This is a genomic window from Paenibacillus albiflavus (assembly GCF_004344915.1).
Taxonomy (GTDB): Bacteria; Bacillota; Bacilli; order Paenibacillales; family NBRC-103111; genus Paenibacillus_AM; species Paenibacillus_AM albiflavus.
In genome coordinates, this window is sequence record NZ_SKFG01000020.1 from 1 (window position 1) to 57,671 (window position 57,671).

The 57,671-nt window shown below is 40.2% G+C and carries 55 protein-coding genes, 3 pseudogenes and 1 other annotated feature (1 of these 59 running past the window's edge); of the genes and pseudogenes, 45 read left to right on the top strand and 13 right to left on the bottom strand.

Translation table 11 applies throughout. The features are described 5' to 3' along the window. The 18 genes and pseudogenes from E0485_RS17345 to E0485_RS17430 all read left to right on the top strand — a co-directional run. Positions 1-300 (top strand): GyrI-like domain-containing protein (locus E0485_RS17345; protein WP_207911007.1); only part of this gene is annotated, 300 nt, incomplete at its 5' end. Positions 301-817: 517 nt separating this feature from the next. Continuing rightward, the gene (locus E0485_RS17350) at positions 818-1,324 is read left to right on the top strand and encodes a hypothetical protein (RefSeq protein WP_132419344.1); all 507 of its coding nucleotides are present in this window, start codon (positions 818-820) and stop codon (positions 1,322-1,324) included. A 21-nt stretch (positions 1,325-1,345) separates the two neighbouring features. Beyond that, complete coding sequence (locus tag E0485_RS17355; protein ID WP_132419345.1) at positions 1,346-2,188, top strand: hypothetical protein; 843 nt, start codon at positions 1,346-1,348, stop codon at positions 2,186-2,188. Positions 2,189-2,213: 25 nt separating this feature from the next. After that, positions 2,214-2,504 (top strand): hypothetical protein, encoded by a 291-nt coding sequence (locus tag E0485_RS17360; RefSeq protein ID WP_132419346.1) that lies wholly within the window; start codon positions 2,214-2,216, stop codon positions 2,502-2,504. Between the two features lie 412 nt (positions 2,505-2,916). Beyond that, a pseudogene (locus E0485_RS17365) lies at positions 2,917-3,036 on the top strand (excalibur calcium-binding domain-containing protein); the annotation flags it as partial. Between the two features lie 174 nt (positions 3,037-3,210). After that, positions 3,211-3,627 (top strand): hypothetical protein, encoded by a 417-nt coding sequence (locus tag E0485_RS17370; protein ID WP_132419347.1) that lies wholly within the window; start codon positions 3,211-3,213, stop codon positions 3,625-3,627. Positions 3,628-3,935: 308 nt separating this feature from the next. Beyond that, positions 3,936-4,127 carry a hypothetical protein gene (locus E0485_RS17375; RefSeq protein WP_132419348.1) on the top strand — a complete coding sequence of 64 codons (192 nt, stop codon included), beginning with the start codon at positions 3,936-3,938 and terminating at the stop codon, positions 4,125-4,127. A gap of 81 nt (positions 4,128-4,208) precedes the next feature. Beyond that, positions 4,209-5,126: a restriction endonuclease gene (locus tag E0485_RS17380; RefSeq protein WP_207911008.1), complete on the top strand. Its 918-nt coding sequence runs from the start codon at positions 4,209-4,211 to the stop codon at positions 5,124-5,126. A gap of 433 nt (positions 5,127-5,559) precedes the next feature. Then, positions 5,560-5,718: pseudogene (locus E0485_RS17385) on the top strand (TCP-1/cpn60 chaperonin family protein); the annotation flags it as partial. Positions 5,719-5,882: 164 nt separating this feature from the next. Beyond that, complete coding sequence (gene pepF / locus E0485_RS17390) at positions 5,883-7,667, top strand: oligoendopeptidase F (RefSeq protein ID WP_132419350.1); 1,785 nt, start codon at positions 5,883-5,885, stop codon at positions 7,665-7,667. Positions 7,668-7,867: 200 nt separating this feature from the next. Continuing rightward, positions 7,868-8,089 (top strand) — a binding site (T-box leader). An 89-nt stretch (positions 8,090-8,178) separates the two neighbouring features. After that, positions 8,179-9,441: a tyrosine--tRNA ligase gene (gene tyrS / locus E0485_RS17395; protein WP_132419402.1), complete on the top strand. Its 1,263-nt coding sequence runs from the start codon at positions 8,179-8,181 to the stop codon at positions 9,439-9,441. 47 nt (positions 9,442-9,488) lie between these two features. Next, positions 9,489-10,160: a protein rep gene (locus E0485_RS17400; protein WP_132419351.1), complete on the top strand. Its 672-nt coding sequence runs from the start codon at positions 9,489-9,491 to the stop codon at positions 10,158-10,160. Between the two features lie 733 nt (positions 10,161-10,893). Then, positions 10,894-12,297, top strand: coding sequence for a tyrosine-tyramine antiporter (gene tyrP / locus E0485_RS17405; RefSeq protein ID WP_132419352.1), 1,404 nt, complete (start codon positions 10,894-10,896; stop codon positions 12,295-12,297). A gap of 56 nt (positions 12,298-12,353) precedes the next feature. Then, a complete protein-coding gene (gene tdc / locus E0485_RS17410) occupies positions 12,354-14,231 on the top strand; it encodes a tyrosine decarboxylase (RefSeq protein WP_132419353.1) in 1,878 nt (625 codons plus the stop codon). Positions 14,232-14,303: 72 nt separating this feature from the next. Next, positions 14,304-15,131 carry a bifunctional hydroxymethylpyrimidine kinase/phosphomethylpyrimidine kinase gene (thiD, locus tag E0485_RS17415; protein ID WP_132419354.1) on the top strand — a complete coding sequence of 276 codons (828 nt, stop codon included), beginning with the start codon at positions 14,304-14,306 and terminating at the stop codon, positions 15,129-15,131. Between the two features lie 86 nt (positions 15,132-15,217). Then, entirely contained in the window at positions 15,218-16,606 is a 1,389-nt protein-coding gene (nhaC, locus tag E0485_RS17420; RefSeq protein ID WP_132419355.1) for a Na+/H+ antiporter NhaC, read from the top strand. A gap of 131 nt (positions 16,607-16,737) precedes the next feature. Next, positions 16,738-17,055, top strand: coding sequence for a YerC/YecD family TrpR-related protein (locus E0485_RS17425; RefSeq protein ID WP_132419356.1), 318 nt, complete (start codon positions 16,738-16,740; stop codon positions 17,053-17,055). Between the two features lie 175 nt (positions 17,056-17,230). Then, complete coding sequence (locus E0485_RS17430) at positions 17,231-17,434, top strand: DUF6897 domain-containing protein (RefSeq protein ID WP_132419357.1); 204 nt, start codon at positions 17,231-17,233, stop codon at positions 17,432-17,434. Positions 17,435-17,469: 35 nt separating this feature from the next. On the opposite strand, the gene E0485_RS17435 is transcribed toward E0485_RS17430, so the two are convergent. Together E0485_RS17435 and E0485_RS17440 are read right to left on the bottom strand one after the other, a co-directional pair. Beyond that, positions 17,470-17,646, bottom strand: coding sequence for an aspartyl-phosphate phosphatase Spo0E family protein (locus E0485_RS17435; RefSeq protein WP_132419358.1), 177 nt, complete (start codon positions 17,644-17,646; stop codon positions 17,470-17,472). Between the two features lie 134 nt (positions 17,647-17,780). Continuing rightward, positions 17,781-17,957 carry a YjfB family protein gene (locus tag E0485_RS17440; protein ID WP_132419359.1) on the bottom strand — a complete coding sequence of 59 codons (177 nt, stop codon included), beginning with the start codon at positions 17,955-17,957 and terminating at the stop codon, positions 17,781-17,783. Positions 17,958-18,305: 348 nt separating this feature from the next. Here E0485_RS17440 and E0485_RS17445 point away from each other — a divergent pair, with 348 nt between their 5' ends. The 7 genes from E0485_RS17445 (at position 18,306) to E0485_RS17475 (ending at position 28,101) form a co-directional block, all read left to right on the top strand. Continuing rightward, the gene (locus E0485_RS17445; protein WP_132419360.1) at positions 18,306-19,544 is read left to right on the top strand and encodes an ABC transporter substrate-binding protein; all 1,239 of its coding nucleotides are present in this window, start codon (positions 18,306-18,308) and stop codon (positions 19,542-19,544) included. Between the two features lie 95 nt (positions 19,545-19,639). After that, positions 19,640-20,581 (top strand): carbohydrate ABC transporter permease, encoded by a 942-nt coding sequence (locus tag E0485_RS17450; RefSeq protein WP_132419361.1) that lies wholly within the window; start codon positions 19,640-19,642, stop codon positions 20,579-20,581. Continuing rightward, complete coding sequence (locus E0485_RS17455; RefSeq protein WP_132419362.1) at positions 20,578-21,399, top strand: carbohydrate ABC transporter permease; 822 nt, start codon at positions 20,578-20,580, stop codon at positions 21,397-21,399. Before E0485_RS17450 ends, E0485_RS17455 begins: the two co-directional genes overlap by 4 nt. Before the next feature lie 33 nt (positions 21,400-21,432). Then, positions 21,433-24,513, top strand: a complete 3,081-nt coding sequence (locus tag E0485_RS17460; protein WP_132419363.1) for a glycoside hydrolase family 2 TIM barrel-domain containing protein — start codon at positions 21,433-21,435, stop codon at positions 24,511-24,513. A 12-nt stretch (positions 24,514-24,525) separates the two neighbouring features. Continuing rightward, positions 24,526-26,229 carry an amylo-alpha-1,6-glucosidase gene (locus E0485_RS17465; protein ID WP_235857612.1) on the top strand — a complete coding sequence of 568 codons (1,704 nt, stop codon included), beginning with the start codon at positions 24,526-24,528 and terminating at the stop codon, positions 26,227-26,229. Then, complete coding sequence (locus E0485_RS17470) at positions 26,226-27,122, top strand: DMT family transporter (protein ID WP_132419364.1); 897 nt, start codon at positions 26,226-26,228, stop codon at positions 27,120-27,122. The genes E0485_RS17465 and E0485_RS17470 overlap by 4 nt, the downstream gene beginning before the upstream one ends. Beyond that, positions 27,109-28,101, top strand: coding sequence for a LacI family DNA-binding transcriptional regulator (locus tag E0485_RS17475; protein ID WP_132419365.1), 993 nt, complete (start codon positions 27,109-27,111; stop codon positions 28,099-28,101). The genes E0485_RS17470 and E0485_RS17475 overlap by 14 nt, the downstream gene beginning before the upstream one ends. Positions 28,102-28,203: 102 nt before the next feature. Here the strand turns inward: E0485_RS17475 and E0485_RS17480 are convergent, their stop codons facing one another. Then, the gene (locus E0485_RS17480; RefSeq protein WP_132419366.1) at positions 28,204-28,788 is read right to left on the bottom strand and encodes an undecaprenyl-diphosphatase; all 585 of its coding nucleotides are present in this window, start codon (positions 28,786-28,788) and stop codon (positions 28,204-28,206) included. Positions 28,789-29,000: 212 nt separating this feature from the next. On the opposite strand from E0485_RS17480, the gene E0485_RS17485 reads away from it, so the two are divergent. Further along, entirely contained in the window at positions 29,001-29,255 is a 255-nt protein-coding gene (locus tag E0485_RS17485; protein ID WP_132419367.1) for a hypothetical protein, read from the top strand. Positions 29,256-29,337: 82 nt separating this feature from the next. Here the strand turns inward: E0485_RS17485 and E0485_RS17490 are convergent, their stop codons facing one another. Continuing rightward, positions 29,338-29,772, bottom strand: coding sequence for a threonine/serine exporter family protein (locus E0485_RS17490; RefSeq protein ID WP_132419368.1), 435 nt, complete (start codon positions 29,770-29,772; stop codon positions 29,338-29,340). A gap of 15 nt (positions 29,773-29,787) precedes the next feature. Continuing rightward, positions 29,788-30,546, bottom strand: a complete 759-nt coding sequence (locus E0485_RS17495; protein WP_132419369.1) for a threonine/serine exporter family protein — start codon at positions 30,544-30,546, stop codon at positions 29,788-29,790. Between the two features lie 199 nt (positions 30,547-30,745). Between E0485_RS17495 and E0485_RS17500 the strand changes: the two genes are divergently transcribed. The 9 genes and pseudogenes from E0485_RS17500 (at position 30,746) to E0485_RS17535 (ending at position 37,821) form a co-directional block, all read left to right on the top strand. Further along, the gene (locus E0485_RS17500; protein ID WP_132419370.1) at positions 30,746-31,477 is read left to right on the top strand and encodes a glycerophosphodiester phosphodiesterase; all 732 of its coding nucleotides are present in this window, start codon (positions 30,746-30,748) and stop codon (positions 31,475-31,477) included. A 15-nt stretch (positions 31,478-31,492) separates the two neighbouring features. Further along, a complete protein-coding gene (locus E0485_RS17505) occupies positions 31,493-32,689 on the top strand; it encodes an SLC45 family MFS transporter (protein ID WP_132419404.1) in 1,197 nt (398 codons plus the stop codon). A 125-nt stretch (positions 32,690-32,814) separates the two neighbouring features. Then, positions 32,815-33,807 carry a Gfo/Idh/MocA family protein gene (locus E0485_RS17510; protein ID WP_132419405.1) on the top strand — a complete coding sequence of 331 codons (993 nt, stop codon included), beginning with the start codon at positions 32,815-32,817 and terminating at the stop codon, positions 33,805-33,807. A gap of 239 nt (positions 33,808-34,046) precedes the next feature. Continuing rightward, a pseudogene (locus tag E0485_RS25345) lies at positions 34,047-34,136 on the top strand (IS200/IS605 family transposase); the annotation flags it as partial. Positions 34,137-34,146: 10 nt separating this feature from the next. Continuing rightward, positions 34,147-35,286, top strand: coding sequence for an IS200/IS605 family element RNA-guided endonuclease TnpB (gene tnpB, locus E0485_RS17515; protein WP_132419406.1), 1,140 nt, complete (start codon positions 34,147-34,149; stop codon positions 35,284-35,286). Positions 35,287-35,482: 196 nt separating this feature from the next. Then, positions 35,483-35,806, top strand: a complete 324-nt coding sequence (locus E0485_RS17520; RefSeq protein ID WP_132419371.1) for a 2Fe-2S iron-sulfur cluster-binding protein — start codon at positions 35,483-35,485, stop codon at positions 35,804-35,806. 148 nt (positions 35,807-35,954) lie between these two features. Continuing rightward, positions 35,955-36,332 carry a GntR family transcriptional regulator gene (locus E0485_RS17525; protein ID WP_132419372.1) on the top strand — a complete coding sequence of 126 codons (378 nt, stop codon included), beginning with the start codon at positions 35,955-35,957 and terminating at the stop codon, positions 36,330-36,332. Between the two features lie 2 nt (positions 36,333-36,334). Next, positions 36,335-37,192: an ABC transporter ATP-binding protein gene (locus tag E0485_RS17530; RefSeq protein WP_132419373.1), complete on the top strand. Its 858-nt coding sequence runs from the start codon at positions 36,335-36,337 to the stop codon at positions 37,190-37,192. Next, on the top strand, positions 37,189-37,821 hold the full coding sequence (locus E0485_RS17535) for an ABC-2 transporter permease (RefSeq protein ID WP_132419374.1): 633 nt from the start codon (positions 37,189-37,191) through the stop codon (positions 37,819-37,821). Before E0485_RS17530 ends, E0485_RS17535 begins: the two co-directional genes overlap by 4 nt. A 26-nt stretch (positions 37,822-37,847) precedes the next feature. On the opposite strand, the gene E0485_RS17540 is transcribed toward E0485_RS17535, so the two are convergent. From E0485_RS17540 to E0485_RS17575, 8 genes are all read right to left on the bottom strand, one after another. Beyond that, positions 37,848-38,609 carry a YheC/YheD family protein gene (locus E0485_RS17540; protein ID WP_132419375.1) on the bottom strand — a complete coding sequence of 254 codons (762 nt, stop codon included), beginning with the start codon at positions 38,607-38,609 and terminating at the stop codon, positions 37,848-37,850. A 126-nt stretch (positions 38,610-38,735) separates the two neighbouring features. Beyond that, positions 38,736-40,193, bottom strand: a complete 1,458-nt coding sequence (locus E0485_RS17545; RefSeq protein WP_132419376.1) for a PASTA domain-containing protein — start codon at positions 40,191-40,193, stop codon at positions 38,736-38,738. Positions 40,194-40,269: 76 nt separating this feature from the next. Next, positions 40,270-41,076 (bottom strand): energy-coupling factor transporter transmembrane component T family protein, encoded by an 807-nt coding sequence (locus tag E0485_RS17550; RefSeq protein WP_132419377.1) that lies wholly within the window; start codon positions 41,074-41,076, stop codon positions 40,270-40,272. Then, on the bottom strand, positions 41,069-42,832 hold the full coding sequence (locus E0485_RS17555; protein WP_132419378.1) for an ABC transporter ATP-binding protein: 1,764 nt from the start codon (positions 42,830-42,832) through the stop codon (positions 41,069-41,071). Before E0485_RS17555 ends, E0485_RS17550 begins: the two co-directional genes overlap by 8 nt. 16 nt (positions 42,833-42,848) lie before the next feature. Next, entirely contained in the window at positions 42,849-43,631 is a 783-nt protein-coding gene (locus tag E0485_RS17560; protein ID WP_132419379.1) for an AIR synthase related protein, read from the bottom strand. 13 nt (positions 43,632-43,644) lie between these two features. After that, a complete protein-coding gene (locus E0485_RS17565; protein WP_132419380.1) occupies positions 43,645-44,136 on the bottom strand; it encodes an ECF transporter S component in 492 nt (163 codons plus the stop codon). A 140-nt stretch (positions 44,137-44,276) separates the two neighbouring features. Beyond that, positions 44,277-45,665, bottom strand: coding sequence for a hypothetical protein (locus E0485_RS17570; RefSeq protein ID WP_132419381.1), 1,389 nt, complete (start codon positions 45,663-45,665; stop codon positions 44,277-44,279). A gap of 270 nt (positions 45,666-45,935) precedes the next feature. Continuing rightward, positions 45,936-46,217, bottom strand: a complete 282-nt coding sequence (locus E0485_RS17575) for a hypothetical protein (protein ID WP_132419382.1) — start codon at positions 46,215-46,217, stop codon at positions 45,936-45,938. Positions 46,218-46,389: 172 nt separating this feature from the next. Here E0485_RS17575 and E0485_RS17580 point away from each other — a divergent pair, with 172 nt between their 5' ends. The 10 genes from E0485_RS17580 to E0485_RS17625 all read left to right on the top strand — a co-directional run. Beyond that, positions 46,390-46,968, top strand: coding sequence for a hypothetical protein (locus E0485_RS17580; protein ID WP_132419383.1), 579 nt, complete (start codon positions 46,390-46,392; stop codon positions 46,966-46,968). A 230-nt stretch (positions 46,969-47,198) separates the two neighbouring features. Beyond that, positions 47,199-48,986, top strand: coding sequence for an ankyrin repeat domain-containing protein (locus tag E0485_RS17585; RefSeq protein WP_132419384.1), 1,788 nt, complete (start codon positions 47,199-47,201; stop codon positions 48,984-48,986). A 286-nt stretch (positions 48,987-49,272) separates the two neighbouring features. Then, positions 49,273-50,595: a pyrimidine-nucleoside phosphorylase gene (locus E0485_RS17590; protein WP_132419385.1), complete on the top strand. Its 1,323-nt coding sequence runs from the start codon at positions 49,273-49,275 to the stop codon at positions 50,593-50,595. 34 nt (positions 50,596-50,629) lie between these two features. After that, positions 50,630-51,307, top strand: coding sequence for a deoxyribose-phosphate aldolase (gene deoC / locus E0485_RS17595; RefSeq protein ID WP_132419386.1), 678 nt, complete (start codon positions 50,630-50,632; stop codon positions 51,305-51,307). Between the two features lie 139 nt (positions 51,308-51,446). Continuing rightward, positions 51,447-52,304, top strand: a complete 858-nt coding sequence (locus E0485_RS17600; protein ID WP_132419387.1) for an SDR family oxidoreductase — start codon at positions 51,447-51,449, stop codon at positions 52,302-52,304. A gap of 85 nt (positions 52,305-52,389) precedes the next feature. Further along, on the top strand, positions 52,390-53,910 hold the full coding sequence (adh, locus tag E0485_RS17605; protein WP_132419388.1) for an aldehyde dehydrogenase: 1,521 nt from the start codon (positions 52,390-52,392) through the stop codon (positions 53,908-53,910). A 32-nt stretch (positions 53,911-53,942) separates the two neighbouring features. After that, positions 53,943-54,257, top strand: coding sequence for a DUF779 domain-containing protein (locus E0485_RS17610; RefSeq protein ID WP_235857613.1), 315 nt, complete (start codon positions 53,943-53,945; stop codon positions 54,255-54,257). 153 nt (positions 54,258-54,410) lie between these two features. Then, positions 54,411-54,815 carry a CBS domain-containing protein gene (locus E0485_RS17615; protein ID WP_132419390.1) on the top strand — a complete coding sequence of 135 codons (405 nt, stop codon included), beginning with the start codon at positions 54,411-54,413 and terminating at the stop codon, positions 54,813-54,815. Positions 54,816-55,015: 200 nt separating this feature from the next. Then, positions 55,016-57,226: a bifunctional 2',3'-cyclic-nucleotide 2'-phosphodiesterase/3'-nucleotidase gene (locus tag E0485_RS17620; protein ID WP_132419391.1), complete on the top strand. Its 2,211-nt coding sequence runs from the start codon at positions 55,016-55,018 to the stop codon at positions 57,224-57,226. Between the two features lie 116 nt (positions 57,227-57,342). Next, positions 57,343-57,671, top strand: the 5' portion of a protein-coding gene (locus E0485_RS17625; RefSeq protein ID WP_132419392.1) for a 3'-5' exonuclease. 298 nt of this gene lie beyond the right edge of the window; the window shows 329 of its 627 coding nt (coding positions 1-329); the start codon lies at positions 57,343-57,345; its stop codon lies off the right edge, out of view.

The following is a 57,671-nucleotide window of genomic DNA, read 5'->3' on the forward strand; positions in this document are numbered from 1 at the left end:
CCAGGTAATTATGCACCCGATAACCTTGGAACCTACTATACAACCGCTCAAGTCACAGAGATTGGTTCTATTCCACAAGGAATGGTAAGCCAGACCACTCCTGTGTGCACTTATGCTGTCTATACGCACAAAGGTGAGATTTGGAAAATAGGTGATGCTTATGGTTCTCTTAACCGTTGGATTGATGAGAATGGCTACAAACATAGTAAAGGTTGGGTAGTGGAGTTGATGGACGAAAGATTTAATCCGACTTCACCTGAAAGTGAGCTAGAGATTTATACGCCAATCGAAGAGAAATAGTCCACGAAAGAGGAGTGACCCTGCAAACCATCGTTTGTGGGTCTTTCTACGTTCTGGCATGAATCAATATCTTTATTTATTCAGCTAACGGAGAACGATAGTTCAATAAAAGAGATGTTTCATCTAAAGCACAATCCACGCGATTGTGCTTTTTTTTATACCATGAAAGTCGTCTAGGATGGCTTTATGTGTTTTGTAGAAATCAACGATAGCTATTTAATCGTTTCTCACTAATATCCTCTTTGCAAAGCGTAATAAGGAAGGCACACCGTTTATATTTCGGTGCGTTGTTCTGCTTTGGTGCTTTTCAGCTTATTCTTTAATACTCTGATTTCCGTCTCGTGAGCTGCTTATTTTTGCTGCCTTCAATTTTGGAAGATATTCAATTAGTATAGGTCTACCGATTAATAGACTCTCTTTTTCTTTAAGATTTCTCGTTTATGTATTCCAAAATTAGTGGTACGATAATCCAGAGTATCCATTGTATAAAAAACTAATTTCATAAGGATGTGAATGTATGCGTGAACCTAACCCATATGAAATTGAAGATAATGAAATTGAATACATAGAGCATAATCGAATACAAGATATGCTTGATGAATTTATATGTGGTAGTACAGTATTGGAACTAAACAATAAGTATAAGATGACGCATGCTTTAGTACATATTTTTGGATCAATTCGAGAAGATGTAAAACGGGCTGCAGTAAACAGAGTTCGAATTAACACAGAATTTGAAGTAGATAAAGAAATAGCAATTAAGGTATTTTTTGATAGGGGATGTGATTACAAAAAGGCTGATGAGTTCATTTTCCGAAAAGATGTTCCAAAGGAACAAGGGGTATTTTCAATTCTTTGGAGAAAATTTTATGACGAGAAGGATTTAGTAATGCTTAAAAAACTTGTTAATTACGATAATCTTACTTCAGAGAAACAAGAGTATCACGATAAATTTTTGAATATTTTGTTTGAAGATAATTTGGGTAAATTGAGTAATTTCGCTATATCAAAAATGAATAAATGATAATTTTAAAGGAGTATTTGAATGAAGAGAAGAAGTATATTGCCTAAAAAATATCAGAAAACTCATGACTATATCTTTGATTTACATGATCTTTTAGCAAATATTATTTATTCATGCGAAAATTATGAATTGATAGGTTCTGAAATACAAATAAAAAATGAGGAAGATTTATCTCATATAGATAGTTTAGAAGGAGAGAACTTATGGTGTTGGTTGGAAAACAATAATTACGACGAAGTCATTTTTGATATGATGATTAAGCAAGTATACTTTGCCGTTTTGACTGATTTATGTCATTTTATATATGAATCTCTAACATGCTCAGAAAGAGGGAAATTAACTGTTGCATATGCTTTACTAAGAAAGCCTCTAAAGGATAATCTATTGTTATTAGAATGGATACTAAGCGATGCTAATGATTTTATTTCCAAATTTAAGAGTGGTAATTCTGAAAATTTCGCTCCTGATAAAATATCAGGTCAAAGAAAATTAGAAATAATTAAAAATGCTGAAAGAATAGCTGATACTGGGTTAGAGCAATATATGTTTATTTATGAAATGCGCTATAGTAAAAAAGATGACTTTAGTTTTGAACGTATTTGGAACAAGGCTAACCATATCGTTACAACGTTTAACTTCTATAAAACAAAGTCAGAAAATCTTAATTTTGTTTTTTTTGATGAAAAAGAACATACTGAATATTGGGATTACTATTATGTATCGATGCCACTGATTATGTATCACATTACTGAAGTAGCAATATCAATTTTAAATAATTTTCAAGTAGATACAAGTGCAATAGTTGAAATGGAAAAAAATGAGCGCAAATTTAAATTTATCAATTATGTAAATTCGATAAAATGACGATTTCATAAGGAGGATAAATTTTATGAAAGAGGAACGATTCGCTTCCTTTTTGGGTTCACTGGAGAGTATTACAAGTAAAGATAAAGCAGTCAACTCAAGGATGAGTAAAGTAAGAAAAATCGAAAGAGATTTGAAAGTTAATTTAGACATTGTGGTACTTGATGATTATCAAATGTATCAAACACTTTTAAGAATTCAGAGAGAATTTGGCGATAAAAATGGAGCAATACAAAACGTCTTAAGAAAGTACTACATATTCATTAATGGCAGAGAATTTCCTTCAATACTAGAATGCAAAAAAAGATTCGGTTAAAGTGCCGATTGCATTAGGAGTTGCTAATCATGAGAGGCGCGCATGATGGTGGGTTCTCAATTGTAATAATATTGATTATAGTATTTTTCATTTTCGGTAAAGCAATATTATCGTACATAAGAGATTTTTTTAGTTGGTTAGATCGTGAATCTCCAAGATGGATAAAAGCTTTAGTGTCTTGTGTAGTTGTATTAACAGGTCTTACATTTTGGGGTATCGTACTATATGCAGTCATAAGACAATGAAATTTAATCTTGGAGGATTATTAAGGAGACGATTGCTACAATATTAGCCTTTCTATTTTTAATATCAATCATTTTGGGGATTATTGGATTAATCAAGTGGAATGTTGCTTTCTTAGGATTAAAGAATCGCAAACAGAGTTCATTATTATTTATTGTGGCTTTGTTCTAATGCTTATTATAAAAACTGTGCAGCAGTTAGAGCAGCGGGTGCCACACCAATTAATAAAGGAGATCCTGTATACCGTAAAGCACTAGATAGAGATGGTGATGGAATTGGCTGCGAGTAATGAAAGACAGGGGAGATCAAGCAATAAAGGCAATAACCAATTAATTGAATCAATAGATTTTAAATTTGCATTTGATATTGACTATGACACTTTACAAAAGTGGCTAAGAAAATGAATGATATAGAAGTGATTGGATGCTCGATTTATTAATTAAACCGCTGAAAGGGTTGTTCTATGAAAGATAAGAATGAGGTCGAAAGGATGTTAAATTCTTTCGATATAGTTGCTATGCTAGGTTTATCAATTTTTATTTTGGGTATTTTAAGAATTAATGGTATTAGTTTCACTCCCTTGTTTATACTAGGTGTTTCGACTTGTGCATTGGTATTTTTACTGATAGAACTATTTAAATTAAGAGGAATAATTAAAAATTCTTTTCAGACAGTTGCGTTCATTAGCTTATTAGGAATACCTAATATACCTTATTTTCAAAACTTAAGTATGGATGAAATTAGCTTATATAGTGACTCATTTTCTTTGTTTGCAATGGGACTTACACTTTTTTTAATAAGTAGAGATGGTGTAAAAGAAGTTACTAATATGATTGTTTCTTTAACTAAAACAGTGAATGATTTTTTAAAAAGGAATTAATGAGGATAATAATAAAACTTAGTAGGACTACTTCATACCCAAATGAAACCCCTACACTACATGGATTAGATGATATTTCTTGAATTTAATATATTCAATTAGTGGATAGCTTTAATTTAATGGGATTAGATAAGATTATTATCTAATCGATAAAATATATCAGTTCAATCGTTGGTCAGAAGTGTAGACATTATAATCAAGAGAGTGAAAAGCATTTTATATGGCACTTACAGTTTCATTCAAATAATTAAACGTAAGCACTATCCATGAAACACGGATTTCTTATTATATCAAGAGGAGGAAATGAAATGACAAATACACATATTTGTACATGTGGGAGAGAGTGGCTTATTACTAAGCATCATAGTCCAATGAGAGACAAAGACAGTGAGAGTTGTTTATGTGGAGAAGAATTAGTGTCTTGGAATGGTGGTGTTACATATAGTGTAAGACTAGTTAAAGACATTAAAAAGGACGATAAAAACAGAATATTTATATAATAAGCATGACTTAATATTGAAGTTGTTCATGATTTTCGGTATTTCTGTTGTATGTATTAAGTTATATTGAGGAGATATAGAGTGTCAGATAATTATAGTACATTAGATGAATGGTTGTATCTTGTTATTAATTACGAAAAAGATGTGTACCCTTGTTACAGAATACCTTATGATGAGTGGGTAGATGAGTATGTGGGAGGAATTGAGGCTAAGTCTATCGATGAAGTGAAAGCATTGCTGAGATGCTTATTAGTCCCTATAACTCGAAGGATAGATATATCAAATTATGACGCTTTTGTTCTTATGAGAGACTCAAAAAGTGAACCGTATATTGAATTGGCGAGTAGTATGTCTCAGAATGAAATATATAAGAGATTAGCAAATGGTCAGGATGCTTGGGAAGGTTTAACATGGGTTCTAGAATTATTACCAAGAAATCCTTATAATGCAATAAAAGCACTTCAGAGTTACTTATTAGCACAGGCTAATTTACCTGATGATAGAATTATAGGTATTGAGCAATGTACTGAAATAATTATGGCTAAATTTATTCGTTTTGAAAATTCTTTAGACAGACTTACGAAGTTGAAGCCAGTGGAATTTGAGTGGTTAATCGAATATCTATATGAAAGAATGGGTTACGATACTGAATGGACACTTTCAACTCGTGATGGCGGTAAAGATATTATTGCAAATATAGAGAGGCCAGATGGTTATGAATATGTATATGTGGAATGCAAGTTGTATAAAACGACTAAGTTGAAACTAGAAACTGTTAGAGCATTCCGTGATGTTATGATAGAAAATAAGGTGAATAGAGGGGTGATTTTTTGTACTGGGTACGTAAATGAAAATTTAAAAAAAAGGGATCAAAGAATTCAAATATGGTCGTATGAAGATATTAATGTTCTTCTTAATGCTCATCTAGGGAGTGACTGGGTCGATAGACTAGATATTCTAGTAGATAATAAACGTAGAAAGTACAAAAGGAATAATTAGACAATCTAATGAGGTTAGTGTTCTATAGTTTATTTCTTACTGTTATTCTGACTATTTTTATAATTGACCAATAAAGATTTATTATTAATGTGAAACAATTGAGTGTGGCAATGATACATGAAATCACAATTTTATCTATAAATAGAGAAGCGAGAAATATAGTTCTTATTTGGATAAATCATATTTTGGCGGTTACATGATTTGGATCTAAGGAGTGTTTACTCTTGAAATGTAAATATGTAATAAGGTGCATAAGAGAAGCGTTACCTGTGGATTAATCTTAAAGGTATGTGCTTTTTATTTTGAAGGTGTGACGTATTTACATAAATCAATCACTGCTTTACAATGTAATTGTAAGGATGATTGCAAGAAGTGGTCATCGCTCTAAATTTGCTATTAATAATTGTGATATAAAATGCCCAAAAACCTTTAAGCAGGTATCGTTGACCCTGCTAAGGTTACTCGTTCCGCGCTTCAAAACGCAGCATCCGTTGCAGCTATGTTCTTAACAACTGAAGCTGTAATCGCTGATAAGCCAGAACCAAACAAACCAGCAATGCCTGACATGGGTGGAATGGGCGGCATGATGTAAGATAGGCTTTAGCAGCCTTGCGCATCACCCCCCTGATATATAGAAGCCTCTCATAAGTTCACTGAACTTGTGGGAGGCTTCTTTCTTTTCATTTGGGTTTAAAAAAGGAATATCGACATTCGACACGAATTATTGTATGGACACTTAAATAGGGGTGAAGAGAAATGAAGAATAGAAATGAAATTGAAGAACAATTCACTTGGAATTTAAACGATTTTTATGCTACAGAGCAGGATTGGGAAAATGCAATGCAGGAAATTCGGGATACAGTGGAAGAAGTAGTACAATACAAGGGAAAATTGACTACTTCTGTAGAGAATCTTTATGATTCTTTGAATAAGGTAGATCAAATCTATATTACTTTATCCAGAGCATTTGGTTATGCCAAGATGATCTTAGATACCAATATGAATGAATCTTTATCTAAAGCTCGATATGAACGAGTATATTCATTAAACACTTTGGTGAAAGGAAAACTTGCCTTTTATGAACCTGAATTATCCGAATTAGATGAAGCACAATTTAGAGAATTCTTGAACGTAGAGCCGCACTTAGCTATTTATAGTCATAAATTCGAAAAAATATTTCGCTTAAAGAACCATATCTTATCTTCTGACATGGAAGATTTACTTTCCAAAATGAATGCATTAGGGGGCTCATTTCGGAAAATTTATGATGATATTAGAGTGAATGATCTACAGTTCCCTGAGGTAGAAGGAGAGAATGGAGAAAACATACTTGCGAATGAGTCCAGTTATCGCAAGTCAATGAACAGCTCCAATCGCATCGTTCGGGAGAATGTGTTCCGTGGACTATTATCTACTTATTCATCACATGTAAATTCATTTACCTCCACCTATTTGGGAGCAGTAAAGCATAATGTATTTGTTGCCAAGACACGGAATTACACTTCCGCACTTGCGTTAGCTGTGGGGCAAAACTTTATTCCAGAGTCAGTTTATGATAATTTGGTCGCATCCGTTCGTAAAGGAGCTCCTCTGCTTCATGAGTACATTGAATTGAGAAGACGAGTGATGGGGTTGGATGAGATTCACCTTTATGATCTATTTACTCCGATTGTACAAGGTGAGCATCAAACCTATACATACGAAGAAGCACAAGATATGATTCTCGAGGCTTTATCAGTGCTCGGCGAGGATTATATTGATGTTCTCAGAACTGCTTTCAGCGACCGCTGGATTGATGTATATCCGAATAAGGGTAAAACCTCTGGTGCTTATGCAACAGGAGCCTATGGCGTACATCCATACTCTTTGCTTAATTACTCAGGAACACTTGATGATGTATTTACATTGGCTCATGAATTGGGGCACGTGATGCACCGTTATTATAGTGTGAAAAATCAACCGTTTGTGAATTCGCAGTATACGATTTTCAGTGCAGAAGTGGCCTCAATTGTAAATGAGAATTTATTGCACCATTATTTATTGAAGCGAGCCAAAAATAATCATGAGAAGGCAATGCTTCTTTCTGAGCAGTTGGATAAAATTCGCTCCACGTTTTATAGACAAACCTTTTTTGCTGATTTTGAAAAACAGGTGCATGAATTGGTGGAGAGTGACCAACCGATTACACCAGAAACACTCTGTAATTTATATGAAGATTTATATCGTCATTACCACGGGTCTGATTTTGTGATTGATCCCGAGTTGCGCTTTGAATGGTGCCGGATCCCACATTTCTATATGAATTTCTATGTCTATCAATATGCAACAGGGCTTTCTGCTGCAATTAGCTTGGCAGATCAAATGTTGACAGAAGGTGAGCCGGCAATTAAGCGATATCGCCATTTCCTAACTACAGGTGGCTCTGATTATTCCATCAATCTACTAAAGCAGGCAGGAGTGGATATGTCCACGCCGAAACCAATTGAAGACACCTTAGCTAACTTCGAACGTACCATGAAAGAGCTCGAAGCATTGTTATAGAATAAAATGAAGTAGAACAAACAAACCAGCAATGCCTGACATGGGCGACATGGGTGGAATGGGCGGCATGATGTAAGATTTGTTAATAAGAGGCCTTTCATTAGTTCATCGAACTTTTAAAAGGCCTTTTTTCATTTTTTATAAATTTAGTGTTGACAAATCAATTTAATACTACTATGATTGTCCATAATCTAATATTAGTTAACACGATGAAAGAGCGAAGTAGTATATTTGTCACTGACTCAGAAAGCCAGGGGTTGATGCGACCTGGCACACACAAATGTTGCGAATTACACTCTGGAGGAACTTAGGTAACGCTAAGCGGACTGGCAATCGATATCATTGCCGAGAGTGGTATTAATAGCGACTGCAGCACTATTAATGCAATTTGGGTGGTAACACGGTAATCAATCGTCCCTATGTCTATAACAGACTAGGTACGATTTTTTTGTTTTATAATCACAATTTCAACATATTATCACAAAATTGACCAAGGAGCTGAACTATCATGATGAACATTATTGATGAATTGGAATGGCGCGATGCTATTAATCAACAGACAGATGCAGAAGGTTTGCGTAAATTAACAAGCGAGAAGTCAATCTCCTTATACTGTGGTGTTGACCCTACGGGTGACAGTATGCATATTGGCCACTTGATTCCATTTATGATGATGAAACGATTCCAACTTGCAGGACATCGACCTGTTATCTTGATTGGCGGAGCAACCGGAACAATTGGCGATCCGAGTGGCCGTACAACAGAACGTACGTTGCAGACGATGGAACAAGTACAGCAGAATGTAGATGCGTTGACAGCGCAAATGAAGAAGCTGTTCGTTAACGAGGGAGACACAGGTCTTCGAATGGTGAATAACTACGATTGGACGCATAACCTTACAATCTTGGATTTCCTTCGTGATTACGGGAAAAACTTCAGCGTCAACACGATGCTGGCGAAAGACATTGTAGCAAGCCGTTTGGATTCGGGAATTTCCTTTACCGAGTTCTCCTACCAAATTCTTCAGTCCATGGACTTCCATCATTTGTTCAAGAATGAAGATGTCCAATTGCAAATCGGCGGTGCGGATCAGTGGGGCAACATTACAAGTGGTCTTGATCTGATTCGTAAAAAAGAAGGGTCAGAAGCTAAAGCATTCGGCTTAACAATTCCGTTGATGTTAAAAGCGGACGGTACAAAATTTGGTAAAACAGCTGGTGGTGCTATCTGGCTTGATCCGAAAAAGACAACACCGTTCGAGTTCTACCAGTTCTGGGCAAATACGGATGACCGCGATGTAATTAGATACCTGAAATTCTTCACGTTCTTAACGAAAGAACAGATCGACGCATTGGAAGTGAAGGTGCAGACAGAGCCTCATAAACGCGAAGCACAACGTGTACTTGCTGAAGAAATGACAAAGTTCGTGCACAGCGAAGAAGCGTTGATTCAAGCACAAAAGATTACAGAAGCATTATTCAGCGGCGACATTAAGTCACTGACAGCGGATGAAATCGAACAAGGTTTCAAGGATATGCCTACATTCCATGCTTCCAGGGAAGCTAAAAATATTGTAGACTGGCTCGTTGAATTAGGAATTGAACCATCCAAGCGTCAAGCGCGTGAAGACATTACAAATGGAGCTATTTCAATGAATGGAGAGAAAGTAACGGACTTGGATATGGACGTTACAGTGGACAACTCCTTCGGTGGACGATTCATCATTATTCGCAAGGGTAAAAAGAGTTACAACCTCGTGAAACTGGGAGAATAGCTGATTTATCAGCTTTCTCTTTCAAAGAATGGAGGCGAGGATTAGAGATGCCGGGATCATCGTGGAGAAGATCACTTCAACTAGCATATTTTAATCATCGTTTAATATCGAGAGTGAACCAAAGCAAGCAAGTTAACTGGCTCATCATTGAATTAGGACTGAGACATGTTGCATATGAGAAGATTAATGAAGAGCTAGATCGTATGCTCATCGGTCTCAATCGATTGTTTAAGTATAAATGTGTGAAGCAGGCAACATTGGGCTATTATCGCATGCTGGACATCAAGAAAGAGGAAGAAGTATACCATCCGACAATTCATATTCTAGTGCCGACGATCAAGAGTTATTTTCAAGGCCGATACTATATCAAGTATGGTGAATGGCTATCATTATGGCAGAAGGCGCTCGATATGGAACCAGAAAATAACTTGTCGGTGAGCGTGAATGTCTTAAATGGAAAATGCGATCAGCAGGATACTATTTATAAGATGGAGCAAGGCTTAATCCGATTGCAGAATGAACCAGATCGATTCCAAGCCGAAAGTGATGGCCAACTTGCTGCACGCAGACTCGTAGGATATAGTAGATTGATAAAAGAAGAGATGGATTACTTGTATCCAGGGATTGAATATGACTTGAATAAATATGATACAAATGATGTAGTTGCCAACTGTGCATTTGATTTCATGATACATTGGTATCCTGGAATAAAAAATTAAGGAAATCACCCATTTTTCCTCGGTTTTCGCTATGACATCTATCACAAAAAATGTGTAATTTTTAATGACAATAAGACTGATTTTTGAGCTGGAAGACAGCTGAAAATCAGTCTTTTTTATTTTTTTTCTTCCAAATTTACCCTTAGCACTTCAAGTGGGTTTACGTTCCAAATTTGAATCTAAATTCAAGATAATAGAAGAAAGAGTGGATATTACTATTTATGTTAGATCTGTTGCGGTTCTATGAATAAACAGACATGTTCCCCTGGATGTATAAGTATTCCTTTTTGGTCAAATGAGACTCTTCTATTTTAATAGAGTTAACGTGAAGCCAATGAGATCTTCAAAGTGAAAAATGAATTTATAAATAGTCAATATAATGTATTATTATTCAATACTTTTTCCGGAGAATTCTTTGCCGCATAAAAGCGTACATCATTTAAAGCATTCTTCAATGAAGTGGTGAAACCTTTAAAGTACTCATTAATAAGATTCTGGAAAAATCTTATAATCCTTATATAGCAGTGTTTTAAAACGCATTGACAGAACAAAAAAATAAGACGTATACTGGCGGTGAAAGTTAATCGATTAACACTTTTATCAAATTTTTGTTATAAGAACAAGGCGGTGGTCTCCTAACACTTCAGTTATATTCCTTCAATGATTATTCATATCTTATTCATTAATTGGAATAGTTAGGAAGAAAAATAATAGAGAGAAAGCAGGATGGACTATGGCCAATTCAAAAAAATTGACGCTGTTCGGTTTAATTGGTATTACGATGGCATTCTTCGGTACTGTACGTAGTGTACCGACGCTATCTATTACCGGTTGGACACAAATCTTCTACATGCTTGTAGCAGCAGTTTTATTTGCACTTCCAATTGCATTGATGTCTGCTGAGCTGTCAACAGGATTCCCGGAAGAGGGTGGACCGGCAGTCTGGGTTAAAAAAGCATTGGGTGAGAAATGGAGTTTCGTCACCTCGTGGCTATTATGGGCCCAAATGTTCTTCGGTATGGTTATGGTTGCTTCAACTGTAGGTGTACTTTTTGGTTATGTCATTGACGTTCCAAGCTTGTCGTCGAATAACTTGTTTATATTTGCAGTTATTCTGATTTCTTACTGGGGTGTTACCCTGTTGAACTTGAAGTTCGACATGGTTAAAATCGCCGGTGGCTGGGGATCAATTATCGGGGTATATATTCCGTTCTTCTTCCTCGTCGGACTTGGTGTTGCTTACATGATCAAAAACGGTATTAATCCAGAAGGCTACTTGGCTGACTTCCAAGCAAGCAATCTGCTTCCAGACTTTAGCGACTTAGGAAGCCTTGCGTATCTGTCAGGTATCATCTTTATCTTCGCCGGTGTTGAGATTTCCTCAGTACACGCGAATAACATTGAAAATCCAAAACGCAACTATCCAATCGCAGTTATTGCATCCGTAATTCTGCTGGTTATTTTCAACCTGATTGCAGGTTTGACTGTTGCGAATGGTGTTCCAATGGGCAAAATGGAACTTTCGAATATCACTCAACCTTACATGATTTTCTGCCAAGATTTAGGTATTCCACCCATCTTCGTTAACATTATTTCTGCGATGATCTTGATCGGTGTACTTGTTCAGCTTAGTGCTTGGGTACTTGGTCCAAGTAAATCGATGATCAAAGTAGCGGAAGACGGTAACTTGCCGCCATTCTTCCAAAAGAGAAACAGCAAAGGTATTCCAATTACCTTCGTTATGATCCAAGCAATTGTTATCTCACTGGTTTCTGTCATGTACATCGTCGTTCCTGACGTAAACAGTGCATTCTTGGTAATCACGATTACAACAACAATTCTGTACTGTATCGTATATGCGCTGATTGCTATTTCCGCAATCCGCCTTCGTTACAAATTGCCTGAAATTAACAGACCATTCCGTCTGGGCAAAGGCAATGGCTTGATGTGGTTCGTATCGATTCTGGCCTTGCTTAGCGTTCTGATCACCATCATTGTCAGCTTAATTCCACCATCCATTCTGCCTGAAAGCTTCTCGACAGGATACGTCATTTACCAGGTTGTTGCAACTGTCGTAATGGTTGGTATTGCTCTAGTAATCTACAAATTTAAGAAACCAAGCTGGAAACGAAAGTGAAAAATGTCACACAGTAAGCTTTTTATTATAAATACTATTATACGGAGGTACTCATCATGAACTATCAAATCCCAGATATTAACCTCAAAGCATTGTTCCTTGGCTCTAAAGGCGAAAACGTCGATCTATTCAAAGAAGTGCTGCTCAAGGTCGTAGACGAGCATGTGGGCTGGCGTCAAAATTACCAACCACAAGACTTGCCAGTAATTACGCCTTTCGATAAAAGTTCAAAGAGCTTCCAAGATACAGCCGATCATGTGCGCAGCGTATTTAACGTATTGTCTTCCAAACTTCGTTCGGAGTCGCTGCCATGGCATACAGCAGGCCGTTTCTGGGGACATATGAATTCCGAAACCTTGATGCCATCCATCATCGCTTATACAGCAGCAATGCTTTGGAACGGTAATAACGTGGCTTATGAGTCCTCTCCAGGTACGTCGCAAATGGAAGAAGAAGTTGGTCATGAACTTGCTAAAATGATGAGCTACAAAGCAGGCAAAAGCTGGGGCCACATTTGTGCGGACGGTTCCATCGCTAACTTGGAAGGTCTCTGGTATGCACGTAATATCAAATCCCTTCCACTGGCTATCAAAGAAGTTACACCTGAGGCTGTTGCAGGCAAATCCGAATGGGAATTGCTGAACATGTCCACGGAAGAAATCATGGAACTTACAGAAAAACTCGCTGACCATATGGATGAAATTAAAGCTAAATCCGCTCGCGGCGGCAATAATCTTCAAAAACTTGGTAAATGGCTCATTCCACAAACCAAACATTATTCCTGGTTGAAAGCCGGCGATATTATCGGTATCGGTCTGGATCAAGTTGAAGCTATCGATGTTGACAGCGAATACCGCATGGACATCGAGAAACTTGAAAAACGCATTCGCGAACTGGCTGAGCAAAAAATTCCGGTTCTCGGCGTAGTGGGTGTTGTCGGAAGTACCGAAGAAGGTCAAGTTGACCATATTGACAAAATCATCGAACTGCGTGAAAAACTTGCTAAAGAAGGCATCTACTATTACGTTCACATCGATGCTGCATATGGCGGTTATGCTCGTGCAATCTTCCTCGATGAAAATGATGAATTTATCGAATACAACAAGATTGATGAAGTGTACAAAAAATACAACATCTTTACAGATATGACGCTGAAAGACGAATGGCTTACTGAAGATATTTATAATTCCTTTAAAGCCATTAGCAAAGCAGAATCCGTTACAATTGACCCTCACAAAATGGGTTACATTCCTTACTCTGCTGGTGCGATTGCAATCCGTGACATCAGAATGCGTGAAGCGATTTCTTACTTCGCAACTTATGTATTCGAAAAAGGCGCAGATATTCCTGCACTGCTTGGTGCGTATATCCTTGAAGGCTCCAAAGCAGGCGCAACAGCAGCTGCTGTATGGACAGCCCATAAAGTATTGCCGCTGAACGTTACAGGTTACGGTAAATTGATGGGTGCTAGCATCGAAGGTGCATACCGCTTCTACAATTTCTTGAAGAACAAGAAATTTGAAGTTAATGGCAAAACGATTGTGCTTCATCCATTGACTAAACCTGACTTCAACATGGTTGACTATGTATTTAACGAAGAAGGCAACACTGATCTGGCGAAGATGAACAAACTGAACCATGACTTTTTCGACTATGCTTCTTACGTTAAAGGCGGTCTGTACAGCAATGAATTTATTACTTCCCATACAGACTTTGCTATTCCGGACTACGGCAACAGCCCGCTGGAATTTGTGAAGAGCCTTGGATTTACCGAAAAAGAATGGAGCCATGTAGGTAAAGTTACAATCCTTCGTGCTTGTGCGCTGTCTCCATATGCGCATGACGCTGCAACATTCGAAGAATATGCAGGTAAAATTGAAAAAGCAATTCAACAGAAACTTGAAAAAATCTACATGTACGAAATGAACGAATAAATTATAAAGCTGGAATGCATAACTGTTTTTGGATGTTATGCATTCCTCTTTATCCACAAAGGAGAGCCAGATATGTCTCACATAAGAAAAGTATTGACGGTTGCAGGTTCCGATTCCAGCGGAGGCGCTGGACTTCAAGCGGATCTTAAGACATTTGAAGAATATGGAACTTTTGGTTTTTCTGCCATCACTTCGATTGTAACGATGGATGAGAATAACAACTGGCATCATGCAGTTCATCCAATTGATTCTGAGCTTGTACATCAGCAGATTAAAACTGTCTTATCCGGAGGCAAACTGGACGCTTTAAAAACAGGTATGCTTGGTTCTATTGAAGTGATCGAGCTTTTGAGCAAGATTATTGATGAGCACGATATTGCCAATGTCGTTATCGATCCTGTCATGGTATGTAAAGGAGAAAATGAAGTCGTTCAACCGGAGAATGGACAGGCTATTCTTGAATTACTGCTGCCTAGAGCAACCATTGTGACGCCGAACTTGTTTGAAGCGGGTCAGCTTGCAGGTATAAGTAAAGTCAGCACAATTGATGAGATGAAGGAAGCTGCCCAAAAAATATTCAAACTCGGAGCTAAAAACATTGTCATCAAAGGCGGTAAGGCGCTTGAGGACGAGAAAGCCATTGACTTGCTATTCGATGGTACCGATTTCACGATGTATGAAGCAGAGAAGTTGGATACGAATCATAATCACGGTGCAGGTTGCACATTTGCTGCTGCTATCGCTGCAGGATTAGCCAAAGGAATGTCCGTCAAAGCTGCAGTTGCCAAGGCTAAGCAATTTACTACCGCAGGTATTCAAGGTGGATTTGCGTTTAATCGCTTCGTAGGTCCTGTTTGGCACGGTGCTTATAACAAGGCTGAACAACGCGTGAATAGCTAAGGTAGCCTTTGTCCAATTTATAAGTCAATTCTATTGATATAACTCCCTGCAAACTAGATGTTAATCCATGATAAGGAGTTCAGCATATGAATAAAGAGGTGACTTTAAAAGAAAGTCTATTTCTTTTAGTGGTTTTGTTAGCCATTATTGGAGCATGTATTATTGGTTTAGGAATGGATCCGCAAATTCCAATATTAATTTCCGTGGGCGTTCTTATCGTTTTCGGCAAAGCAAAAGGGATCTCCTGGGATCGCATCAATAAGGGAATTCAGAATGGAATTACTCCTGGGCTAGTACCTATTCTTATCTTTATGCTTATTGGAGCTTTAATTAGTGTTTGGATTGCTGCAGGAACGATTCAGACGATTATGGTTTATGGTTTCAAAATTTTATCCGCTAAATACTTTTTACCTTCTGTATTTGTCATTTGCTCAGTGGTAGGGATTACGGTGGGCAGCTCCTTTACGACAATATCAACCGTTGGCATCGCCTTCTTCGGCATGGGGCATATCATGGGTTACGATCCCGCCATTACGACAGGTGCCATCATTTCTGGTGCTTTCTTAGGAAATAATATCTCCCCATTATCAGATACGACCAATCTGGCATCTGCCATTGCCGAGGTTGATTTATTTGATCATATCCGTTATATGATGCGTATTGTCATTCCGGCATCTCTAATTTCTCTTGTATTTTTCGGCATTGTAGGACATGGCAATGTTCTAACGACAGGGCAGCAAATTAATGAACTTATTGATACATTAAGAAGCTCATTTCCTATTGCTGTTGTTACATTAATTCCGGTATTAGTTCTCTTTTTATGCGCATGGAGGAAAATTCCGGCTATTCCGACTCTCCTGCTAAGTATTGTTGTTACCATCGGCGTTCTTTATATTTATCACCCGCATACCAGTTTATCAGACATTTCGAGGCTGATGCAGGATGGTTATGTGTCTCACACGGGAGTAGAAAGTGTGGACAAGCTGCTGTCGCGCGGTGGAATTCAGAGCATGATGTGGTCGGTGTCCTTGATTCTGTTGGCATTGGCACTAGGTGGATTGCTCGTAGAAATGAATATCATCAAAACCATAATTTCACGAATAACGTCTTTTGTGAGCACGAAAGGAAAACTCATCTTAATGACGGCTATCAGTTCGATGGGGATCAATCTTTTGCTCGGGGAGCAATATTTGTCGATTATTTTACCGGGTGAAGCGTTCAAGTCGCAATATGATAAAATTAATGTGGATCATAAAGAGCTGTCGAGGATACTAGCTAATGGAGGAGCTGCATGTAATGCTCTGATACCGTGGGGGGTAAGCGGTGTATTTATTACGGGTACACTTGGTGTATCCACATTAGAATATTTGCCGTTCACTATATTCTGTATCGTGGCGCCACTATTGAACATTTTATATGGATTTGTAAAAAGCAAATCTGCACAAACTTCTCGAGCAGCACAAAGACAACAGTAATGAAATGAAAAAGTTGGTATATGCCAACTTTTTTTGCTCGATTGGAATAAATTACCCTTAATAAATAATACTACATTATGTTATACATAGTTCATACAGCAATGTAGTTAAGACATCTAGGAGGGGAATAAATGCTGATAAATGAGCTGCAAGGGAAAGCATTGAATGATTTTATGGAAGGAATATTATCATTGGAAACCGTAGAAGAGTGTTGCGCCTTTTTTGATGATTTATGTACGGTGAATGAAATTAAAACGATGATTCAACGCTTTCAAGTTGCCAAGATGCTCCACAACCACAATACGTATGCTCAAATTGAAGAGGAAGCAGGAGCAAGCACAGCTACAATCTCACGGGTAAAGCGCTCCCTGTATCATGGGAATCACAGCTATGAATTCATTTTTGCACGTATGAAGAATAATCACCACCCTGAGAATATTTCAGAGTAAGTTGCAGGATGCACTTAAATGAAAACGCTTAAAGGTACAGTTCCTCTAATTTCTGAGGTGGCTGTGCCTTTTTTTTGGTTAAAGGAAACAATCGCAGATACCTAAATTGTATGATTTTGCAGGATAATAGCGAAATATGTCGAATAAATAGTTAAACCGATGGAGGGGGATGATCATGTTGAAACGTCACGTAACACTCCAACAAGCTGCAGTAGACGGTAAAAAACTGCATATCATATGTAAGGACAGAAGAACGGTTATAGGCGTAGCTGAACGATATGAAGATGGCTACGTTAAGATTAGACACAATGATAGAGTAACCTATATCCTATTTACCGATATAGACAAGATCTATAATATAAAGCAAAAACCCTACTAACCTTTATTGGTTGGTTTTTTTTTAACTCGAAGGTGTCAAGATTGTCGAGATTGTTTCTTTAATAAACGATCATATTCATTTAAGGCTTCATCTAATTTTTCACTAGCGGCTATTACCTCTGAATCGGTTAATTCTTTGTTCTGTACGATTTCATTTAATTCTTTTCTAAGTACTTCAATTTGACCTGTTATTTTGTTTAATTTAGAAGTCATAATCCATCTCCATTAGTGGTTTAGGTTTAGACTTCCCTCAAATACTTAAATTATTTGGATAAAAAGTAAGCTGCCGAGAACTTTCTCGACAGCTTGAGGGTTCCTCATGTGAACCCTAAATACTTTCCATAGTACTAGGCTCTAATATCAATGTTACCGCCAAGATTAGGTTGGACGCTCTGCTCGATCATTTTGACGAGATCTTGACTAACCTGAGTAGCTTGATCGGTAGACATTTTTAGCAGTCTTACATTAACAGCTTGAGAAAGACTACTTTGTTTCATTGCAGTTGATAATCCAGCGATGTCCATGAAGTATGCCTCCTAGTAGTAGATATTCTATTTATATCGGTTGAAGGTTTGTAGATTATAAATCGAGCAAACCTCCATAGTAAAACTATCGTATTTAACTAACTAAAAATGATAGATATGTTTGATTATATATAGTAAAACCCCTTTAAATAAGCTTATTCAACCTAAGTAAAATTAATTTCGGAAGAAAAATGAATAATAATTTAGTAAAATATATTGACTTTTTAGTATAGTAAAAATATAATAAAAACGTGAAATTGATAACGCTTACATCGTGTCAGACATGAATGTAGAACAGGAGTACAGCATCTATGATTTGCAATCAAATTAGAATAAGGGGTGCATCTCATGCAAAAAATGAAAGGAAAGTCGTGGTTTATTCTCGTCATTCTCTCAATGTTATTCCTGTCAGCGTGTGGAGGGACGAAGGGATCGGCGCAAGATGGTAAAGAAGCAAGCAAAGTAACGTTACGATTCGCAACCTGGGATTCAGAAGAAAATCTAACGCTTCAACAGCAAATAATCGATAAATTTAATGAATCTCACCCGAACATTACCATCAGCTTGGAAGCGTACGGCAGTGAGTATGACACGAAAATTGCTGCTGGGATGGGTGCTAAGGATGCACCTGATGTGATGTACATGTGGAATTACCCAACTTACAAGAATGCTTTGGAGCCGCTCGATAGCTACATCGAGAAAGAAGGAAAAGGATTCAAAGACAACTTTTTTGAAACACTTTGGAATTATAATTCAGCAGATGGAAAAGTACTAGGATTGCCGGTTGGATACACGACTCATGTGATTTATTACAGCAAGGATATATTCGACAAGGCTGGGCTGCCTTATCCGAAGAGCGATTGGACGTGGAAGGATTTGCAGGAAACTGCCAAGAAGCTGAACAATCCGAGTGAGAACATCAGCGGATTTGCATTCACAGGAAAACCCGATCCATATGATTTTGAAATGTTTTTATGGGGTAACGGAAGCGCATACATTGATGATAAAGGCAATTTAAAGGGTAATGCAAACAGTGAGAAATCCATTGAAGTATTGACGATGTTCCAGAACATGTTGAAAGATGGCTATGCGATTGCAACTGAAGGTTCAGGCTCTACGGAGATGAAATCTGGCAAAGTTGCTATGTTCGGTAATGGATCTTGGTCAATCGGTGGCTTGAAGGATGCAGGGATTAACTTCGGTGTTGTTGAAATGCCTAAGTTTCCTAATGGGAAATCTGTTAGCATAGTATCTTCATCTGGTATCTCGGTGTCCAAGGATTCGAAGAATAAGGATGCTGCATGGGAGTTTATCAAATTCTGGACGAATGAAGAATCGAACAAGGCACGTATCGATTATGAGCTGCCAGTGCTGAAGAGCGTGGTTGAGAGCGAGAAGCTTCAGGAGGATGAACTCAAGCGTGTATTCTACAACATGCTCGAACGGAGTGAGGGTTTCACGCCTGCTTCGTACAAGGTAGAGAACTGGAGTGAAGTCGCAGATAGACTAGGGCTTGTATTCGAGAAGATCTTTAATCCAAGCACCTTGACGGATCCGAAATCAGCTATAAATGAAGCTGTGCAATAAATGATGTTGACCAAAAGGGGTGTATACACCCCTTTTCTTTCTATAGGTTTGAAACAGTCCACATTTATCACATGTGATACATTAGGAGGCTAGCCATGGAACATGCTGTCAAGCGACATAAAAAAGTTCGCAGTTTGGAAAAATGGACACCGTTTTTATTCATTTCACCTTGGATCGTCGGCATAGTGGTATTTACGATTGGACCGTTATTTTTCTCATTGATTATGAGTCTTTTTGATTGGCCAGTCACTTCGTCACCTAAGTTTGTTGGATTGGACAATTACACTAAAATGTTCACGAGTGATCCTCAATTCTACAATTCATTGACCATTACATTGAAATTTGCGGCCTTCTATGTACCGTTGAGTTTAGTTGTTTCGTTAATTTTGGCTTTGCTGATCTCTCAACCTGTCAGAGGGGCTAAAGTATTCCGAACGATATTTTATTTACCTGCTGTTTTGTCTGGTGTTGCCGTATCAATTATTTGGGGATGGATTTTCAATAGCAAATACGGCATTTTGAACTATGCCCTATCCTTGCTTGGTATTGAAGGACCAAAGTGGCTTGTTGATCCCAAAAGTGCTATCTTTACCATCGTTATTGCCAGCGCATGGGGAGTTGGTACGATGATGCTTATATTTTACACGAACATTAAGAGCATTCCGCAAGATCTGTATGAGTCAGCAGCGATTGACGGGGCGGGTCCTATAAAGCAATTTACAAGCATTACACTGCCACTTATTACGCCAACCTTATTTTTTAATTTAATTACATCAACGATTTCTGCTCTGCAGCAATTATCACTTGTCTTATTGCTAACGAGTGGCGGACCGCTCAAGTCTACGTATTTCTACGGATTATTCGTATACAACAATGCATTCAAGCATCATAAGCTCGGATATGCAAGCGCTAACGCTTGGTTCATGTTTATCATCATACTGATATTGACTGCACTTATTTTCAGATCTTCATCTACATGGGTATTTTATGAGAATGAAGTTAAGAGTGAGCGCAAACGTGGAGGTAAGAAAAGATGAAAACATCCAAAGGGTATAAAGTGATTGTTTATCTGCTGCTAATTATATTTTCTGCTTATTTCCTGTTTCCATTTCTCTGGATTGTATTGACTGCTTTCAAGACTGAAGCGGAGGTTCATCATTTTCCGCCGAATTTCTTTCCTGACAAGATGCAATTTGTGAACTTCATTAATGCTTGGAAAGCTCAACCTTTTGGTCTATACCTCAAGAATTCCGTGTTAATCACGGTATTGACAACACTTGGACAAGTATTATCTTGTTCGCTGATCGCTTACGGATTCGCTAGATATGACTTTAGGTTTAAGAATGGACTGTTTATTCTGCTTCTAGCTACGATGATGATTCCTTGGGACGTAACCATGATCCCGTTATATATGCAATTCAACATGTTTGGATGGATCAATACGTTAAAACCGCTCATAGTACCATCCTTTTTTGGATCCGCTTACTTTGTATTTTTGCTGAGGCAGTTTCTGATGAATGTACCAAAGGAATTGGAGCATGCAGCTAAGATTGACGGTGCTAATGATTTGCAAACCTATTGGAAAATATTTATGCCGATAATGAAAGCACCGTTGACGCTTATTGCCGTACTAAACATGCTATCGGTATGGAACGATTACTTGGGTCCGCTAATCTTTCTGCAGGATCGAACCAAGTATACGTTGGCGCTTGGACTTGCATCGTTTAAGGGTGTTCACGAATTGCAGATCCTTCCGATTATGGCGATTACCATTATCATGATGATCCCGCCAGTAATAGCGTTTTTGTATGCTCAAAAATATATAGTTGAAGGAATTAGTGGAGCCATAAAATAACTTCTTAGAATAATGATAGTGGAGGAAAGTACAATGAAACGAGTACGAAAAAGATGGGAAGATTTTCAGCTGCCACATATCAATCGTAAAGATGCAGTTGCAAGTTTTAGTCGGTACAAGTCAAGAGAGCAAGCTATTCTTATGGATAAACGCCAAAGTACTGGTTATCAGAGCCTTGATGGATTATGGCGATTCGTTTATCTCGAAGCTCCAGAATTGTCCCCGGAGGGTTTCTGGCGTACAGGGTTTGATGCAAGCGGATGGAATGAGATTCCTGTCCCGTCCTGCTGGCAGATGCAAGGCTACGGAACGATGAGCTATACCGATCTGTACTACCAATTTCCTATTAACCCTCCTTATGTTCCGACAGACAATCCTACAGGGATATACAGGCGAACATTTAGAGTCGATGAAGTCATGCCTGGCAATCGTTTGATATTAAAATTTAACGGAGTCGATAGTGCTTTTGATGTATGGGTAAATGGAGAGCATGTTGGTTACAGCAAGGTGAGTCGTCTTCCTTCTGAATTCGATATGACCGATTATGTGCTGTCTGGTGACAATCAGCTTACAGTTCGGGTCTATCAATGGTCCGATGGTACGTATTTGGAAGATCAGGATATGTGGTGGCTTAGTGGCATATTTCGCAGTGTAGAAATGTATCAAATACCTCAATATGCAATTGAAGATTGTTACGTTGTGACGGATTTCGATCAGATGTATCAAGACAGTGAGCTGCTGGTGAAGTTAAAGCTCACCAATTATACGGAGACGACTCAAGATGTCGTTGTAGCCTGTGAACTGCTGGATGATCAAGGCATGATAACGAATCATTTCCGCCAAACGTTCACGACTGCAGCACAATCGAAGTCCGATGTCGAGCTGACGGAGATGATCTGCTCGCCTAGGAAATGGACAGCGGAAACTCCTAATCTCTATCAATTGCTGATTACGTTGTATGAAGGAGAACAGGTTGTTGAAGTCATCCCGGTTCGTATTGGGTTCCGCAAGATCGAAATCATAAATGGAAACATAACGGTTAACGGAAGAGTAATTATGCTGAATGGAGTTAATCGTCATGATCATGATTCAGTAGAAGGACGTACCGTTACTGAAGAAAGTATGCTGAAAGACATTTTGTTGATGAAGCAGCATAACATCAATGCCGTTCGTACTTCTCATTATCCGAACAACGAAGTATTCTATGATTTGTGTGATCAGTACGGTTTGTATGTCATTGACGAGGCAGACTTGGAATGCCACGGATTTGAGCTGACGGGCAGATACGACTGGATTGCTAATAATCAGTTGTGGGAGCAATCGTTCGTTGATCGGGGAGAACGCATGGTGCTGCGTGATCGGAACCATCCCTCTATTATAATGTGGTCGCTTGGCAACGAATCGAGCTTTGGCAGTAACTTCACAGCGATGTATCATGCCTGCAAAAGGCTGGATGATACAAGACTTGTTCATTATGAAGGGGACAGACAAGCGATTGTGAGTGATGTCTATTCCTCCATGTACACGAGACTTGAGGCTTTGAAGGTGATTGGACAAAATAACGAGGGTACAAAGCCTCATATCTTGTGCGAATACGGACACGCAATGGGCAATGGACCAGGCGGTTTGAAGGAGTATCAAGATGTGTTCCGGCAGTATAAACGATTGCAGGGAGGCTTTATCTGGGAATGGTGCGATCATGGGATTATGCAAAAGGATGACCAAGGCAATACCTATTATGCCTATGGAGGAGATTTCGGTGATGAGCCGACCAATGGAAACTTCTGCATCGATGGCTTGGTATTTCCTGATCGCACGCCGTCTCCAGGGTTGCTGGAATACAAGAAGGTCATCGAGCCAGTAAAGAGCTACCCCATAGATTTAGCAAATGGCCTAATTGAGATCGAGAACCTCTATGATTTTCTTGATCTGAGCCATTTGAATATGGAGTGGAAAGTGGTATGCGACGATCAAGTGATTGCTCAAGGAAGTCAGGAGCTTGGCAGTATTCAACCAGGGGAGAAGAGAACGGTGCAGTTGTCGTATGTAATCGAAGAGATTGCAGCGAATACAGATTACTATTTAACCGTTCAGCATGTCCTGAAAGATGATGCACCATATGCGGCAAGAGGATTTGTGTTAGCTTATGAGCAATTTAAGCTTCCGTATTATCGAGTGGAACTGACACCGCGTCCAAGAACAGGTCAGTTAAGCGTTAGGAGAGATCAGGTCTATACGACGATTTCTAATGAACAGATTGAGGTTGTATTCCATCATGTATACGGTTATTTGCACAGTTATCGAAGCAATGGGATGGACTTGATCGAACGCGGACCTCGTATGACGATGTGGCGTGCGCCGATCGATAATGATATGTATAAGTTAGAAGACTGGAAGAAGAAATATTTTCTGCATCTATCAAGTGAGCAGTTAACTAATTTTGAAGTGACTGATCATGGAACCTATGTGGAAGTGTTGATTAACACGTATTTTAGTGCTTTGAACCAAGGCTTCGGCTTCGATATCGAATATTGTTACACGATCTATAATGATGGAACTGTTCAGCTGCAGCTGTCAGGTACCCCTATCATTCACTGTAAAGAAGTACCCTCTATGCTGCCAAGATTGGGTATTGAAATGTTTGTACGCAAGAGCCTTGAACAGCTGACCTGGTATGGCAGAGGTTTCGGTGAGAACTATGTCGACAGCAAAGAAGCATCGATTATGGGCGTTTATTCTGTGAATGTTGCAGACCTGCATACGCCATATGTGTACCCGCAAGAGAATGGAAACCGCACAGATGTGCAATGGTTCAGTATGTCCAATCTCGAGACTGCACTTATGACCAAAACCAAGCATGGCTGTGAAATGAGTGTTCATGATTATACGACGGAGGCACTGGAGCGGGCTAAGCACAGGCATGCGATTGATTCAGCACCTTATAATGTCGTTCATATCGATTACATGCAATCAGGACTGGGCAGCAATAGCTGTGGACAAGAACAGCTTCCTCCATATAAGCTTGGACTGCAGCCATTCGAGCTCCATGTAGAGTGGTCCGCGATTACACACGGTACGGAAATAGCAGCAAGTAAGCAATGTTACGAAGATTAGGAGGGGAAACTTGTGTTATTGGATATTTCCAGCATACCGTTCAGCCGTTACGGTTCATATTTCGCATTTTCCCTAGATAAAGATACCAATCAATTGGTTCTGCGAGATTTGCATGGTGGGGATGAAGCGCCAAGCACCATTTTTGTCCTAAAGCTTATGAAGGGTGGAGAAGCTATCCCCTATGAACTTGTTGTATCAGAAACGAGGCTTCGCATCGTGCACAAGTTCAATCAAACTGAATATGCCGAGCTGTGCATCAGTGATGAGGATATCATTCATGCTCGATTAGCAGGAGTATCTTTGCAGTTGACGGCTGTGAAATCCCGCTATGACAGTTTGATGCCCTATGGTCTCAATCAATGGGAATATCATCTGTATTCAAAAGAAATCAAGCTGATGTTCACCTTGCTTCAAGGTGACGCCGATATCCGAGCTCCGTGGAAATTTGTCGGGAACGAATCGATTGAAATCATAATGAACCCTAATGATGAGGTGTGCAGCTTCGTTATTGAGAGTTATAAAACGGTATGGAAAAAGAAGACGTATGAGGATTATATACAAGCATGCGAACGTGTGGACACCCATTATAAGCAGTGGCTGCAGGATATGCCTGTGGTCCCTGACAAATATGAGCCTTCTCGTGAGTTAGCTGCTTATATTACCTGGTCTTGCGTGGTTCATCCGGAAGGCCAGCTCAAAGACTATGCCATGTACATGTCGAAGAACTGGATGTTCAATATATGGAGCTGGGATAATTGCTTCAATGCGATGATGCTGAGCGCTAATCGTCCTGAGCTTGCTTTGGCTCAGCTAGATCTTTTCATAAGGCATCAGGATGAAAGCGGGATATATGCAGACTTCATCAACGATAAATTTCTATCCTTCAATTGCTGCAAACCGCCTATTCATGCATGGGCCTTCAAGAACATGAGAAATCAAAACTCATGGTTCGATGATAAAGCTATTGTCGCTCGCATGTACGACAGTTTGACGAGGGCGACGAACTATTGGCTTGAGCATCGTCGTGCCGATGCTTCCTGTCTGCCAGTCTATAATCATGGAAACGATTCAGGCTGGGACAATGCCTCAATCTTTCATCATGGCATCCCGGTAGAAGCCCCTGATTTGGCTGCTCACTTGATTCGCCAGATGGATATATTGAGCGAAATGGCTGTGGAACTTCAGCTGGAGGACGAAGCGACGGCGTGGAAGGTAGAGGCTGATAAGCTGTACGGGCTCTTGCTAGAGCGATTGGTTCAAGATAGTCGATTCGTAGCTAGATATGCTCCAGAGGACCGTATTATTGAGCATCAAGACAGCTTGATCTTGATGATGCCGATCATTATCGGATACAGATTGCCTCAAAATATAGTTGAAACTCTTGTGAATACACTCGTTGATAGATTTGAAGCAGCCTTTGGTCTATGTACAGAGAGCCATGCCAGCCCGTTGTATCGTGAGAATGGGTACTGGCTCGGCCCAATCTGGGCACCAGTCACTTATTTATTCATTGATGCGCTTATGGATAATGGTTATAATGAATTTGCAACTCGATTGGCTTGTAAATTTATGGATCTAACACTTGTCGGTGGCATGGCAGAAAACTTTGATCCCGTTAGTGGAGAGGGTTTGGTTGATCCAGCCTTTACGTGGACATCAAGTGTATTCCTGATGCTAGCTGGGCAATTTTCTTCACCTTGGAGGGAAATTGGATGAGAAAATATGCTGGTGAAATCGGTCTGCTTTTAGTTGCCATCATCTGGGGGAGCGGATTCGTCGCCAGTGCGGTCTCATTAGAATCACTATCTCCTTATCAAGTGATGGCTATTCGATTCTTAATAGCAGCCTTGTTAATGTCGGCTATATTTATGAAATATTTCAAAGCATTGAAGAGATCTACAATTGGAGCAGGCGTTGTATTGGGTGTAATTCTCTTTCTTGCCTTTACCCTACAGACAGTAGGCTTGCAATATACGACTCCATCGAAGAATGCCTTTTTGACGGCTGTCAATGTTGTCATTGTCCCATTCATCGGGTTTGTATTATATAGGAGAAAGCTGGATAAGTATGGATTGATCGGTGCTTTGCTCGCTGTAATCGGGGTTGGCATCTTATCTCTCCAATTCAATTTTAGCCTTAATATCGGTGATGTTCTGACTATACTTTGTGCAGTATGCTTTGCATTTCACATCTTTTTCACAAGTGAATTCGTGAAGAGGCATCATCCGGTCGAAATAACGATTATTCAGATGATCGTAGCTTTCCTGTTGTCTTTGCTTGTCGTTGTGTTGCGCGGGGAACCAGTGCTACCCGTCAATATGGATAGCAAGGGGATTATGGCTGCAGTTTATCTAGGCATCTTCAGTACCACGATAGCCTTCTTGTTACAAACTATAGCGCAGAAATATACTAGCGAAACCAAAGCAGCCATTATTCTTTCCACGGAAGCATTGTTTGGTACCTTATTTTCCATTATTATACTAAGTGAAGTGCTTACATTGCGTATGGTGATAGGTAGCATCCTGATTCTTGTAGCGATCATTACGGCAGAAACGAAGCTAAAATTTATACAAAATAAGATGAGTAGGCGGTATTATGGCGACAATTAAAGACATTGCTGATCAAGCCAATGTTTCCATTGCGACTGTTTCCAGAGTGTTGAATTATGATGAAACGTTGAATGTGTCCGATGAAACGAGACAAAGGGTTTTTGAGGCAGCAGAGCAATTGTCTTATCAGAAGTCAAACAAGAAATGGCGTAAACGGAAGTTTAAGATCGGTCTCTATTATTCATACTCACTTGAAGAAGAATTGAGCGATACATACTATCTTTCGATTCGCGTCGCATTGGAGAAGAAGCTGCAGTCGGAAGGGCTGAAGGTGCATCTCATCCGAAGCAGTGATCAGCTTGAACAACTGAGATCAATAGATGGGATCATCTGTCTGGGGATTTTTTTTCCGGAAGATATTGAGAAGATCTCAAGTTTCCAAAAGCCTGTCCTCTTTATGGATTCATCCCCGAATGAGGATCTGTTCGACTCTGTTGTTATTGATTTTACTAAGGCGACAAAGAAAGCATTGAACTATCTGATCGAGCTCGGTCATACGAAGATTGGCTTTATTGGTGGCGTAGATACGGATAAGAACGGCAATCATTATTCTGATTTACGTCAGGAAGTTTTCGAGAATTATTTGAAAAGTAAGGATTTATATTGTGAGGACTATATCAAGATAGGGGGCTATAATCCAAAGGACGGCTACTTGTTATTAAAAGAGTTGCTTAAGCTGGAGGAGAAGCCAACGGCCGTGTTCGTGGCAAATGATACGATTGCGGTAGGTCTGTATAAAGCATGCTATGAACTTGGATATCGCATCCCGGAGGATATAAGCATTATCGGCTTCAACGATATTTCAGCTGCCCAGTTTATGGTTCCACCTCTCACGACCATTCGCTTGAACACCGAATTTATGGGAGAGACCGCAGTTTCACTTATGCAGGAGCGTCTGATGTCTGAACGGGAGATCTGTATGAAGATTACGATTCCGACAAAGCTGATTATCCGAGAGAGCACCAGAGAAATACAGTGATTGCATCATCTTAAAAAGCAAAAAAGAAACCCAACGTTTTAAACAAAAACGTGGGTTTCTCTACATTTTGGGGACCTTTCGAGGTCCCTTTTTTCATAAAAGTCACTTTTTTTTCCAAATCGATTGCTCAATTTTGTTGTAAATTTTTAAAATGCCTTCTAAGAGTTTTTTCGCTGGCGACCACTTCGAAAATACAAGGTGAATAAGAAGAGCGCATAATACGCCATTAACCATTCCAGTAGTCACATCAAGCGGGTAATGTACACCTACCCACACTCTTGAGAATGATATGGCAGCCGCAAGTGCCAACCACAACCAACCTTCTTTTCTACGATAGAACCAAATCGACATCGCAATCGCAAATGATGCTGTCGCATGGTCACTTGGAAAAGATGCATTAACTGCATGAGGTACAAGCTGGAATACTTCATGAGCCACAAAAGGGCGATCACGGTAGAAGAAGTCACCTAATACAACGCTGATACCCAATCCAATAGCTGCAGATACGAGAGCAACGAATACCATTCTCCGATTTTTGTCAGTGCGTGTAAACCAATAAATAATAACTGCAGCATAAAATAAGTATTCAGCCCGACTTGCCAGAAATATCATTATTGGATTTAGAAAAGAGATTTTCTCAGTGAGATTATTAATTAATTCAAACAATTGATAGTCCAGTTGAAGCATATGAAGAAATCTCCTTTTTGATTTAATATGCAGGATAAGACACGAACTACATCATAACACAATGTAAAATTCAAAACCATTAATCTTAGATTAAGTTTTTGAGAAATTATCTCTAAAAAAGATTGTGCCTATCTTCACAAATTCCACATAGTTTTGTAGTACGATAATAATGTAGTCATCCACAGGTATTGATTCGAATGGAGGTGTACAATATGAAAACGAAAGTGATAGCAATCTTAGGTGCAACAACCCTAATGCTTGGAATTGGAACTGCTTATGCTGCTGAGATCGGTCCAGATACGTTCAGAGACATGATTCCATTCATGAAAGAAATGCATCCAAATCTGAATGATAACGAGCTAGAGCAGATGTATAATGATTGTCACCAACGCTTAGACAGCTCCAGCAATCGGGGCATGATGCGTAACAATGCTATGATGCAAAGATCAAATCCCGGAACGTTGTAATGCTCCCGTCGTGAAAGAAGTAGAACCTCCTTGTCCTTCTTGATTGAAGGAATGGAGGTTCTTTGTGTGCGTATGATAGAGTTTATGATGTTCTCACCTTACGAATCATTTGATTCAGCACTTCCGACAGCACTAAGCCGATTGCTATTGAGCCTGAGATCAAGAAGGCTTGTGCAGCTAATTGAAGCGCGGTGTTGTAGTCATTCTCGACGAAGCGGCGCATAGCGTCATATGCCATTCCGCCAGGTACAAGAGGGATGATGCCTGCTACGCTGAAGATGATGACGGGAGTTTTATATATTTTGGCAGCCACCAAACTGATCAGTCCGATCACGAAGGTGGAGGTTAGTGTCGATAGTACGGTAGTGGAGCTAGTAAAGCCGAGCAGGACGTAGACGATCCAACCGACCGTGCCAATGAATCCACATAATAACAGGGAACGTTTAGGGGCATTAAATAGAATGCCGAAGGCTGCAGAGGCGATGAAGCTTGTCACAATCTGCTCGATAATCATTATGCGACCTCTTTCATGTTATAAAATTGTGAATACAAGTGCGATACCTGTACCGATGGCAAAAGCGGTTAGAAAGGCTTCAGCCCCTTTGGACATACCAGATACGAGATGCCCCGCCATCAAATCTCTGACCGCGTTCGTAATCAGCAGACCAGGTACGAGTGGCATAACCGAACCGATGATAATCTTATTCGCTTCTTTACCAAATCCGACAAAAGTAAGAATAAAGGCAAAGAGTCCAATAAAGAACGAAGCTGTCAATTCGGCAAACAATTTAATGCCTAACAAACGTTGCAAGTATACGAAGGAAGTGAAGCCTAACCCACCGCATATCATAGCAGGAATAAAATCAATCCATCCGCCCTTAAACATAATGGTAAAGCACCCGCTCGATATTGCTGACGCTGCAATTTGCATCCAAATTGGATAGGTGTGCTTTGCAGCTTCCACCTTCTTGAGCTGTTGAAAAGCTTCTTCCGCTGTGATTATTCCGCCCGTTAAATTCCGAGAAATACTATTTACAGTAGCAACTTTCTCCAAATCAATTGTACGGTTTGTAATGCGGATCAGCTTAGCTATATCTTTACTTTCTGTAGCGAACATGATGACAGTCGGCGTCACATAGCTATGTGAATGGGGCAGGCCTAGCGCATCCGCAATTCGTGACATCGTATCTTCTACCCGGTAGGTTTCCGCACCACTTTCTAGCATGACTTTACCCGCTAGTAGGCATACTTCAACCCTTTCGAATGATTCATCATCTATTGTAATTTCCATGGGAATCTCCTTCTTACTTGTGAAAAAAGATTTATCTTTGTTCGTAGGACGGTGAAACCGTTTCTTCTTGTAGCTAATATAGCAATTTTTTAAAGAAAAGTTAACTCACAATTTAACTTGACTATGCTACAATTATTGGAGAATATCGAATTTACAATTTTCAGATTTTAATTCTAACACAATGGAAGGTTGTGAGATCATGCATAAGGTAATTAATTATGCGCACCGTGGCGCTTCGGGCTACTGTCCAGAGAATACGATGGCTGCTTTTGCTAGAGGCCTTGAGTTAGGTGCTACAGGAATTGAAACGGATGTTCAGGTATCAAAAGATGGCAAGCTTGTACTTATTCATGATGAGCAGTTGAAGCGGACAACGGGTGCAGAAGGGCTAGTTAAGGATTATGATTGGGAGACCTTACAAAGCCTGGATGCTGGAACCTGGTTTAATACTGATTATGCGGGTGAGAAGCTACCGAGTCTTGAGCAATTGTTCGAGCTTGTTAAGCAGAAGGACACGATTCTTAACCTTGAGCTTAAGAATGGCTTTATTCAGTATGCGGGTCTTGAAGAGCAAGTGATTACCATGATTAAACGATATGATATGGTGGAGCGTACGATAATTTCTAGTTTTAACCATTATTCGTTGGCATTATGCAACAAGTTAGCACCTGAGATCCAAACAGGTATTTTGTACATGGAAGGTCTGTACGAGCCTTGGAATTATGCCGATCAGGTAGGTAGCACAGCGCTGCATGCGTTTAAATACGCCGTTATCCCTGAACTCGTAACCGAAGCGGCTAAACATGGCAAGATCTATAATCCGTTCACGGTCAATGAAGTACCTGAAATGAAGATGTTGATTGCAGCAGGTGTAGCTGGCATCATTACGGATTATCCAGATCGTCTGGCGGCATTGCTGGAATTCAATTAAGGGAGTGTGATTGTTATTAAAAAGACATGGTTGCTCGGATTTGGTTTTTTTAGCATAAGCATCACATGGGCCTTATACAACGCGTTTATTCCTTTCTTTCTGGAGCCATATATCAAAAGTACAGCGATGATCGGGTTTATGATGACCATTGATAACTATATTGCTCTATTCTTGCAGCCATGGATTGGCAATCGAAGCGATCGAACGAATACCAAGTACGGTAAACGGATGCCCTATTTATTGATTGGGATGCCAGTTGCAGCCGTATTTATTGCGCTGATTCCTTTTCACACTGGATTATTTACCTTAGTACTGTTCATGGTATTGATGAATTTAAGCATGAGTATTTATCGTTCACCAACAGTTGCGCTCATGCCAGATATAACGCCTGATTCCAAAAGAACCAAAGCGAATGGCATTATTAACTTAATGGGTGGACTTGGTTCCATTCTAGCGTTTGGCGTAGGATCCATTCTGTATAAATCGAACACATCCTTTCCGTTCTTGCTTGCGGCAGTCATTACGGTGGTTTGTATGTTTATTTTGCATACGAATATTAAGGAACGGCGTGATACGATTACATATTCTGTGGCAGAGAAGAACAAAATCCGTTTTCGTGGTGAACTCGATCGGACGACCGTCTTCCTGCTAGGTGCTGTATTCTTTTGGTTTGTTGCTTATCAGGGGGTTGAAGCATTATTTACGCTTTATGGCAAGCATCAGCTAGGACTTAGTGAAGGAGACGCTTCGTTCTCACTGACTTTCTATTCGCTAGCTTTCCTTGTATTCGCACTCCCAAGCGGATTTCTTGGAAGCAAGTATGGTAAAAAGAAAATGATCCTAATTGGCGTATGTGGTCTGTTTCTCGTATTCGCTTCAATCCCTTTAGCTCAGTCTTTACTGACATTGCGGATTCTACTTATTCTAGGAGGCCTGTTCTGGGCATGCATCAACATTAATTCTTATCCTTTTGTTATTTCAACGGGACGTGAGCAGAGCATTGGGACGAGAACGGGGCTATATTATTTGGTATCTTCTGTTGCAGCCATTAGCTCGCCGCCTTTACTTGGCTTAATTGTAGATATTTATGGATACACTTCTTTGTTCTTTTGTGCTTCAATTGGCTTGCTTCTCGCACTTGTCTGTTTGCTCATGGTACGCAATAGCGGGATGTCTAATCCAACGACAAAGCCTTCAGGGCTTGAGGTATAGTGTAGTAGATGCAACAAGCCGAAATCACAGCAGTTGACTGAATCAACTGCTGTGATTTTTTGTAACTCCAACGTTCCGATCTGACATGTTACAATAGAGCAAGGACATAATGTTGGAGGTTAATGATGGTACGATTTGGCGTGATTGGGACTAACCAAATTACAGATGAATTTATTAAGGGTGCTCGTGAAGCGGAAGGATTCGAACTTGCGGCTGTATACTCGAGAACAGAGGAGCGGGCGCAAGAGTTTCAAGCGAAGCATGATATTCCACATATCTTCACAAATCTGAAAGAAATGGCTCAAAGCGATGTAATCGATGCGGTATATATTGCGAGTCCGAATTCGTTTCATGCAGAGCAGGCGATTCTATGTATGAATCATGGAAAGCATGTTCTATGTGAGAAGCCGATGGCTTCTAATCGTCATGAGCTGGCGGCTATGATTGAGGCGGCTAAGAACAATGGCGTTCTGCTTATGGAGGCGCTTAAGTCAACGAAGCTTCCTAATTTCCATTCCATTCAGGACAATTTGCATAAAATTGGGAAGGTGCGGCGCTATTTTGCAAGCTTCTGTCAATATTCCTCTAGGTATGATGCTTATAAGGAAGGTAAGATATTAAATGCTTTTAATCCGGCATTATCTAATGGCTCTTTGATGGATATAGGTGTTTATTGCATCTATCCTCTGGTTGTTCTGTTTGGTAAGCCTGACGAATTGCATGCTACAGGCCTGCTGCTGGACTCAGGGGTTGATGGCGAAGGTTCTCTGTTGCTTAAATATAAAGAAATGGATGCCGTCATCATGCATTCCAAGGTTTCGAATTCGTATCTGCCATCCGAAATTCAAGGGGAGAAAGGAAATATTCTCATCGATAAAATTAGTCGTATGAGCAAGGTCACCGTACATTATAAAGACGATACGACAGAGGATATTTCAAGACCACAAAGCATCAATAGTATGTATCACGAAGTTCAAGCCTTTATTAATCTCGTGAACAGTGGCAAAACCGAATCGTCGACGAATTCATTCTTAAATTCGATGATCACCATGGAAATTATGGATGAAGCAAGACGGCAGATCGGTCTAGTCTATGAAGCTGATCGTATACAAGAATAATTACCCATTATCAAATAGCCGAGAATACTCGCGACTTCAGTCGTGTAGATGAATTGGCTTCGGTTGAAGCATAGCTTCAGCTATATTAATCAACCGACATATGTTAGTTTGAGTATAAGCTTTAATACCTCTAGAAATAGATTTAGCGATACACATATGGTAAAATTTTCTTAGAGGTGTTTTTTGTATGTCTGAAATTCATTATGGACGTGGATACGTCTATTCGATCCAGTATCACTCTATTGAATCCAAGCTACTTTGTAGCTACTGTAAGTAAAAATCCAGAAGAACAGATTCGTAAATACATTCAATATCAGAAGAAGAAATGAGGTGAATGCAATACTACGTCACAAAGCCTATAAATTTAGAATCTATCCCAATCAAGAACAAGAAATTTTAATAGCTAAAACGATGGGTTGTTCCAGATTTGTTTATAATCATTTTTTGAATTTATGGAACGAAGAATATTCCAAATCCGGTAAAGGATTGTCTTATCATTCTTGTTCCGCTATGTTACCAAAAATGAAAAAAGATGAGGCTACTAACTGGCTCGCAGAAGTGGATAGTATTGCCATTCAATCTTCTCTTCAACATCTTGCAGATTCTTTTTCTCGCTTTTTCAAGAAGCAAAATCATAAACCTCAATTCAAAAGTAAAAAGAATCCTGTTCAAAGCTATACAACAAAGAATGTTAACAACAGTATCGAATTAAAAGAAAAGTATTTAAAACTTCCTAAACTTGGCTTAGTGAAATTCGCTAAAAGCCAAGAACCTAGCGGACGCATTTTGAACGCAACGATTCGCAAAAATGCTAGTGGCAAATTTTTCGTATCTATTCTTTGCGAAGAAGAAATTGATGAGCTATCAAAAACAGGTAGTGCAATTGGCATTGACCTTGGTATCACTGATTTTGCGATTTTTTCAGATGGTCGCAAAATTGACAATAATAAATTCACTTCCAAAATGGAAAAGAAACTGAAACGAGAACAACGGAAGTTGTCAAAACGTGCTTTGATCGCCAAAAAGAAGGGGATCCATCTATTTGAAGCAAAAAACTACCAAAAACAAAAACGTAAAGTTGCTCGGTTACACGAAAAGGTAATGAATCAGCGTGCTGACTTTCTGAATAAGCTGAGTACTGAGATTATCAAAAACCACGATATAATCTGTATCGAAGACTTAAACACAAAAGGTATGTTGCGCAATCATAAATTAGCAAAAAGTATCTCAGACGTCTCTTGGTCTAGCTTTGTCGCAAAATTACAATACAAAGCCGACTGGTACGGACGTGAAATCATCAAAGTAGATAAATGGTATCCGTCTAGTCAAATTTGCTCTGAGTGCGGTCATAACGATGGCAAAAAAAGCCTTAAGATTCGAGATTGGACTTGTCCTATTTGTCGTACTCATCATGACCGTGATATTAACGCTAGTATTAACATTTTGACCGAAGGTCTAAGATTACACGCTTTAGCATAATGGCTAGAAACAAGAACCGTAGGGACTACGGGGATAGCTTGGTAAATAAGAGAAACCGCTGCCCGCAAAGAAATACGCTAGCAAGTACGCTCTCTTCCCAAGAATCTCGTGACTTTAGTCATGAGAGGTTCAAGTTGACATCCATGGTTATCAATTAAGATAATGAAGAGACAAACTTAATAATGGAGGGATCGTTATGCCAACAATTCATGTCGAAGGAAGAGGCTCATTTCAAGTAGAAGAAGGTACCAAGCTTGTACTTGCTCTTGAGGATCATGGAACGGATATTCTGCACCGCTGCGGTGGGAATGCGAGATGTACAACCTGTCGCGTGGAAGTTCTTTCAGGAGATGCTGGACCAATGGGGGAAGCGGAAGCTGCAGTTCGTGAGGCCAAAGGCGTTACGGAACCGAGTATCCGTTTATCTTGTCAAATTCGTGTCCATTCAGATCTAATGGTGAAACCGCTCATGACAGTGTCTGAAAGTGGAATGGATGCTGGAAAGCGTCCAGTGGATTAAACATAGTTTGTCATATAAGCGACCGCCTTTTTTGGAGTTCATCCAAAAGAGTCGGTCGTTTTTTTTCAAAAATCCACTTGACAACTGTATATATTAGTATATTGTATATATATAATATATATAATATTATAGGTTAGAAGGTGAAGGATTGGATATCATCATAAGTAACTCTTCCGGTAAAAGGCCAATTTACGAACAGATAACGAGTCAAATTAAAAACTTGATTATTAGCGGGGAATTAAATGCTGGTGATGCACTGCCTTCTATGCGACTGCTAGCCAAGGAGCTGCGAATCAGTGTCATTACGACCAAACGTGCTTATGAGGATTTGGAACGTGATGGCTTTATTACAACCATGACTGGCAAAGGCAGCTTTGTTGCTGGGAAAAATTTGGAATTCATTCGTGAAGAGCAAATGAAGATCGTTGAAGATTATTTGCAGAAGGCTGTCGACGCGGCACATAAAAGCTCCATTTCTTTGGAAGAATTGCATGACATGTTGACCATACTCTATCAGGAGGAATAACTATGGAGAACGTAATAGAGATTAGCAATCTAACCAAAAATTACTCCAGCTTTACGCTGAACAATGTGAGTTTTACAGTACCGAAGGGCTGTATTATGGGGTTAATTGGCGCCAATGGTGCAGGCAAAAGCACAACAATTAAGCTTATGCTAAATATTACTCGACGCAATGAAGGGTCTGTAAAGATTTTCGGACAAGATGCCCTTGAGAATGAAGAACATATTAAACAGAACATTGGCGTCGTATTTGATGAAAGCCATTTTCACGATACGCTTAAGGCAAGCCAAATATGTAAGATCATGAGCAACGTGTATAAGGAGTGGGATAATGAGCTTTTCTATCAATATTTAAAGCGTTTTAAACTGCCAGTTGATAAAAAAGTAAAAACATACTCACGTGGTATGAAAATGAAATTATCCATTGCTGTTGCCCTATCCCATAATCCGAAGCTTCTAATTCTGGATGAACCGACTAGTGGACTTGATCCCATTGTCCGTAATGAGATTTTGGATATTTTTCTGGAGTTTATTGAGGATGAGGAACATTCGATCTTGCTTTCTTCCCATATTACAAGTGATTTGGAGAGAATTGCCGACTATATTACCCTTATTAATCATGGTGAAGTTATTTTCAGTGAGTCGAAGGATGATCTTATTTATAATTATGGTATATTCAAAGGCACCAATCATCAGATGAAAGAAATTAACAAACAGGATTTTATCGGGATTCGTCATACACAGTTTGGTTTTGAAGCACTGGCTAAAGATTGCCGCAAGATGGCTGCCAAATATCCTGAGCTTATTCATGATACAGCAGGGATCGAAGATATTATGGTATTTTTTGTAAGGGGCGAGGAATGATGAGAGGTTTTATTCTAAAAGATTTATATAACATGACAAGCAATTTTAAACAACTTCTTGTAGTGATTCTGTCTCTGCTAGTAATGATGGGTACTTTTGAAAATATGAGTGCGTTTTCAGGGATGTTCATTATTTTATTGTTAGGAACTCTCGTCGTTAGCTCCTTCAGTTTTGATGATATGGCCAAATGGGATCGTTATGCAATCGCGCTGCCCGTTACTCGCAAACAAATTGTGCTTAGCAAGTATGTGGTAGCATTAATAGGTTTGCTGACAGGCACCATCGTATATTTTATAGCTAATATAATATCGTTAGTAATTCATGGAAACCTGGAGCTTGGAGAGATGTTCCTTGGATCTGGTATAATTGTTTGTGTAGTTGTGGTTATGCTGAGTGTAATGCTTCCGTTAGTGTTTAAGTTCGGTGCCGAGAAAAGCCGAATAATCATGATGCTTGTAATGGTAATCCCTTGGTTAGTTACTATGATTGTCATGAACATGGGAATTCCAGTACCATCTGAAGCTATACTTAGCGTAATCGGGTATTCACTCCCGGTTGCGGTGATCATTTTGCTAATAGGTTCATATCTAATCTCTGTCAAAATTTACGAAAAAAAAGATTTAAATTAAGAGCAACAGCCATTAAAAACTATTGCTCAACTAGATCTGCCTATACTTTTGGCGTACTTCAGCATTCGATTATACATGTCGGGTGCTATTTTTTTGAGCAGATAGATTTGCGGATGTCTGGAATTGACTTCCAATACCCAAAGGTGACCATGATGATCATAGGCATAATCGATACCTAATTCATACAAACCAGACTTTTTCTTGCTTAGTTGTTCTGCAATTTTGTGGGATACTTTGTGAATTTGGGCCATCCGGGCATTAGATTGTGCAGCATCTAAATTCAAGCGATCGAATAATTGATTCATCATTGCGACACGGGAACCTTGATAATAGTTGTTTACAATCATATTCGGTCTAGCTATTTTGGCAAAAGTACCTGTAACCGCCCAAGCCTTTTTTGGCTTACGCTGTATCATCGTTCTTAAATCATACGTGTTGCCATTAACTTTTTCTAAGTAGATCCCTTGCTGAATAATGTACTTTTTTCTTAGTCTTGGCTTGATATAGTCATAGAGCTGCTGCAAGCTAGCAAAAGATTTGTTAATCTTGCTAGTTGATTTAAGTGTATATCGTTTATTATCACGCACTAATTGATATATGCCAATCCCTTGAGAGCCAGCATTTGGTTTGATATATAGCATTTTGTAACGACTTATCATACGTTCAAGGTTGGCTTTACTAAAGGGGATGGTATGTGGTAGATAGTGTTTGATACTTGAACTTGATAATAAATAGTGATGTACTGTCAATTTACCTGTTATATGAGTACTGCGATATTTCTTGCTCATTCTCCTCACCTCAAGATACTCTATGCCCTAATAGAGTAGCAGGATTGTGTGGATGATAGGAGTAATTAAAAACGGGACTGATCCCTGGTAGATGATACTACTAGAAGGATCGTCCCGTTATTTTATTTATTGTTGCCGACTGACCCAAATTTTCATTCTTGAGCCCTTAGCTACAAGTTCGCCTGCTTCAGGCTGCTGTTTGAATACTGTTCCAACGGGTGCGTCACTATTCTCTAACGCAAATTCATGGTACAATCTCAATTCTTTGATTTTATTCTGAGCCTCTTCTAATGTCAGCCCGCTTAAATCAGGTACAGGAATTGTAGCTTGCTCGCCGTCCGTATTCGCATTATTATCTCCTCCTGGATTAACAACGCCCGTCTCATTGCCAGTACTTGGCTTCTCCGATGCTACCGGAGTAGGTTTGGGAGTAGCGGCTGGCTTCTGATTTGGCTTAGCTGTTGCTGCTGGTGACTCTTTATCACTAGCTGGTGGAGTCGATGTCGGTGCTGGTGTAGATTCTATTATTCCTGTAACTGGTTCTTGTTTATTATCCGATTTCGATGAAGTTAATAACGTTAACACGAGTATGACTGTACCTACGAAAATAAGTAGTGCGACGATAATGCCTGCTATCCATTTGATTTTATTAACCCAACCCCGTTTGGGTTTATCGTCATATTGGTCTTGTTCTAAGAAATCTTCTTCTTGATCATTCTCATTCAAGTATTGATTACGATACGAACGATAATTTGCAGCCTGTTTAGGTGTAGCTGGCTGCTTCTGTTCGCTCGGGGACATTTGTTCAGATCTGCGCTCCGGCTTAAATGCTGAGTTATGCTCTGATCTGGATGGCACGTCTTTGGGTACCATAGTACCAATCGGATTAACAGATTCTTTCAATTCGATAATTTCACGGAGACTCGTAACAAAGGAGACAAGTGAATTATCTCCTCTGAATACTCGGCGTATGAGTGTTGTGAGTTTGTCCTGCTGCTGTGAAGATAAATCTTTACAAGCATGCAGAATTTCGAACTCAATCGCTTCATATGTTTTCGGAATCATACTGGACTTCGCGCATAATTGATACATGAGCAGACATAATCCGATGGCATTCGTCTGATCCTCATGTACAGAAGTCCAATAATTGATAACTTTAAGATGGTTATCATTTGTTAACCAGATATTCTCTGCGAATACGGAATAGCCATATAATTGCTCTTCAGTAGCATGATACATACTAGATGCCAGTTCATAGACCATCGTAAGAATTTCTTTGGAACCTAGGGTATGATGCTGAATCGATTGCGTAAGCGGCTTACCTGAATAAGAAGTGAATACGACATAGACCTGCCCGTCGATAATTCCAGCATTAAGCACATGAAAAAAATTCTTATTATTGAATTGAGAAGTTTGGCCGAATACCCGTGTAAGGTCCTCTGAACCATATTCCTCTTTGTTATTCCAAATATAAATGATCACATCGCGCTGTAAGGATAATTCTTTCCCGGCATATAGGACTCCATCAGCGAAAGATTGTATCGCATAGGTGAGTTGATAGCGATCCCCAATGCGTAACCCCATGTTGCAATTCCTCCTGTCATTACCATATGTCGTCTATTATGATGGATAACTGGCTGTATTGCAAAGGTGCACGTAATTATAGGGAACCATATCCAATTATTTTGAAATATAGGCAGCAAGCAAATCCAATCAGAAATACGAATAACGTCAGATAATCGATCATACGCATATGCAATTGATGAAATACGGTCCAATTGGTCGTCGCGCCATAGCCTCTATTCAGCATGGAAATAGCCAATTTCTCTGACATTCGGATGGAATCGACGATTAACGGTACCATGATCGGCAGATAAGCGACTATTTGTCCAAACATACCTTTGCCTGCTAACCTAGCACCTCTCGCACGCTGAGCATCAAATACTTGCTCTACTTTCTTCTGCATGGTAGGAATGAAACGTATAGCAGTTACAACTAAGAATGTAAGAGGGCCTGGTAGGCGCAATAAGTGCATCAATTGAATAAAATCATGAATTGGGGTCGTAAAAGTGAATACACTCGTCAGCAAGATCATCGAATAGATCCGAAAAAGCAGTGTTAATCCCCAGCAAAATCCACCATAGGAGAAAGGCAGCTTATGGTTTGACCAAGCATAGAACAGAATTTGCTTTGCTGAGCTTGATTCGAAGCTAGAAGCAGAGTATGTAAATCCTGCTAGAATAACAACAAGGATTAAAATAGGAATAGTTGGTTTAAGCAATCGCCATAATCGTTCATAAGGCATGTGAATATAGATCACGAGCAAGGTGGAGAAGGTCGATAGGCTTAGGTTAAATAATGGGCTTTTAAATAAAAATAATAGGATCATTAGCATGCTCAAAATAATCGTTTTCGTCCTAACATCCAGCTTGTGAATGATGGAATGCCCTGGATGATAATCAAGCATTGCTTCTCATCCTCTCTGATAGAGCAGCAGCTAGCTCTTCGGCCGTTATCTGTTCTGGACTGAGCTGGATATAGCGACTAAGCAACTGATTCATGCGAACGAGCTGTGGCGGTATCAGCTTGGCTGCTTGTACAATCGGTTCATCTGTAAAAATAGCAAGCGGAGCACAGTCCTTGAGGATTGTTCCGTTACTCATGATTACAACGCGATTAGCCTCTTCCGTAGCAATCTGCATATTATGGGTGATCGTTATAATCGTATGCCCCTTTTGGTGAAGATTACGGATCATATGAAGCATCTGCTCTGTTGCGTGCCAGTCTAATCCAGCAGTAGGCTCATCAATAATCAGTACTTGCGGCTCTAATACGAGAATAGAGGCAATAGCTAGACGTTGACGCAGCCCTTTGTCTAGTGTAAAGGGGTGGTCATCTACATAGGGTTCTAATCCGATGAAAGAAATAACCTCCATCGCTTTATTCCGCTGTTCTTGCTTGGACATGCCGAGAGTTTTCAATCCGTAGGTCACTTCATCTAGTACGGAGGAACAGAAAATTTGATGATCAGGATTCTGAAATACATACCCGATATGCGGAGCTAATTGGTAAGTATCTTGGCCTGCAATATTTTCTCCTTGAAAAAGAATCCGACCCTTAGTCGGTGCAAGAAGACGATTTAGATGTTTGCATAAAGTCGTTTTGCCAGCACCATTCTGGCCAACGATCGCGATATAGTCCCCCTCGTTAATATCGAGCGTTATCCCCTGAAGCGCCTCATACCCATTGCTGTAGCTATGATGTAAATCCTGGATTTGCAGGATACAGCTCTCAGCAGAAGATTGCTTGGCTAAAGGTGAAGTAACAGCGCTTGTACCTAATTGACTAGCATTTTGGTATAAGGGGACAAGTTCTAGTTGTTGAATAAGGCGTTCAACTAATTCATCAGCAGTACGAGGACAAGCTTCCCCAAGATCTACACCTTTGCCTTGAAGTTCCCAGTATAAAGAAGCGATGCCTGGTGGACGTAGACGGAATTCACTTGCGAGTTGTTTATGGCAAAATAACTGCTCAGGCGTACCACTCCATACGAGCTTACCTTCTTGTAAGACATAAACCTCATCTGCATATGCCAAAATTTGCTCCGATTCATGTTCGGCAATGACGATTGTCATGCCTTCTTGCTGAAGCTGACGAACGATTTGGAAAATAAGCTCTTTCCCCTCCGGATCCAGCTCAGAGGTAGGCTCATCAAGCGCTACGATAGAGGGTCCTATCGCTAACACACCTGCTACTGCAAGTCGCTGCTTCTCACCACCTGACATAAACTCGGTTCGCCTTTGTTCATAACCGCTTAGACCGACCTTCTGAAGAGCGTTATTGACTTTAAGTTTGATATCATCCAGTGGAACACCTAAATTACTAGGGCCAAAAGCTGTATCTTCCCAGACCGTAAGCCCGAAGATTTGTGTCTCCGTATCCTGCAGCACCAAACCAGCTTTACTTATAAGCTGTTGTATAGGGACTTCCTGTGTAGAACTGCCTTGTACAAGAACGGAGCCTTCCATCTTGCCTTCGATAAACTGCGGAATGATTCCGTTTAACGTCATAAGCAATGTTGATTTGCCAGCACCCGTCTCGCCCATAATCGCGATTATTTTTCCTTGGGGAACAGATAAGTTGATGTTATGGAGGTCCTGCTTGGTAGACTTCTCGTATTGAAAAGACAACCCGCTCATTTGAATTGCCGGATCATGATTCATATGGCTAGTCGTCCTTTCACTGTAGTTCTCCAATGATGAACACTGGGGCGGATATCATCGCTGATAGGGTGCTTACGTGTTCACGACCGATCGTTAGTAGCACGCAGCTAGATGGTCCCCCAGAGCGTAATGGATCCATTATTCCGTCTTTGTCTTCATTCGGTATGAACAGGAGTGAAGCGCTAGCTGCTAATTGGTTCGCTTCAAAGTGAAGCCCTTTGGAGCCAACGGGTATAATGTCGCCTACTTTAGGATGCTTGCGAAGCAGGATTAAATCTTCTATTGATAATAGATCAGGATCATCGATCGTTAGCTCAAATTCTGGCGCGCTTTTGGGAATACCGGCACAGACAACTACATCCCCACGCTTCGATTTCCCCGGATAGAACTTGTCTTGATCTGCAAGACCAAGAACGGTGATGCCAATACCTGTCTGAAGGGTTGGCACATTTTCTTCTGTGCTTCCTGTGAATTGGACATCCTGCGTAAGGCCAGCTTTGCGTGAATAGGATTTGATTGTGTCGATAATTTCTTTGCCAGTATCTTCATACTCGACACTTAAGCAATCGACGACCAAGAATGGTTCAGCACCACAAGCAATAAGCTCGAATAACGGCACTCGGACGGCAAATGTGGCGAGTAACTTATTCGGTACTTGGACCGTATCCAAAGGCTTGCTTCCAATCCCGCCATCTGAATCACATGCGATGACCAAATATTGCTGCTGGTTAATCGCCATTACCGTAAGATCACGCACTTTTTGTAAATAATTTACAGGATGCTGTATATAGGATTTCATTACCTTATCTCCATTAGATTAGTTTGCTCTTCTTGACTGTCTGATAAGCGATTGCGGCAATACCAACATTAACTGCAGAGCCGACCGTTAGAGGGAGTAGGAAGGTTAAGAACAAAGGAATCCCACCTATAGGAATGACCGATGCAGCTGCAATAATTCCATTACATAATGTTGCGGCCACAATTGCAACCCAAATATTTACCCTGCGGATTAAATAGGAGAATAAAATTGCCCAAAGACCTTGCTGCACAGCAATAATTAAATGCATGGGCAAGCCTAATGGGAGTCCGGTAGTTGCAGCCGTGAACAAATGCCCAAGGCTGGCAACGAGTGCACCTTCGAGAGGTCCGAATGCAGCGGCGCTAAAGTATCCTGGGGCGGAGTCTAGCGCAACGGTACCTGATGGCGAAGGGATTTTGATGAATGCTCCTACTGCACTAAGCGCGATTAAGATCGCCATTCTAGCCATTCGCTTAGGTGTCCAGAAGCTTTTTTTTAAATTCATAGGTTTTCCTCCTAGTAGTGAAGGTCTAAAGCCTTATTCAAATAATGATAATTTGACTTGCCTTCTATGTCTATACACTATAAAAATGACCATAAAAAAAACGATCCCTATCGGAATCGTTTTTTGTGAAAAACGTTTTTTTATTTGTAATCTTCACCAGATAGATAGCTGTAGAAAGGTAGGTCAACCCAGAAATTATAGGATGTAACTTCTGCTTTAGGATCGATTTTCTTAAGGCCAGCAACAACATCTGCACTGTCTTGTGTTAGGGTGTAAGATTGTGCAAAGTAATTGCCTCTGGAAATTTTATTATTCGTGATCTGCTTGTAATTTGGAAGTTCATTAATGGATGAGTAAAGCGGCTGCCACCAAGAAGCCTTGATTAAGCCTGACTGATCTTCATCATTCTTCTTCGCATATTTACTGATGATTGCGTCGAATGCTTCTTTGTGCTTCACAGTATCGAACTCGAACGAAATATCATACTCTTTGGAATAAGCGATGAAATTACCATTCTCGATTTGAACCACTTGATAGTCATCTGAAATTGCAGGCTCACCCCACTCTTTCAAGTAGATGAATGCGGATGTTTTAGGCTCTAACTGAACTTTAGCATTGATGCCCTCGCTCTTTAACAAACCGATTAATTGTAGTGCATGTGTAATGTCGGAATGACCATAACTCAATGTAAGTTTGGAGTCAAAGTTAGGGGTATAACGGTTGTCTTTTAAATTGTAACCAGTAATAATGTCTTGCTTTAATGCGGTATCAAAAATATTTCTTAAATCATCGGCTTTGATGATATCTTGTGTACGATAGGATTCGTAAACTTTGCTATAAATGTTGTTGTCTTGAACGTAGCCAATATAGTGCTTATAGTTGCCATGAATATCTAGCACTTTGATTAATAGAGCAGATGCCTCATCAGAGGAAATTGGCGCTGCTGGTTTAAAGCTAAGATAGCTGCTAGCAGGAATGATACCAGTATCAACAGCAACTGCTAGTGTTTGCGCGGCTGGAACTGAGAAAAACTCAGCTTTCAAACCAAGTTTGCTAAGAGCGGCAACAACTTTTGCTTCAGGGTATGTAAAGCTAAGCTCCTTGAAATCGGAAGCATTCACAGCAATGATTGCAGCATTTAATTGAGATAGCTGCTGATCACCATTGAAAGTGCTCTCAGCAAGAATGCCGTTAGCAAATAGCGCATTTGCTGATTTATAGTATGGGCTAGCTTCAGTTAAATCTACTAATTGATTCTTCTCTACTTCTTGTGCATTTAGGCCAAGAATTTGGCTAATCGCGTTAACGAATTCTCCCTTAGTTAAAGAATCAGAGAGTTTAATCTGATAGTTATCCTCTAGGTATTGCTTGTATTCGCTTGCTGTAACAGATTGTGAGGCATACACAATATTGCTTGTATCAGCTTGTGCATAGGTCGGTTGTGACAATGCTGCCGCACCTGAAAATAAGAGTGCAGATACTACTAACGTCTTCAAGGGCTTGTTTAAAATTTTCAATGTTGCCTTCATTTTTTGTAATACCCTCCTAAATTTTGTAATTCCAATTGGAATAGTATGGTATATTATATAATTTGAATTTTACATAATCCTTAATTAATTGTCAATGTCAAAAGAGTATGATCATAGATTGATAGTCATAGGAAAATGAGGACTCAGCAGGATGAGTCCTCATTCAAACACCTATTATAAGAAAGAATTACTTCTTGGATTTCTTGGTATTATAGAATTTATTCCATTCGCGCATAAATTTTAAGTAATACCTTAAGAAACGCACCGCCTCTAAGGACGGTGAAACCGTTTCTTCTTGCGTGATTTGGTACTTGAGATACGTCCTTTTTTATCTGAAGCGCGCTTGTTCGTACTTCTTGTTACCACTTCAGGAGTTTCATCTACCTCTGTGACAACACGACAATGTTGAAAAACGGGTACACAGTGATGACGAGTTACGATTTCAATTGGATGAATGACACGTATGAGTTGTGGATGACAGACATGACGAACAACTCGAATTGGCGGGTCTACAATGGTTTCTGTAGGACATTGTTCGAAACAGCAAGACATATAGCTATCAGCTCCTTTCTTATCTGTGCTCACCCATATTATATGGGATATTTACCATTACGCTTGTTCGTTTATCCTTGTTATAATAGGTTAGTTGACTCATTTTGTACCATTACTGTTTTTTGCTATAATGGACTATGCACCAAGGAATAGGTAAAGGAAGATACACATCATGTTATTACTCGAAGACAAACCAGAAACAAAGCTCGATATGAAAGATTGGGCAAGAATTAACAGAGACAAAATAGGCAAAGGAATTCATAAACCCAGATTTAGAAAGCCGAAAAAATGGGTGATTCAGAATCGAATTCTAATGGCTGTTATGATCATTGAGGATGTTAAGCTATCTGAGCTTGCTGCAGAAATGGAAGTATCCTCACGTACGGTGGCAGCATGGATTTATCAAGGAGTTCAACCAACTGAGGAGTACCGGGCGTTCCTTTCATTTAAGTTCGGATTGCCGCAGTCGGTTTTATTTTATGATGATCAGATGTATGACAGAGTGGAAACGATAACAGACAAGAAGTTCAATAAAGGCGTTCTGTCCGGTACCAAAATTAATCGTATTCTAACGGGAATGTTCGCTGTACATAATTTATCATCAGCTGAATTTAGCCGAATTAAAGGGATTGCCCCTGCAACGACTAGAAAGTACATGCATAACGGCGCTTATCCAGATGCGCAGTATCGTGACATTTATTGTCAGTATTTTGGGCTCCCAGAGGACATATTGTTCTATGAATGCTTATAGGTGAATCCATCTTTCGTTAGCAATTTATTCTGCAGCTTATAGATGGCTCATAAATTAAATTGTATGGGCTGTCTATAGGTATTATAGAATTTATAACATTCGTGTCATAAATTCTAAGTAATACCCTAAGAAACGCACCCACCTTTAAGGAGGGTGAAACCGTTTCTTCTGGCTGTCTATCATATTTGCAGAATATTCTTTGAATTATATGGATAAGAGGGGATGAGTTTGTGAAGTTGAAACGGATAGCGGCAATTGCTTTATTCGTGCCATTACTTATGTTGTCTAATACGCAATTGATCTTGGCTGATAGTCTCACGACTACAGCTAATTTCGATGGGAAGAAAATGATTTTCAAGCAAGAGTCTATTACGAGTCAAGAGGAATTGCTTCGGAATGCCATTGTCACGAATCAAGCTGTGAAGGTAAAGGAACTGTTAGCTCAAGGCGTGAACCCTAATTATTCGGATAAGAATAAGAATTCACTAATGGAATGGGCTATAACGCGGCCGGAATTAATGAAGCTGTTATTAAATGCAGGTGCGAATCCGAATACGATAACACCATCTGGTGATTCAATCTTAGAACTAGCCGTTAAATTTGCAGAGCCTCAGATTGTAGAACTATTAATTGAAGCTAAAGCGGATATTGCCAAAGGCACGAAAGGTTATAATGGATTCAAATTTGCGCTTTCCAAATATCTCAGTGATGCAACATCGATGGAAATGAGAGCACGATACTCGGCTATTCTGGACTCTTTTATTGGAAAGCTAGCCAAACAGGATAAAATTACATATTCGAATGGTGATGTATATACAGGCGGCGTCATTGACGGTGTTGCCTATGGGCAGGGAAAGCTGAAGATGGAGGATGGCAGTCTTGCAGAAGGACGATTTATCCAGGATTTGCTGAATGGGCAGGTTTCCTATACGAGCAAAGATGGGGACAAGTATAAAGGAGAAGCCTGGCAGGACTATTGGGAGGGTCAAGGAACTTATACATTTCCAGATGGAGAAGTACATAAAGGCGAGTATTGGAATGGTGTACTCAATGGCTATGGATCCATCATTTATACAGATGGCGGGAAGTACGTTGGCGAGTTTATTGACCATGAACAGTATGGCTATGGAAAATACATAGATGTAGATGGCAAGTCCTATAGCGGTGAAATTGTTGATGGTAGACTGAATGGCAAAGGTGTTTATACAGAGCCTTCTGGTTATCAGTTACAAGGAGTTTATGAGGATGATCAAATAACGGGATGGGCAAGAAAAGTATCCTCAGATGGTGTCGTTTCTTATATAAACCTTGATCATCCACTCAGTAGTTTAGTAGAAAATAAGAAGTATACGAATTTCCCTTTATTTTTTAATAATCAATATTTCCCAAAAGGTACGAACTATTATGCGAAGCGAGGAGATCAAAAGCCCGCGGGAGTTCTTGATGTTCAGTCGCTAAAAGTTCAACAAGAACAAGATGGCTGGTACAGAGCAATGACTTCCAAAGGGGATGTATGGATTCCAATTAGCAGTTCTTTGATTGGTCGCACAGTCTGGGTTAATCAAACCGCTCAAGCTGAATGGGATAATTACAGCATATTGGGTGCGAGTTTCCCATTCTCTAATCTGGAAGAAGTCGTCATTCAGGACATGTATCTAACCGATGAAGATGCTAGGTTATTCATAAAGAAGAAAGACGGTCAAATTGTAAGTGTGTTTGGTGATGATCTTCAAGCATTTGATAAGCTGTTCTATACACAGAATCCACAAGAGAAGTTCAAATGGACAGCTGAGATATGGGACGCGATCAAGCAGGGGCGGGTCCTTAGGGGGATGAATCAAGAACAAGTGACGATGGCTTGGGGCAAACCTAATGTTGTATCTAAACTAGATTCTTCAGCTAACTCACCTGTTATTTGGGAGTATAAAGATCATAAAGCGATCGGAACAATCTCCAGTCTATACTTCGATCAGGATCAGAAGCTGCAGATGGATGTACATCAATTGAATTTTCAATAGATCATGTTGTTAGGAACCTTTGATGCTTTGATGCGATCAAAGGTTTTTTTCTTGATGGTAGGGGAAAGGATGATATTTGAGCGGATCGGCAATATTATTCGGAGATGCCTTCTTGCATAATTAGTTGGAAATTTGACAAAAGTTCAACTATACATTTACATACGTTCACCGCCTTGGTATAGTAAAATGAGATAAACAGTATTTTACAGCTGGCATGGGAATGACGCTCAAGCTTTCATTATTCTTTTGGGGAAATCAGTTTGAATATGATAGAGGAGTGATTAGGATGAGAATGGTTGATCTTATTGAACGAAAGCGTGATGGACATGAGCTTACGAAGCAAGAGATCGATTATATTGTGGAAGGATATACCGACGGTTCAATTCCCGATTATCAAATGTCTTCTTTATTAATGGCTATCTTCTTTCGTGGAATGACGCCAAGAGAAACATCTGATCTGACACTAGCAATGGTGAATAGTGGGGATACGATTGATCTGTCCGCTATTGAAGGTATTAAAGTGGATAAACATAGCACGGGCGGCGTAGGAGATACGACGACAATTGTGCTTGCTCCACTCGTTGCATCCGTTGGTGTACCTGTTGCCAAGCTTTCCGGCCGTGGATTAGGACATACGGGTGGTACGGTTGATAAATTTGAATCGATTTCTGGTTTCCATGTCGAGATTGAAAATGCACAATTTATTAAACAAGTGAACGAGATTAAGGTAGCTGTTACTGGATCAACAGGGAACCTAGCTCCTGCAGATAAAAAAATGTATGGTTTGCGTGATGTAACAGGGACTGTCAACTCCATTCCGCTTATTGCCAGCTCGATTATGAGTAAGAAAATCGCTTCAGGCTCTGACGCGATTGTGCTGGACGTAAAGGTTGGCGCTGGAGCATTCATGAAAGATATTAACGATGCCAAGAAATTGGCACAGGCGATGGTTGAGATCGGCAGTAACGTGGGACGCAATACGATGGCGATTATCTCCGATATGAATCAACCGCTTGGGTATGCAATTGGGAATGCACTAGAGGTTAAGGAAGCAATCGATACACTGCGCGGTGAAGGACCTGCGGATTTGCATGAATTATGTATTACGCTTGGAAGCCACATGGTGCTGCTTGCAAAGCATGCTGACAATATTGATGAAGCTCGCCAAATTCTCGAAGAGGCGATCACTAGCGGCAAGGCACTACAAAAGTTCAAGGAATTTATCGAAGCACAAGGCGGGGATTCTTCGATTATTGATGATCCGAGCAAGCTTCCAGCAGCTAAACATATCATAGAAGTTAAATCGCAAGAGGATGGCTATGTATCGAAAATTGTAGCAGATAGCATTGGTACAGCAGCTATGATCTTAGGTGCGGGACGGGCAACGAAAGAATCTGTGATCGATCTTAGTGTAGGCCTTGTACTTCATAAGAAAATTGGGGATGAAGTGAAGAAGGGAGATACGCTCGTTTCGATTTATAGCAATACAGAGTCTGTAGATGAAGTTATGCAGCGTATTTATGAATCGTATCAGATCTCAGCTGTTAAGGTGGACTATCCGACACTTGTTTATGCTGAGATTCATGCGCATGATTCTGCCGCCCAGTAAATTCGATCATTAATGAAACTTGGAGGAAATTCATATGGACAAACAACAAATTGCAAGGATGATCGATCATACCCTGCTCAAAGCTGATGCGACCAAAGAGGCTATTGTAAAGCTTGCTGAGGAAGCGAAGCAGTACAAGTTCGCTTCTGTATGCGTTAATCCTGCTAATGTGGCGACTGCTTATGAAGTATTAAGGGATACTCCTGACGTAAAGGTTTGTACCGTTATCGGCTTCCCATTAGGTGCTTCAACACCTGAGGTCAAGGCGTTCGGAGTGAAGGATGCCATTGCAAACGGTGCTACTGAGGTTGATATGGTCATTAATATCGGTGCACTGAAGGATAAGCAAGATGAGCTCGTGGAACGTGACATTCGCGCAGTTGTTGAAGCTGCACATGGCAAAGCATTAACGAAGGTAATTATCGAGACTTGTTTACTTTCCGAGGAAGAAAAGGTACGTGCTTGTAAGCTATCCGTGCGTGCAGGAGCTGACTTTGTCAAAACCTCAACTGGCTTCTCAACGGGTGGGGCAACAGCAGCAGATATATCGCTTATGCGCCAAACTGTAGGTCCTGACATCGGCGTTAAAGCTTCTGGCGGAATCCGCAGCTATGAGGATTTTCAGGCCATGGTTGCGGCTGGAGCAACTCGTATTGGCGCTAGCTCCGGTGTTGCGATCATGCAAGGTGAGCAGTCAAGTTCGACCTATTAAATAAACTTCAAAGGGTGTAGCAAGCAGCAAGGGGTTGTCATTTATGACAACCTCTATATGCAGTTGATGATGCTATTCAGTTAGCAATCCATGAAGAAAGGTCGTATATAATGGATACATGAGGGTGGAGGTGTTAAGGATGTCTACGATTTCTACGAAATCTGTTGTCATAATTACAGGGGCATCGAGTGGATTTGGCTTATTGACAGCACTTGAATTTGCCAAGCAGGGCTATCAGGTCATTGCTACAATGCGGAATTTGGATAAGAAACATGATTTAATACATCAGGCGACACAATTAGGGGTAGCTGATCAAATAGAATGCCTGCAGCTTGACGTAACTATACCGGTTGAAGCCACATTCTTGATAGCTAATGTAATTGTCAAGTACGGCCGAATAGATGTACTCGTTAATAATGCTGGAACTGCTTATGGTGGCTATATTGAGGAAATTCCACGAGAGGACTGGGATAAACAGCTAGATACGAATTTCTTTGGTCTAGTTACCGTAACACAAGCTGTATTGCCTCATATGAGAACCAGACAGCAAGGGAAAATCATTAATATTAGCAGCGTTAGTGGTAGATTCGGTTTCCCTGGTATCGCACCTTATGCAGCTTCCAAATTTGCGGTTGAAGGTTTTAGTGAATCTTTGCGTCTTGAAATGCTGCCGTTTGGGATCTATACGGTCCTTATTGAACCGGCGTCCTATCATACAGATATTTGGAACAAAGGCTTTGACCATATCGCAACTAGGGTGAATAAGGAATCTCCTTATCGCGATCATCTTGAAGATATCCTGCGATTCTCTAAGCAATCGGCCTCCAATGCAGGTGATCCTCACAATGTTGCTAGTCTCATTGTTCGCGTTGCAGGCCTCAAGGCACCTAGGCTTCGTTATATGGTTGGCAGGGGTTCAACACTCTCTTTACTCGCTAAGACCCTGCTGCCTTGGAAGTGGTATGAACGAATCATAGTAAGGCAGCTTCGCAAATAAATCGTTGTATGATGCTGCAATTGGCATATTTGGTTCATAAATCAGTATACATGGTACTAACTCTAAGATAGAAGGAGATGGTGGCATGATTTATGAACAACCTGGATCAGCTAACAGTAAAGTATCGTTCCGCAGTCGATACAATAATTACATAGGTGGAGAATGGGTCGCACCTGTTCGGGAGGAGTATTTCTCAAATCCTTCTCCAGTCAATGGCAAAGCATTCTGCGAGGTTGCACGTTCAACGGAAGAAGACATCGAGAAGGCATTGGATGCAGCGCATGCCGCTAAATCAAGTTGGGGCAGAACTTCACCAGCTCATAGAGCGCAAATCCTGAATCAGATAGCAGATCGTATGCAAGCTAATCTTGAGATGCTTGCGGTTGCGGAGACTTGGGATAACGGAAAGCCAGTTCGTGAGACTTTAGCTGCTGATTTGCCGCTTGCGATTGATCACTTTAGATACTTTGCAGGTGTCATTCGAGCACAGGAAGGTACACTGAGTGAGATTAACGAACATACGGTAGCCTATCATTTTCATGAGCCGCTAGGCGTTGTTGGACAGATTATCCCGTGGAATTTTCCTATCTTGATGGCAACTTGGAAGCTGGCACCTGCACTTGCTGCGGGCAACTGTGTGGTACTTAAACCAGCAGAGCAGACGCCTGCAAGCATTATGGTGCTGATGGAATTGATTGGAGATCTTCTACCGCCAGGCGTAGTTAATGTTGTAAACGGTTTCGGATTTGAAGCAGGTAAGCCGCTTGCTTGCAGCAATCGTGTATCTAAAGTTGCCTTTACGGGAGAGACGACGACAGGCAGACTGATTATGCAGTATGCTTCTGAGAATATTATTCCGGTTACACTTGAGCTTGGCGGCAAATCGCCAAATGTGTTCTTTGATGACGTATTCGCGAAGAAAGATCAGTTCGCAGACAAAGCGCTTGAGGGCTTTACGATGTTTGCGCTGAATCAAGGCGAGGTATGTACTTGTCCTTCCCGCGCATTAGTCCAACAAAGCTTCTATAGTGACTTTATGGATTTGGCCGTTAAGCGCACGAGACAAGTCAAGCAGGGGAATCCGCTTGATACAGAGACGATGATCGGCGCGCAAGCATCGATAGATCAACTGGAGAAAATCATGAGCTATATCGACCTAGGTAAACGTGAAGGAGCTGAGATTCTTACAGGCGGGGAGCGCAATATTCTATCTGGCGATCTCGCCGAAGGCTATTATGTGTCGCCTACCGTATTTGCTGGCCATAATAAAATGCGCATTTTCCAAGAAGAGATCTTTGGACCTGTCGTATCCGTTACAAGCTTCAACGATTTTGACGATGCTCTTTCCATTGCTAATGATACTTTGTATGGATTAGGAGCGGGTGTATGGACCCGTGATATGAATACGGCATATCGCATGGGTAGAGGAATCGAGGCAGGACGTGTATGGGTCAACTGTTATCACGATTATCCAGCTCATGCAGCTTTCGGAGGCTATAAGCAGTCGGGGATCGGGCGTGAGAATCATAAGATGATGCTGAACCATTATCAGCAGACCAAGAACCTGCTCGTTAGCTATAGTCCGAATGCATTAGGCTTCTTCTAAGCGTAATGAGTAAAGAGACGGAGCCTAAAGTAATGGCAACTCCCACGGCGCTTGAGCTAATAGAGAGACTTAGAGAGAAGTATGGCGATCTGATGTTTCATCAATCTGGCGGATGCTGTGACGGCAGTGCGCCGATGTGCTTCCGCGCAGGTGAATTCAAGGTAGGAGGTCAGGATGTCTACTTAGGCGACATAGGTGATGTACCCTTCTTTATAGGAGCTGCTCAATATGAGTATTGGCAGCATACACAATTAATTATCGATGTTGTTCCTGGGCGTGGTGCTGGCTTCTCACTTGAGGGTCCAGAAGGTGTCAGATTCCTGACGCGTTCTCGTTTGTTTGAATAGGTAGTTCGTCAGCAATTGGCCGTTTCCTAATCTTAGGGAGCGGTTTAATTTCTGTTGATTGGTACTTGCAGACAAGGTGATGAAGAAGGAATTATGTTATACTAGGAAAGGGGTTGTTGATCTTAATATTGATGATTAAAAGGAGCAAGCAATATGAATATTGCCTTTTTTCTGTTGCCCAAAAATGAAGTTGCCTATTTAACAGAGCAATTTACTTTGCGCCAAGCGCTAGAGAAAATGGAATACCATCGCTATACATCGATTCCGATTTTGAATAAAGAGGGCAAATATGTAGGGACTATTACAGAAGGAGACATTCTGTGGTTCTTCAAAAATACAGCGAATTTATCGTTAGAGAATGCACATCGTCATTTTATTTCGGAAGTTCCTATTCAGAGGCCGAATCAATCTGTACGCATAGATGCTAATATGGAAGATTTGATTAGCCTTGCCAAAGTGCAGAACTTCGTACCGATTGTAGATGATCTGGATAATTTCATAGGAATCGTTAGAAGAAGCGACATTATCGAATATTGTGCGAGCAAAATGCTATTTTAGTATGATAGAATTCCTAACTTTTGTTTCATAAATTCTAAGTAATACCTTAAGAAACGTGTTCCGTCCCTACAAGGACGCTGCAACCGTTTCTTTTTGGAACATAATTATCTAATTTATCACAATTTTCCGAATTGACATATTAATCCACAGGTTGTTAATATGGGATTGTAGTGATTTAATTCTGAGGAGGACAAGTATCTATGAAGAAGAAGGCCAATTCATTTCGTAAAATGCTTGCTGCGTCCGTTGCCGCTACAATGCTTATTATGCCAATGGCAACTGCAGCAGCAGCAGAAACAACGGGTCCAGATTTGAAATTGCGATTGATGGAAACGACAGATATTCATACGAATATCATGAACTATGACTATTATCAGGATAGTGTTACGAATGAGTTTGGATTGGCGAAAACAGCTTCTTTAATTAAGAAATATCGCGATGATGCGAAGAACAGCTTGCTGTTTGATAACGGTGACTTAATTCAAGGGAATCCGATGGGGGATGTAATGGCGAAGGTTGATCCTCTTAAGGACGGAGAAACACATCCTGTTTATAAAGCCATGAATCTATTAGACTATGACGCAGCGAACATTGGAAATCATGAGTTTAACTTTGGGTTAGAGTTCCTGCAGCGCAGTTTAAAAGGAGCAGATTTCCCCTATGTAAATGCCAACATCTATGTTGACGATAAAGATAACAATCCTGACAATGATAAGAATTACTTTACTCCTTATCTTCTGCTAGATCGCACCTTCAAGGATGAGAAGGGCAATGATCAGAAGCTGAAGATTGGTGTGATTGGATTTGTTCCACCTCAAATCATGAATTGGGATCAAGCTAATCTTGAAGGTAAAGTCATCGTGAAGGACATTGTTGAAACAGCTAACAAATTCGTTCCCCAAATGATTAAAGAAGGTGCTGACTTAGTTATTGCAATTCCGCATTCAGGTTTTGGATCAGTGGAAGGCACGGGCAATGACGAGAATGCAGCTTATCTATTAAGTAAAGTTCCTGGTATTGACGCAATATTATTCGGACATGCGCATGTGACATTCCCGAATGAGAAATTTGCAGGACCTGCTGGCGTTGATCTTGCGAAAGCGGGAGTCGATATGAAGAAAGGAACAATCAATGGAGTTGCTGCTGTTGAGCCTGGCTTCTGGGGGGACAATCTGGGTGTTATCGATTTGAGCCTAAGTAAGGTTGATGGCAAATGGAAAGTCGTTGATTCGCAATCCAGCGTAATTCCGATTTACGATAAAGCGAACAAAAAAGCGCTTGTTGATGCAGATCAAGCAATCGTAGATTCGGTTAAAGCTGAGCATGAAGAAACCTTGAAGTATGTTCGTGGATCTGTTGGCAAATCAACAGCGCCGATTAACAGTTACTTTGCTCTTATTCAAGATGATCCTTCCATTCAGCTTGTAACGAATGCACAAAAGTGGTACGTCGAGAAGAACATCAAAGGCACTGAGTTAGATGGCCTTCCTGTACTTTCAGCAGGTGCTCCTTTCAAAGCTGGCGGACGTAATGGAGTTAGCTATTATACGGATATTCCAGTTGGCGATCTTGCAGTTAAGAACATGGCTGACCTGTATGTTTATCCTAATACACTCTATGCAGTGTTGATTACAGGTGATTTGGTAAAAGAATGGCTAGAGCGTTCTGCGGGACAATTTAATCAAATTGATCCGAATAAAACAGAAGAACAGCCTCTAGTGAATGATACGTTCCCAACATATAACTTTGACGTGATTGATGGTGTTACATACAAAATTGACGTAACACAGCCTTCCAAGTATGATGTTGGCGGTAAGCTGTTGAATAAAGACGCAAATCGGATTAAGGATTTACAATTCAATGGTAAACCAATTAATGGAGCGGATAAATTCATCGTTGTAACGAATAATTACCGCGCAGGTGGCGGAGGCAATTTCCCAGGTGCTAATGGCAGCACAATCGTCATCAGCTCGCCAGATGAGAATCGTCAAATCGTTATCGATTACATTCGTGAGAACGGAACGATTAACCCATCTGCTGATAATAACTGGTCTATTGCTCCAATTAACGATAAAGTGAAGGTCACATTTGAAACTTCACCTAAGGCTCAAGAGCTGGCAGCTAGCAACAGTGCTTTGAAGTATGTTGATACGAATAAAGAAACAGGCTTTGCTAAGTTTATTTTGGATACGACTAAGCTTGGAACAACGACTGTAACAGTACCAACTGCACCAACAGGAGAACCAACTACTTCTGCCGGAGAACAGATTTATGTGGTTAAAGCAGGAGATGTACTTTCCAGAATTGCGAAGTCTTATGGTTTAGATTGGAGAGAGCTTGCAGCATATAATAAGCTCGCGAATCCACATTTAATTCTAATTGGACAACAAATCAAAATTCCAGCGAAATAATAACTTCATCATCAGCCCCTTTGAAGAGCAATCTTCTTAGGGGCTGCTTTATGTTATAATATACCTAGCTGACATAGGGCATTGATCGTGATAACAAAGGAGGTACTCGTACGGATATGCTAAGAAATTTGACTGTCTTTGATTTTGAGACGACGGGATTAGATCCACAAAGGGATCGAGTCATTGAGATCGCAGCCATTCGTGTGATTGATGGCGTTGTTGCAAGTGAATTTCGTACACTTGTCCAATATGATGGCAAGCTTGCGCCGAAGATAACAGAAATCACGGGGATTACGGATGAGGATCTTGCTTATGGCATGGATGAAGTAACAGCATTCAAGATTTTGAATCGTTTTCTAGGGAATCATGTACTAGTTGCACATAATGCTGCGTTTGATTTAAGCTTCCTGCACTATACACTTAAGCGGCTAGCGGGCCGATCCTT

Coding starts and splice junctions, on each gene's coding strand:
- E0485_RS17350 (WP_132419344.1), top strand. CDS start 818: ATGCGTGAACCTAACCCATATGAAATTGAAGATAATGAAATTGAATAC.
- E0485_RS17355 (WP_132419345.1), top strand. CDS start 1,346: ATGAAGAGAAGAAGTATATTGCCTAAAAAATATCAGAAAACTCATGAC.
- E0485_RS17360 (WP_132419346.1), top strand. CDS start 2,214: ATGAAAGAGGAACGATTCGCTTCCTTTTTGGGTTCACTGGAGAGTATT.
- E0485_RS17370 (WP_132419347.1), top strand. CDS start 3,211: ATGAAAGATAAGAATGAGGTCGAAAGGATGTTAAATTCTTTCGATATA.
- E0485_RS17375 (WP_132419348.1), top strand. CDS start 3,936: ATGACAAATACACATATTTGTACATGTGGGAGAGAGTGGCTTATTACT.
- pepF (WP_132419350.1), top strand. CDS start 5,883: ATGAAGAATAGAAATGAAATTGAAGAACAATTCACTTGGAATTTAAAC.
- tyrS (WP_132419402.1), top strand. CDS start 8,179: ATGAACATTATTGATGAATTGGAATGGCGCGATGCTATTAATCAACAG.
- E0485_RS17400 (WP_132419351.1), top strand. CDS start 9,489: ATGCCGGGATCATCGTGGAGAAGATCACTTCAACTAGCATATTTTAAT.
- tyrP (WP_132419352.1), top strand. CDS start 10,894: ATGGCCAATTCAAAAAAATTGACGCTGTTCGGTTTAATTGGTATTACG.
- tdc (WP_132419353.1), top strand. CDS start 12,354: ATGAACTATCAAATCCCAGATATTAACCTCAAAGCATTGTTCCTTGGC.
- thiD (WP_132419354.1), top strand. CDS start 14,304: ATGTCTCACATAAGAAAAGTATTGACGGTTGCAGGTTCCGATTCCAGC.
- nhaC (WP_132419355.1), top strand. CDS start 15,218: ATGAATAAAGAGGTGACTTTAAAAGAAAGTCTATTTCTTTTAGTGGTT.
- E0485_RS17425 (WP_132419356.1), top strand. CDS start 16,738: ATGCTGATAAATGAGCTGCAAGGGAAAGCATTGAATGATTTTATGGAA.
- E0485_RS17430 (WP_132419357.1), top strand. CDS start 17,231: ATGTTGAAACGTCACGTAACACTCCAACAAGCTGCAGTAGACGGTAAA.
- E0485_RS17435 (WP_132419358.1), bottom strand. CDS start 17,646: ATGACTTCTAAATTAAACAAAATAACAGGTCAAATTGAAGTACTTAGA.
- E0485_RS17440 (WP_132419359.1), bottom strand. CDS start 17,957: ATGGACATCGCTGGATTATCAACTGCAATGAAACAAAGTAGTCTTTCT.
- E0485_RS17445 (WP_132419360.1), top strand. CDS start 18,306: ATGCAAAAAATGAAAGGAAAGTCGTGGTTTATTCTCGTCATTCTCTCA.
- E0485_RS17450 (WP_132419361.1), top strand. CDS start 19,640: ATGGAACATGCTGTCAAGCGACATAAAAAAGTTCGCAGTTTGGAAAAA.
- E0485_RS17455 (WP_132419362.1), top strand. CDS start 20,578: ATGAAAACATCCAAAGGGTATAAAGTGATTGTTTATCTGCTGCTAATT.
- E0485_RS17460 (WP_132419363.1), top strand. CDS start 21,433: ATGAAACGAGTACGAAAAAGATGGGAAGATTTTCAGCTGCCACATATC.
- E0485_RS17470 (WP_132419364.1), top strand. CDS start 26,226: ATGAGAAAATATGCTGGTGAAATCGGTCTGCTTTTAGTTGCCATCATC.
- E0485_RS17475 (WP_132419365.1), top strand. CDS start 27,109: ATGGCGACAATTAAAGACATTGCTGATCAAGCCAATGTTTCCATTGCG.
- E0485_RS17480 (WP_132419366.1), bottom strand. CDS start 28,788: ATGCTTCAACTGGACTATCAATTGTTTGAATTAATTAATAATCTCACT.
- E0485_RS17485 (WP_132419367.1), top strand. CDS start 29,001: ATGAAAACGAAAGTGATAGCAATCTTAGGTGCAACAACCCTAATGCTT.
- E0485_RS17495 (WP_132419369.1), bottom strand. CDS start 30,546: ATGGAAATTACAATAGATGATGAATCATTCGAAAGGGTTGAAGTATGC.
- E0485_RS17500 (WP_132419370.1), top strand. CDS start 30,746: ATGCATAAGGTAATTAATTATGCGCACCGTGGCGCTTCGGGCTACTGT.
- E0485_RS17510 (WP_132419405.1), top strand. CDS start 32,815: ATGGTACGATTTGGCGTGATTGGGACTAACCAAATTACAGATGAATTT.
- E0485_RS17520 (WP_132419371.1), top strand. CDS start 35,483: ATGCCAACAATTCATGTCGAAGGAAGAGGCTCATTTCAAGTAGAAGAA.
- E0485_RS17530 (WP_132419373.1), top strand. CDS start 36,335: ATGGAGAACGTAATAGAGATTAGCAATCTAACCAAAAATTACTCCAGC.
- E0485_RS17535 (WP_132419374.1), top strand. CDS start 37,189: ATGATGAGAGGTTTTATTCTAAAAGATTTATATAACATGACAAGCAAT.
- E0485_RS17540 (WP_132419375.1), bottom strand. CDS start 38,609: ATGAGCAAGAAATATCGCAGTACTCATATAACAGGTAAATTGACAGTA.
- E0485_RS17545 (WP_132419376.1), bottom strand. CDS start 40,193: ATGGGGTTACGCATTGGGGATCGCTATCAACTCACCTATGCGATACAA.
- E0485_RS17550 (WP_132419377.1), bottom strand. CDS start 41,076: ATGCTTGATTATCATCCAGGGCATTCCATCATTCACAAGCTGGATGTT.
- E0485_RS17555 (WP_132419378.1), bottom strand. CDS start 42,832: ATGAATCATGATCCGGCAATTCAAATGAGCGGGTTGTCTTTTCAATAC.
- E0485_RS17560 (WP_132419379.1), bottom strand. CDS start 43,631: ATGAAATCCTATATACAGCATCCTGTAAATTATTTACAAAAAGTGCGT.
- E0485_RS17565 (WP_132419380.1), bottom strand. CDS start 44,136: ATGAATTTAAAAAAAAGCTTCTGGACACCTAAGCGAATGGCTAGAATG.
- E0485_RS17570 (WP_132419381.1), bottom strand. CDS start 45,665: ATGAAGGCAACATTGAAAATTTTAAACAAGCCCTTGAAGACGTTAGTA.
- E0485_RS17575 (WP_132419382.1), bottom strand. CDS start 46,217: ATGTCTTGCTGTTTCGAACAATGTCCTACAGAAACCATTGTAGACCCG.
- E0485_RS17580 (WP_132419383.1), top strand. CDS start 46,390: ATGTTATTACTCGAAGACAAACCAGAAACAAAGCTCGATATGAAAGAT.
- E0485_RS17590 (WP_132419385.1), top strand. CDS start 49,273: ATGAGAATGGTTGATCTTATTGAACGAAAGCGTGATGGACATGAGCTT.
- deoC (WP_132419386.1), top strand. CDS start 50,630: ATGGACAAACAACAAATTGCAAGGATGATCGATCATACCCTGCTCAAA.
- E0485_RS17600 (WP_132419387.1), top strand. CDS start 51,447: ATGTCTACGATTTCTACGAAATCTGTTGTCATAATTACAGGGGCATCG.
- adh (WP_132419388.1), top strand. CDS start 52,390: ATGATTTATGAACAACCTGGATCAGCTAACAGTAAAGTATCGTTCCGC.
- E0485_RS17610 (WP_235857613.1), top strand. CDS start 53,943: ATGGCAACTCCCACGGCGCTTGAGCTAATAGAGAGACTTAGAGAGAAG.
- E0485_RS17615 (WP_132419390.1), top strand. CDS start 54,411: ATGAATATTGCCTTTTTTCTGTTGCCCAAAAATGAAGTTGCCTATTTA.
- E0485_RS17620 (WP_132419391.1), top strand. CDS start 55,016: ATGAAGAAGAAGGCCAATTCATTTCGTAAAATGCTTGCTGCGTCCGTT.